At 63.6% G+C, this 55,995-nt stretch carries 55 protein-coding genes and 1 tRNA gene (2 of these 56 running past the window's edge); 34 read left to right on the top strand and 22 right to left on the bottom strand.

Annotated features, from left to right (window positions below):
* The 3 genes from dgcA to AB688_RS03815 all read right to left on the bottom strand — a co-directional run.
* Positions 1-1,726 carry the 5' portion of a dimethylglycine demethylation protein DgcA gene (gene dgcA, locus AB688_RS03825; RefSeq protein ID WP_054891725.1) on the bottom strand. 335 nt of this gene lie to the left of the window's left edge, so 1,726 of the gene's 2,061 nt are visible here — the first part of the coding sequence; the start codon lies at positions 1,724-1,726; its stop codon lies off the left edge, out of view.
* Between the two features lie 15 nt (positions 1,727-1,741).
* The gene (locus AB688_RS03820) at positions 1,742-2,272 is read right to left on the bottom strand and encodes a DUF5943 domain-containing protein (protein ID WP_054891724.1); all 531 of its coding nucleotides are present in this window, start codon (positions 2,270-2,272) and stop codon (positions 1,742-1,744) included.
* A 78-nt stretch (positions 2,273-2,350) separates the two neighbouring features.
* The gene (locus AB688_RS03815) at positions 2,351-3,328 is read right to left on the bottom strand and encodes a dipeptidase (protein WP_009404077.1); all 978 of its coding nucleotides are present in this window, start codon (positions 3,326-3,328) and stop codon (positions 2,351-2,353) included.
* A gap of 275 nt (positions 3,329-3,603) precedes the next feature.
* On the opposite strand from AB688_RS03815, the gene AB688_RS03810 reads away from it, so the two are divergent.
* The gene (locus AB688_RS03810; protein WP_054891723.1) at positions 3,604-4,005 is read left to right on the top strand and encodes a lysozyme inhibitor LprI family protein; all 402 of its coding nucleotides are present in this window, start codon (positions 3,604-3,606) and stop codon (positions 4,003-4,005) included.
* Between the two features lie 52 nt (positions 4,006-4,057).
* Here AB688_RS03810 and AB688_RS03805 read toward each other — a convergent pair whose 3' ends face one another.
* Positions 4,058-5,002 (bottom strand): GlxA family transcriptional regulator, encoded by a 945-nt coding sequence (locus AB688_RS03805; protein ID WP_054891722.1) that lies wholly within the window; start codon positions 5,000-5,002, stop codon positions 4,058-4,060.
* Between the two features lie 148 nt (positions 5,003-5,150).
* Between AB688_RS03805 and choX the strand changes: the two genes are divergently transcribed.
* From choX to AB688_RS03780, 5 genes are all read left to right on the top strand, one after another.
* A complete protein-coding gene (gene choX, locus AB688_RS03800) occupies positions 5,151-6,095 on the top strand; it encodes a choline ABC transporter substrate-binding protein (protein WP_054891721.1) in 945 nt (314 codons plus the stop codon).
* A 127-nt stretch (positions 6,096-6,222) separates the two neighbouring features.
* Positions 6,223-7,110 carry a 3-keto-5-aminohexanoate cleavage protein gene (locus AB688_RS03795; protein ID WP_054891720.1) on the top strand — a complete coding sequence of 296 codons (888 nt, stop codon included), beginning with the start codon at positions 6,223-6,225 and terminating at the stop codon, positions 7,108-7,110.
* Between the two features lie 85 nt (positions 7,111-7,195).
* Positions 7,196-8,161 (top strand): L-carnitine dehydrogenase, encoded by a 966-nt coding sequence (locus AB688_RS03790; RefSeq protein WP_063542276.1) that lies wholly within the window; start codon positions 7,196-7,198, stop codon positions 8,159-8,161.
* Positions 8,162-8,171: 10 nt separating this feature from the next.
* The gene (locus tag AB688_RS03785; RefSeq protein ID WP_063542274.1) at positions 8,172-8,648 is read left to right on the top strand and encodes a thioesterase family protein; all 477 of its coding nucleotides are present in this window, start codon (positions 8,172-8,174) and stop codon (positions 8,646-8,648) included.
* A gap of 341 nt (positions 8,649-8,989) precedes the next feature.
* Positions 8,990-9,247, top strand: coding sequence for a hypothetical protein (locus AB688_RS03780; protein ID WP_054891717.1), 258 nt, complete (start codon positions 8,990-8,992; stop codon positions 9,245-9,247).
* A gap of 161 nt (positions 9,248-9,408) precedes the next feature.
* On the opposite strand, the gene AB688_RS03775 is transcribed toward AB688_RS03780, so the two are convergent.
* Both AB688_RS03775 and AB688_RS03770 read right to left on the bottom strand, forming a co-directional pair.
* Entirely contained in the window at positions 9,409-10,515 is a 1,107-nt protein-coding gene (locus AB688_RS03775; RefSeq protein ID WP_054891716.1) for a GlxA family transcriptional regulator, read from the bottom strand.
* 390 nt (positions 10,516-10,905) lie between these two features.
* Positions 10,906-12,282: an L-serine ammonia-lyase gene (locus AB688_RS03770; protein ID WP_063542272.1), complete on the bottom strand. Its 1,377-nt coding sequence runs from the start codon at positions 12,280-12,282 to the stop codon at positions 10,906-10,908.
* A gap of 442 nt (positions 12,283-12,724) precedes the next feature.
* On the opposite strand from AB688_RS03770, the gene AB688_RS03765 reads away from it, so the two are divergent.
* The 3 genes from AB688_RS03765 (at position 12,725) to choV (ending at position 15,769) form a co-directional block, all read left to right on the top strand.
* The gene (locus AB688_RS03765) at positions 12,725-13,672 is read left to right on the top strand and encodes a choline ABC transporter substrate-binding protein (protein WP_054891714.1); all 948 of its coding nucleotides are present in this window, start codon (positions 12,725-12,727) and stop codon (positions 13,670-13,672) included.
* 73 nt (positions 13,673-13,745) lie between these two features.
* Positions 13,746-14,594, top strand: coding sequence for a choline ABC transporter permease subunit (gene choW / locus AB688_RS03760; RefSeq protein ID WP_172964837.1), 849 nt, complete (start codon positions 13,746-13,748; stop codon positions 14,592-14,594).
* Positions 14,591-15,769, top strand: coding sequence for a choline ABC transporter ATP-binding protein (gene choV / locus AB688_RS03755; protein ID WP_054891712.1), 1,179 nt, complete (start codon positions 14,591-14,593; stop codon positions 15,767-15,769). The genes choW and choV overlap by 4 nt, the downstream gene beginning before the upstream one ends.
* A gap of 114 nt (positions 15,770-15,883) precedes the next feature.
* Here choV and hisF read toward each other — a convergent pair whose 3' ends face one another.
* The 6 genes from hisF to AB688_RS03725 all read right to left on the bottom strand — a co-directional run bounded on the left by hisF (position 15,884) and on the right by AB688_RS03725 (position 20,772).
* Complete coding sequence (gene hisF / locus AB688_RS03750) at positions 15,884-16,654, bottom strand: imidazole glycerol phosphate synthase subunit HisF (RefSeq protein ID WP_008091498.1); 771 nt, start codon at positions 16,652-16,654, stop codon at positions 15,884-15,886.
* A gap of 10 nt (positions 16,655-16,664) precedes the next feature.
* On the bottom strand, positions 16,665-17,402 hold the full coding sequence (gene hisA / locus AB688_RS03745) for a 1-(5-phosphoribosyl)-5-[(5-phosphoribosylamino)methylideneamino]imidazole-4-carboxamide isomerase (RefSeq protein WP_063542270.1): 738 nt from the start codon (positions 17,400-17,402) through the stop codon (positions 16,665-16,667).
* Positions 17,403-17,430: 28 nt separating this feature from the next.
* The gene (locus tag AB688_RS03740) at positions 17,431-17,691 is read right to left on the bottom strand and encodes a DUF2164 domain-containing protein (protein ID WP_063542268.1); all 261 of its coding nucleotides are present in this window, start codon (positions 17,689-17,691) and stop codon (positions 17,431-17,433) included.
* On the bottom strand, positions 17,692-18,330 hold the full coding sequence (gene hisH / locus AB688_RS03735; protein ID WP_054891709.1) for an imidazole glycerol phosphate synthase subunit HisH: 639 nt from the start codon (positions 18,328-18,330) through the stop codon (positions 17,692-17,694).
* The gene (gene hisB / locus AB688_RS03730; RefSeq protein ID WP_054891708.1) at positions 18,331-18,924 is read right to left on the bottom strand and encodes an imidazoleglycerol-phosphate dehydratase HisB; all 594 of its coding nucleotides are present in this window, start codon (positions 18,922-18,924) and stop codon (positions 18,331-18,333) included.
* A 189-nt stretch (positions 18,925-19,113) separates the two neighbouring features.
* Positions 19,114-20,772 carry an OFA family MFS transporter gene (locus AB688_RS03725; RefSeq protein ID WP_063542266.1) on the bottom strand — a complete coding sequence of 553 codons (1,659 nt, stop codon included), beginning with the start codon at positions 20,770-20,772 and terminating at the stop codon, positions 19,114-19,116.
* A 474-nt stretch (positions 20,773-21,246) separates the two neighbouring features.
* Between AB688_RS03725 and AB688_RS03720 the strand changes: the two genes are divergently transcribed.
* The 5 genes from AB688_RS03720 (at position 21,247) to ppk2 (ending at position 26,403) form a co-directional block, all read left to right on the top strand.
* A complete protein-coding gene (locus AB688_RS03720; RefSeq protein ID WP_063542264.1) occupies positions 21,247-23,502 on the top strand; it encodes an AsmA family protein in 2,256 nt (751 codons plus the stop codon).
* Complete coding sequence (gene mutY, locus AB688_RS03715) at positions 23,499-24,566, top strand: A/G-specific adenine glycosylase (RefSeq protein ID WP_063542262.1); 1,068 nt, start codon at positions 23,499-23,501, stop codon at positions 24,564-24,566. Before AB688_RS03720 ends, mutY begins: the two co-directional genes overlap by 4 nt.
* Entirely contained in the window at positions 24,563-24,835 is a 273-nt protein-coding gene (locus AB688_RS03710; RefSeq protein ID WP_029612825.1) for an oxidative damage protection protein, read from the top strand. The genes mutY and AB688_RS03710 overlap by 4 nt, the downstream gene beginning before the upstream one ends.
* Before the next feature lie 122 nt (positions 24,836-24,957).
* Positions 24,958-25,033 (top strand) — tRNA-Phe (locus AB688_RS03705).
* 386 nt (positions 25,034-25,419) lie between these two features.
* Positions 25,420-26,403 carry a polyphosphate kinase 2 gene (gene ppk2 / locus AB688_RS03700; protein ID WP_054891702.1) on the top strand — a complete coding sequence of 328 codons (984 nt, stop codon included), beginning with the start codon at positions 25,420-25,422 and terminating at the stop codon, positions 26,401-26,403.
* Positions 26,404-26,457: 54 nt separating this feature from the next.
* On the opposite strand, the gene AB688_RS03695 is transcribed toward ppk2, so the two are convergent.
* From AB688_RS03695 to AB688_RS03685, 3 genes are all read right to left on the bottom strand, one after another.
* Entirely contained in the window at positions 26,458-26,655 is a 198-nt protein-coding gene (locus AB688_RS03695) for a hypothetical protein (protein WP_054891701.1), read from the bottom strand.
* 184 nt (positions 26,656-26,839) lie between these two features.
* Complete coding sequence (gene aguA, locus AB688_RS03690) at positions 26,840-27,946, bottom strand: agmatine deiminase (protein WP_063542260.1); 1,107 nt, start codon at positions 27,944-27,946, stop codon at positions 26,840-26,842.
* Between the two features lie 240 nt (positions 27,947-28,186).
* Positions 28,187-31,087, bottom strand: coding sequence for an aminotransferase (locus tag AB688_RS03685; protein ID WP_155738182.1), 2,901 nt, complete (start codon positions 31,085-31,087; stop codon positions 28,187-28,189).
* Between the two features lie 277 nt (positions 31,088-31,364).
* Between AB688_RS03685 and AB688_RS03680 the strand changes: the two genes are divergently transcribed.
* The 11 genes from AB688_RS03680 to AB688_RS03630 are packed head-to-tail and all read left to right on the top strand — an operon-like array spanning position 31,365 to position 41,637.
* Positions 31,365-32,117: a WbqC family protein gene (locus AB688_RS03680; RefSeq protein WP_063542258.1), complete on the top strand. Its 753-nt coding sequence runs from the start codon at positions 31,365-31,367 to the stop codon at positions 32,115-32,117.
* Complete coding sequence (locus AB688_RS03675) at positions 32,114-32,842, top strand: class I SAM-dependent methyltransferase (RefSeq protein ID WP_063542256.1); 729 nt, start codon at positions 32,114-32,116, stop codon at positions 32,840-32,842. The genes AB688_RS03680 and AB688_RS03675 overlap by 4 nt, the downstream gene beginning before the upstream one ends.
* Positions 32,839-33,690 carry an NAD-dependent epimerase/dehydratase family protein gene (locus AB688_RS03670; protein WP_063542254.1) on the top strand — a complete coding sequence of 284 codons (852 nt, stop codon included), beginning with the start codon at positions 32,839-32,841 and terminating at the stop codon, positions 33,688-33,690. Before AB688_RS03675 ends, AB688_RS03670 begins: the two co-directional genes overlap by 4 nt.
* Positions 33,687-34,664 (top strand): ATP-grasp domain-containing protein, encoded by a 978-nt coding sequence (locus tag AB688_RS03665; protein ID WP_063542252.1) that lies wholly within the window; start codon positions 33,687-33,689, stop codon positions 34,662-34,664. Before AB688_RS03670 ends, AB688_RS03665 begins: the two co-directional genes overlap by 4 nt.
* Entirely contained in the window at positions 34,645-35,364 is a 720-nt protein-coding gene (locus AB688_RS03660; RefSeq protein WP_063542250.1) for a metallophosphoesterase family protein, read from the top strand. The genes AB688_RS03665 and AB688_RS03660 overlap by 20 nt, the downstream gene beginning before the upstream one ends.
* Complete coding sequence (gene rffA, locus AB688_RS03655) at positions 35,361-36,506, top strand: dTDP-4-amino-4,6-dideoxygalactose transaminase (RefSeq protein ID WP_063542248.1); 1,146 nt, start codon at positions 35,361-35,363, stop codon at positions 36,504-36,506. The genes AB688_RS03660 and rffA overlap by 4 nt, the downstream gene beginning before the upstream one ends.
* A gap of 24 nt (positions 36,507-36,530) precedes the next feature.
* Positions 36,531-37,076 carry a dTDP-4-dehydrorhamnose 3,5-epimerase gene (gene rfbC, locus AB688_RS03650; RefSeq protein WP_054891693.1) on the top strand — a complete coding sequence of 182 codons (546 nt, stop codon included), beginning with the start codon at positions 36,531-36,533 and terminating at the stop codon, positions 37,074-37,076.
* Complete coding sequence (gene rfbD / locus AB688_RS03645) at positions 37,073-37,933, top strand: dTDP-4-dehydrorhamnose reductase (RefSeq protein ID WP_063542246.1); 861 nt, start codon at positions 37,073-37,075, stop codon at positions 37,931-37,933. Before rfbC ends, rfbD begins: the two co-directional genes overlap by 4 nt.
* A 37-nt stretch (positions 37,934-37,970) precedes the next feature.
* On the top strand, positions 37,971-39,785 hold the full coding sequence (locus AB688_RS03640) for a sensor histidine kinase (protein WP_054891730.1): 1,815 nt from the start codon (positions 37,971-37,973) through the stop codon (positions 39,783-39,785).
* Positions 39,782-41,185 carry a sigma-54-dependent transcriptional regulator gene (locus AB688_RS03635; protein WP_063542244.1) on the top strand — a complete coding sequence of 468 codons (1,404 nt, stop codon included), beginning with the start codon at positions 39,782-39,784 and terminating at the stop codon, positions 41,183-41,185. Before AB688_RS03640 ends, AB688_RS03635 begins: the two co-directional genes overlap by 4 nt.
* Positions 41,182-41,637, top strand: coding sequence for a YiiD C-terminal domain-containing protein (locus AB688_RS03630; protein ID WP_063542242.1), 456 nt, complete (start codon positions 41,182-41,184; stop codon positions 41,635-41,637). Before AB688_RS03635 ends, AB688_RS03630 begins: the two co-directional genes overlap by 4 nt.
* A gap of 29 nt (positions 41,638-41,666) precedes the next feature.
* On the opposite strand, the gene cysQ is transcribed toward AB688_RS03630, so the two are convergent.
* Positions 41,667-42,494, bottom strand: coding sequence for a 3'(2'),5'-bisphosphate nucleotidase CysQ (gene cysQ, locus AB688_RS03625; RefSeq protein WP_063542240.1), 828 nt, complete (start codon positions 42,492-42,494; stop codon positions 41,667-41,669).
* A complete protein-coding gene (nudE, locus tag AB688_RS03620) occupies positions 42,491-43,057 on the bottom strand; it encodes an ADP compounds hydrolase NudE (RefSeq protein ID WP_054891688.1) in 567 nt (188 codons plus the stop codon). The genes cysQ and nudE overlap by 4 nt, the downstream gene beginning before the upstream one ends.
* A gap of 65 nt (positions 43,058-43,122) precedes the next feature.
* Here nudE and yrfG point away from each other — a divergent pair, with 65 nt between their 5' ends.
* Positions 43,123-43,785: a GMP/IMP nucleotidase gene (yrfG, locus tag AB688_RS03615; RefSeq protein WP_054891687.1), complete on the top strand. Its 663-nt coding sequence runs from the start codon at positions 43,123-43,125 to the stop codon at positions 43,783-43,785.
* A 45-nt stretch (positions 43,786-43,830) separates the two neighbouring features.
* On the opposite strand, the gene lysM is transcribed toward yrfG, so the two are convergent.
* Entirely contained in the window at positions 43,831-44,271 is a 441-nt protein-coding gene (gene lysM / locus AB688_RS03610) for a peptidoglycan-binding protein LysM (protein ID WP_063542238.1), read from the bottom strand.
* Positions 44,272-44,446: 175 nt separating this feature from the next.
* Here lysM and fdhD point away from each other — a divergent pair, with 175 nt between their 5' ends.
* The 5 genes from fdhD (at position 44,447) to AB688_RS03585 (ending at position 50,142) form a co-directional block, all read left to right on the top strand.
* Positions 44,447-45,277, top strand: a complete 831-nt coding sequence (gene fdhD / locus AB688_RS03605; RefSeq protein ID WP_063542236.1) for a formate dehydrogenase accessory sulfurtransferase FdhD — start codon at positions 44,447-44,449, stop codon at positions 45,275-45,277.
* Positions 45,278-45,282: 5 nt separating this feature from the next.
* Positions 45,283-47,628 (top strand): FdhF/YdeP family oxidoreductase, encoded by a 2,346-nt coding sequence (locus AB688_RS03600; RefSeq protein WP_063542234.1) that lies wholly within the window; start codon positions 45,283-45,285, stop codon positions 47,626-47,628.
* Positions 47,629-47,862: 234 nt separating this feature from the next.
* Positions 47,863-48,348: a YMGG-like glycine zipper-containing protein gene (locus tag AB688_RS03595; protein ID WP_054891683.1), complete on the top strand. Its 486-nt coding sequence runs from the start codon at positions 47,863-47,865 to the stop codon at positions 48,346-48,348.
* 215 nt (positions 48,349-48,563) lie between these two features.
* On the top strand, positions 48,564-49,367 hold the full coding sequence (locus tag AB688_RS03590) for a CheR family methyltransferase (protein ID WP_063542232.1): 804 nt from the start codon (positions 48,564-48,566) through the stop codon (positions 49,365-49,367).
* Between the two features lie 118 nt (positions 49,368-49,485).
* Positions 49,486-50,142: a response regulator gene (locus tag AB688_RS03585; RefSeq protein WP_063542230.1), complete on the top strand. Its 657-nt coding sequence runs from the start codon at positions 49,486-49,488 to the stop codon at positions 50,140-50,142.
* Here the strand turns inward: AB688_RS03585 and AB688_RS03580 are convergent.
* From AB688_RS03580 to hslO, 3 genes are all read right to left on the bottom strand, one after another.
* Positions 50,132-50,566 carry an acyl-CoA thioesterase gene (locus AB688_RS03580; RefSeq protein ID WP_063542228.1) on the bottom strand — a complete coding sequence of 145 codons (435 nt, stop codon included), beginning with the start codon at positions 50,564-50,566 and terminating at the stop codon, positions 50,132-50,134. The genes AB688_RS03585 and AB688_RS03580 overlap by 11 nt on opposite strands.
* A 138-nt stretch (positions 50,567-50,704) precedes the next feature.
* Positions 50,705-52,252 (bottom strand): phosphoenolpyruvate carboxykinase, encoded by a 1,548-nt coding sequence (locus AB688_RS03575; protein ID WP_054891679.1) that lies wholly within the window; start codon positions 52,250-52,252, stop codon positions 50,705-50,707.
* A 179-nt stretch (positions 52,253-52,431) separates the two neighbouring features.
* On the bottom strand, positions 52,432-53,331 hold the full coding sequence (gene hslO / locus AB688_RS03570; RefSeq protein WP_063542226.1) for an Hsp33 family molecular chaperone HslO: 900 nt from the start codon (positions 53,329-53,331) through the stop codon (positions 52,432-52,434).
* Between the two features lie 116 nt (positions 53,332-53,447).
* On the opposite strand from hslO, the gene AB688_RS03565 reads away from it, so the two are divergent.
* The gene (locus AB688_RS03565; protein ID WP_063542224.1) at positions 53,448-54,251 is read left to right on the top strand and encodes a phosphatase PAP2 family protein; all 804 of its coding nucleotides are present in this window, start codon (positions 53,448-53,450) and stop codon (positions 54,249-54,251) included.
* 20 nt (positions 54,252-54,271) lie between these two features.
* On the opposite strand, the gene AB688_RS03560 is transcribed toward AB688_RS03565, so the two are convergent.
* Positions 54,272-54,673 (bottom strand): RNA-binding S4 domain-containing protein, encoded by a 402-nt coding sequence (locus AB688_RS03560; protein ID WP_054891676.1) that lies wholly within the window; start codon positions 54,671-54,673, stop codon positions 54,272-54,274.
* A gap of 109 nt (positions 54,674-54,782) precedes the next feature.
* On the opposite strand from AB688_RS03560, the gene AB688_RS03555 reads away from it, so the two are divergent.
* On the top strand, positions 54,783-55,265 hold the full coding sequence (locus AB688_RS03555) for an ATP-dependent zinc protease (RefSeq protein ID WP_063542222.1): 483 nt from the start codon (positions 54,783-54,785) through the stop codon (positions 55,263-55,265).
* On the top strand, positions 55,262-55,995 hold the 5' portion of the coding sequence (gene rimK / locus AB688_RS03550) for a 30S ribosomal protein S6--L-glutamate ligase (protein ID WP_015268602.1). Its footprint extends 172 nt past the window's final position; the window shows 734 of its 906 coding nt (coding positions 1-734); it begins with the start codon at positions 55,262-55,264; its stop codon lies beyond the right edge, outside the window. Before AB688_RS03555 ends, rimK begins: the two co-directional genes overlap by 4 nt.

Here is a 55,995-nt window from a genome sequence, read left to right as displayed (position 1 = left end):
TCATGATCACTTCCTTGGGGTAGATGCTGCGGTAGTAGGTCGGGAAGGTCGTGCCGCCCATGGCTACGCCCGGCTTGATGTCGTCGGTGACGATCTCGACCTGGCTGCCCTTGTCGGCGATGAAGTCGGCGGTGGACATGCCGGTGAATTCGCAGATGGTGTCGTAAACCAGCACGTTCTTGCCCGGTGCGACCTTGCCGTCGAGCACGTCCCAGCTACTGACCACCAGCCCTTCGGCGGCGCCCCAGTGCTCGTTCTGCTCGATGAACGGATGACCGCCCACCGCCAGCACGATGATGTCCGGGCGCAGGTCCTGGATGGTCGCGATGTCTGCCGCAGTACCCAGGCGCAGGTCGACCTTCAGGCGCGCGAACTCCAGCTGGTACCAGCGGGTGATGCCGGCGATCTGGTCGCGCTGCGGTGCCTTGGCGGCGATGGTGATCTGCCCGCCGATCTGCTCCTTCTTCTCGAACACGGTGACGTCATGGCCACGCTCGGCAGCCACTCGTGCGGCCTCCATGCCGGCAGGGCCGGCGCCGACCACCACCACCTTGCGTTTCGGCCCGGTGGACTTCTCGATGATGTGCGGCACACCCATGTATTCACGGGACGTCGCGGCGTTCTGGATGCACAGCACGTCCAGGCCCTGGTACTGACGGTCGATGCAGTAGTTGGCACCGACGCACTGCTTGATCTGGTCGATCTGGCCCATCTTGATCTTGGCGATCAGGTGCGGGTCGGCCATGTGCGCACGGGTCATGCCGACCATGTCGACATAACCGCCTTCGAGAATACGCGTGGCCTGGTTCGGGTCCTTGATGTTCTGCGCGTGCAGCACCGGGACCTTGACCACTTCCTTGATGCCGGCCGCCAGGTGCAGGAACGGCTCCGGCGGATAGCTCATGTTGGGGATGACGTTGGCCAGGGTATTGTGGGTGTCGCAACCCGAACCGACCACGCCGATGAAGTCGATCATGCCGGTGGCGTCGTAGTACGCGGCGATCTGCTTCATGTCCTCGTGGCTCAGGCCATCGGGGTGGAATTCGTCACCGCAGATACGCATGCCCACGCAGAAATCGTCACCGACCTCGGCGCGTACCGCCTTGAGCACTTCCAGGCCGAACTTCATGCGGCCTTCGAAGCTGCCGCCCCACTCGTCGGTACGCTTGTTGACCCGCGGGCTCCAGAACTGGTCGATCATGTGCTGATGCACCGCCGACAGCTCCACGCCGTCCAGTCCGCCTTCCTTCGCCCGGCGCGCGGCCTGGGCGTAGTTGCCGATCACCCGCCAGATCTCCTCCACCTCGATGGTCTTGCAGGTGGCGCGGTGCACCGGCTCGCGGATGCCGGACGGCGACATCAGCGTGGGCCAGTGGAAACCGTCCCAGCGTGAGCGACGGCCCATGTGGGTAATCTGGATCATGATCTTGGCGCCATGCTTGTGCATGGCGTCGGCCAAGTTCTGGAAGTGCGGAATGATGCGGTCGGTGGACAGGTTCACCGAGGCCCACCATTGCTGCGGGCTGTCGATGGCCACCACCGACGAGCCGCCACAGATGGCCAGGCCGATGCCGCCCTTGGCCTTCTCTTCGTAGTACTTCACGTAGCGCTCGGTGGTCATGCCGCCGTCGGTGGCGTAGACCTCGGCGTGCGCGGTGCTGAGCACCCGGTTGCGGATGGTCAGCTTGCCGATCTGGATCGGCTGGAACATTGCTTCGAATGCCATGACGCTCTCTCCGGCTTACAACGGCTTTGTAACGAACAGGCCATCTTCGTGACCTTCTTCAGAACCGCCATAGACCTGCTCCGCCACAGTGCGGATCGAGCTGCCACGGGCAGCGAGGATCTGGTCCATGGCACCGGCGAACCAGCCGGTGAACATGTAGTCGACCTTGCGGCCGCATTTGCCATACACGTAGACGAACGCCGAGTGCTTGAGCTTGACGCTGCATGTGCCTTTGTCGAGGTCGATGTCCTGGATCTCGAACAGGCCCCAGCCACGCTGACTCAGGCGCTTCATGTAGTGCTCGAACACCGCCACGCCTTCCAGGCCATGGCACTCGGCCTCTTTTTCGCACCAGTGCCAGGCGGATTTGTAGCCGGCCTTGTAGAGGATCTCGGCATAGGCGTCGGCGCCCAGCACCTCCTCGATGCCAATGTGGTTGTTGACGAAGAAATGCCGCGGTACGTACAGCATCGGCAAAGCGTCAGAAGTCCAGACACCGGTCTCGCTGTCGACTTCGATTGGCAATTGCGGGGCGATCTTGGCCATGGAAACTCAACTCCATAAAATTTTTTGTTTGGATGCCCCGGCGTTGCTGGCAGGGGCTTTCAGGCTCGGAGTGCGGCTTTATTCGCCCCACACATCCTTGAGGACGTTCACCCAGTTCTCGCCCATGATCTTGCGTACCACGCGCTCGGAATGGCCGCGCTTGAGCAGGGTTTCGGTGAGGTTGGGGAATTCGCCCACAGTGCGGATGCCCAGCGGGTTGATGATCTTGCCGAAGTTGGTCAGACGACGGGCGTAGCCCTTGTCGTGGGTCAGGTACTCGAAGAAGTCCTGGCCATGGCCCTGGGTGAAGTCGGTGCCGATACCGATGGCGTCTTCACCAACGATGTTCATGGTGTACTCGATGGCCTCGGCGTAGTCGTCGATGGTCGAGTCGATGCCCTTGGCCAGGAACGGCGCGAACATGGTCACGCCGACGAAGCCGCCATGGTCGGCGATGAACTTCAGCTCTTCATCGGACTTGTTGCGCGGGTGCTCTTTAAGGCCCGACGGCAGGCAGTGGGAGTAGCAGACCGGCTTTTTCGATTCGAGGATGACTTCCTCGGAAGTCTTGGAGCCCACATGCGAGAGGTCGCACATGATGCCGACACGGTTCATCTCGGCGACGATCTCGCGGCCGAAGCCCGACAGACCGCCATCACGCTCGTAGCAACCGGTGCCGACCAGGTTCTGGGTGTTGTAGCACATCTGCACGATGCCCACGCCCAGCTGCTTGAAGACGTCGACGTAGGCAATCTGGTCTTCGAACGCATGGGCGTTCTGGAAGCCGAAGAGGATGCCGGTCTTGCCCAGCTCCTTGGCCTTGCGGATGTCGGCAGTGGTGCGCACCGGCATCACCAGGTCGCTGTTCTCGCGGATCAGCTTCTGGCTGGCGGCGATCTGGTCGACCGTGGCCTTGAAACCTTCCCAGACCGACACGGTGCAGTTGGCTGCGGTCAGCCCGCCTTTACGCATGTCTTCGAACAGCTCGCGGTTCCACTTGGCGATGATCAAGCCATCGATGACGATGCTGTCGGCGTGTAATTCGGCTGGGCTCATCAGGCTGTCCCCTTTTGTCGAGTTGGGCGACGCCGAATCGTGTGCCGGCGCTTTGGGGCCAGCATATGCCTGCGGCCCTTGTCGCCCCGATGCAAAAACGACAGGGGGTTTGCCGAAAGCGTCAATGAGCGACATGGCATGCTCTGGCACGCCGCTTGGCAATGAGAGCAAGTCTCGACAAGAACCGTTCATGAACATTTTCCCTGCCCTCTACCACCCGGCTCTAGGGTGAGCGAGAATCTCGACGATTCGTCAGCCTGTTCAGGAGAAAACGGATGAAATCAAAGGCATGGCTGGTACTGCTGTTCGTGGCGCTGGGCGCCCAGGCCGCCGAAGAAGAAAGCACGCCCTGCGACAACGTCGAGACCGACCAGCAGACCTATGCGTGCGCGGCGTACAACAAGCAGACCGCCGAACGCGAACTGAAGGCCGCCTACGACGACCTGATCCAGCGCATCCGTGACCAGTACGCGGATGAAAACGACAAGGCCGTTGCGCTCAGCGGACGCATGGAGGCGGCCGAGAAGCTCTGGACCCAGTTGCGCGATGCCGACTGCAAGGTCGAGACCTATGCCGAGAAACCTGGCAGCAAGGCCTTTGAAGCGGCGTGGAATACCTGCGTGGCGCAGCGTAGCGACGAGCGCTCGGAGTATCTGCAGTCGGTGGGGCAGCAGTGACTCTAATGGCCCTTTCGCCGGCAAACTCGCGAAAGGGCCAGCGCTGACCCCATCACACCGCCCTGGCCAACCTGTCCTCCCGCGGGCAGCGCTCGAACCGCGCCCGATAACAGCGGGTGAAATACGACGCCGACTCGAACCCGCACGCTACCCCCACTTCAAGCACGCTCATATCGGTCTGGCGCAGCAGTTGCCGAGCCTTGTCCAGCCTCAGTCGCAGGTAGAAACCACTGGGCGTGTCGTCCAGGTGCAGGCGAAACAGGCGCTCCAACTGACGACGGGTCACCTGCACGGCATCGGCCAGTACCTGGGTGTTGAGCGGCTGCTCGGTGTTGCGCTCCATTTCGCCGATCACCTTCACCAGCTTTTTGTTGCGAATGCCGTAGCGCGTGGCGATCTCCATGCGCTGGTGATCCTGGCGCGGCCGGATGCGGCTGACCACGAACTGCTCCGACACCTGGATCGCCAGTTCGCTGCCGTGGGCCTGGGCGATCAGGTCGAGCATCAGGTCGATGGAGGCGGTCCCCCCGGCGCAGGTGATCCGTCGACGGTCGATCTCGAACAGCTCCTGGGTCGCCTGCAGGCGTGGATAACGCTCCTTGAACGCTTCCAGCGCCTCCCAGTGCAAGGTCGCGCGATAGCCGTCGAGCAAGCCCGCCTCGGCCAGCACCAGCGCACCGGTATCGATACCGCCGAGCGTGCCGCCGTCATGCTCTACGCGCCGCAGCGCCTGTTGCAGCACCGGGCCGTAGCAGGCCAGCGGCTCGAAGCCGGCGACTACCAGCAGCATCCCTCCCCGCTCTCTGTCAGACAGCGCCTGGTCGGCATTGACCGACATGCCGTTGCTGGCCTGCACCGGGCCGCCGTCCAGGCTCAGCACCTGCCAGCGATACAGCGCTCCCCGAAAGCGATTGGCCACCCGCAAGGGCTCCACTGCACTGATGAAGCCCAACGCAGAAAACCCCGGCAAGAGAAGAAACTGGATCGTTTCCGGCATCGCTTACTCCTGGGAAGTGGGTGGTCGCTGCAGTGCAACTCTTGGTCGCCAGCGTGCGATTGCCCACTGTGCCATGGGCGTAACTTTTTTCCCACGGCCCGCAGAGGCCGGATCCCATAACAATACGCACTGCCGATGGAGAGCCACCATGCATCGCTTTATCCGCCGCAGCCTGTTGTCCCTCGCTCTCAGCACCACCGTGGTCACCCCGCTGTTCGCCGCCGAGCCCGCCGCCTGCAAGAACGTGCGCCTCGGTGTGGTCAACTGGACCGACGTCATCGCCACCAGCGCCATGGCCCAGGTCCTGCTCGACGGCCTGGGCTACCAGACCAAACAGACCAGCGCCTCGCAACAGATCATCTTCGCGGGTATCCGCGACAAGCGCCTGGACATGTTCCTCGGGTACTGGAACCCGATCATGACCCAGACCATCACCCCGTTCGTCGATGCCAAGCAGGTCAAGGTCCTGGACCAGCCCAGCCTGGAAGACGCCCGCGCCACGCTCGCAGTACCCAAGTACCTGGCCGACAAGGGCCTGAAGAGCTTTGCCGACATCCACAAGTTCGAGAAGGAGCTGGGCGGCAAGATCTACGGCATCGAGCCAGGCTCGGGCGCCAACACCCAGATCAAGGCGATGATCGCCAGCAACAAGTTCGACCTGGGCAAGTTCCAGCTGGTCGAGTCGAGCGAGGCCGGCATGCTTGCCGCCGTCGATCGTGCCGTGCGCCGCAATGAAGCCGTGGTGTTCTTTGGCTGGGCGCCGCACCCGATGAACGTGAACATCGACATGGTCTACCTGGGCGACAGCCAGGACGCCCTGGGCCCGGACGAAGGCCGTGCCACGGTGTGGACCGTCACCGCGCCCGACTACGCCGAACGCTGCCCCAACGCCAACCGCCTGCTGGCCAACCTGAAATTCAGCGCCGAGGATGAGAGCCGCATGATGCAGCCGCTGCTCGATCACAAGGACCCGCTGGAGTCGGCACGACAGTGGCTCAAGGACCACCCGCAAGACAAGGCCCGCTGGCTTGAAGGCGTGACCACCTTCGACGGCAAGCCGGCGGCTGACAACCTCAAGCTCACCGCCAACTGATCCGGCCTCTTCGCGGGCAAGCCCGCTCCTGCAGGTTATGCGCATGCCATGAGCATGTAGGAGCGGGCTGCCCGCGAAAAGCCCAACACCGAACTCACAGAACAGAAAAGCCTGAAGGATTTACCCCATGAACCACGACGTCATCATCACCTGTGCCCTGACCGGAGCCGGCGACACCGTTGCCAAGAGCCACCTGGTCCCGGTCACCCCCAAGCAGATCGCCGAAGCCGCCGTCGAGGCCGCCAAGGCCGGCGCCACCGTGGTCCACTGCCACGTCCGTGACCCACAGACTGGTCGCTTCAGCCGCGACGTCGCGCTGTACCGCGAAGTGATGGAGCGTATCCGCGAGTCTGACGTGGACGTGATCGTCAACCTGACTGCCGGCATGGGCGGCGACCTGGAGATCGGCCCGGGCGAAGCACCAATGGATTTCGGCGCCGGCACCGACCTGATCGGCCCGCTGGAGCGCCTGGCCCACGTCGAGGCGCTGCTGCCGGAAATCTGCACCCTGGACTGCGGCACGCTCAACTTTGGCGACGGCAACTCGATCTATGTTTCCACCCCGGCGCAACTGCGCGCGGGTGCCAAGCGCATCACCGAGCTGGGCGTGAAGGCGGAGCTGGAAATCTTCGATACCGGCCACCTGTGGTTCGCCAAGCAGATGATCAAGGAAGGCCTGCTCGAAGACCCGCTGTTCCAGCTGTGCCTGGGCATCCCATGGGGTGCGCCTGCCGATACCACCACCATGAAGGCCATGGTCGACAACCTGCCGGCCAACGTCACCTGGGCAGGCTTCGGCATCGGCCGCATGCAGATGCCGATGGCCGCACAGGCGGTGCTGCTGGGCGGCAACGTGCGCGTGGGCCTGGAAGACAACCTCTACCTCGACCGTGGCGTGCTGGCCAGCAACGGTCAACTGGTCGAGCGCGCGGTGGAGATCATCTCGCGCCTCGGTGGCCGCGTGCTGACCCCGGCCGAAGGGCGCGAAAAAATGAATCTCAAGCGTCGCGGATAAAACAGCCCCGCCGCAATCCCTGTGGGAGCGGGCAAGCCCGCTCCTACAAGGCCCGCGCCAACCTCAAGCACATAGAGAGACCAACATGTCCTTCATCACCGACATCAAAACTTTCGCCGCACTCGGTAGCGGCGTCATCGGCAGCGGCTGGGTCGCCCGCGCCCTGGCCCATGGCCTGGACGTGATCGCCTGGGACCCGGCACCCGGCGCCGAGGAGGCCCTGCGCAAACGTATCGCCAACGCCTGGCCGGCCCTGGAAAAACAAGGTCTGGCACCGGGCGCCGCACAAGAACGGCTGAAGTTCGTCGCCACCATCGAGGAATGCGTACGCGACGCCGATTTCATCCAGGAAAGCGCCCCCGAGCGCCTGGATCTCAAGCTCGACCTGCATGCCAAGATCAGCGCCGCGGCCAAGCCCGATGCGATCATCGGCTCCAGCACCTCGGGCCTGTTGCCCAGCGAGTTCTATGAGTCGGCCACCCACCCCGAGCGCTGCGTGGTCGGCCACCCGTTCAACCCGGTGTACCTGTTGCCGCTGGTGGAGATCGTCGGCGGCAAGCACACCGCGCCTGAAGCCATCGAGGCTGCGAAGAGCATCTACACCGCGCTGGGCATGCGCCCGCTGCATGTGCGCAAGGAGGTCCCGGGCTTCATCGCCGACCGTCTGCTCGAAGCGCTGTGGCGCGAGGCTCTGCACCTGGTCAACGACGGGGTGGCCAGCACTGGCGAGATCGACGATGCGATTCGCTTTGGTGCGGGTCTGCGCTGGTCGTTCATGGGCACCTTCCTCACCTACACGCTGGCCGGTGGCGATGCGGGCATGCGCCACTTCATGTCGCAGTTCGGCCCGGCGCTGAAGCTGCCCTGGACCTACCTGCCAGCGCCAGAGCTGACCGACAAGCTGATCGACGACGTGGTCGACGGCACCTCCGAACAACTGGGTGAACGCAGCATCGCGGCGCTGGAGCGCTATCGTGACGATACCCTGCTGGCGGTGCTGGATGCTGTGAAGAACAGCAAGGCCAAGCACGGCATGGCCTTTGGCGACTGAGGAGACTGCGATGCCCGCACTGATCACCTACCGCACCCCGGTTCAGCAAGACTGGGTCGATTACAACGGGCACCTGCGCGATGCCTTCTACCTGCTGATCTTCAGCTACGCCACCGATGCGCTGATGGAGCGCATCGGTCTGGACGCCGACAGCCGCGGTCAGACCGGCAACTCGCTGTTCACCCTGGAGGCGCACATCAACTATCTGCACGAGGTGAAGCTCGGCACCGAGGTCTGGGTGCAGACGCAGATCATCGGCTTCGACAAGAAGCGCTTGCACCTGTACCACACGCTGCACCGCGCAGGCTTCGACGAAGCCCTGTCGGCCAGCGAGCAGATGCTGCTGCACGTGGACCTGGCGGGGCCGAAGTCGGCGCCGTTCAGCGAGCGCAGTGCCGCGTTGCTGCAAGGGCTGATGGATGAGCAGCGTGACCAGGCACCTGCCGAGTTCGTGGGCCGGGTGATCGGTTTGCCTGCACGAACCTGAAGCCTCTCCCGAGGCCGCCCGCGCCCCCCGGCCCGGCCGGGGCAAGACAGCGCGCTGTCTTCTTCGCGGGCGAGCCCGCTCCCACAGACAGCCAAAAAAAACCCCGGAAGCCGTGAGCGTCCGGGGTCGAGAGCGAGCAACATCCACTGTGCGTGAAGTGAGGGTGACCAAACCCTCGGTGCCGTGAATGACTCCAGTGTGCTCACTTCCCTTCTGCCTGATTTAGCCGGGAACGACCTGTTCTTAGCCAAAGCGGCCATCGCGACGATCTACCCTTGCGAGGTTGTCGTACTGGTCACAGAATCAGTCGTAAATCACGGCACCAGACAAGGACTACAACGATGATGCATGCGGATTTGATCGACCAGGACGACCTGCTGGGCCACCTGCGCGCACGCGGGTTCGACATTCCGGCCGGGGCCAGCGCCGAGCAGGCGTGCGAAGTGGTGGTGCGCGGGCTGACCGAGCCCAATGCCCGGGCGTTGAAGGGAATGGTGGAGCAGATGTACACCGGCAGCGCGACCATCCTCCCGGCGGTACGTCAGGCGATCGACAAGCAGCTGTTGCCGGCGTTGGCGCAGTTTAGTCAGCGCGCCTGATTCTGGATCTTCACTGAATTCTTCGCGGGCAAGCCCGCTCCCACAGGGATTGGGCTAGCCTTCAGATTTTGAGCAACACAGTTACTCCCACAGGGTCACGCGATCCCTGTGGGAGCGGCGGTTCGGCGCTCCGATTTACCCGCGAAGAAGGCGACGCCGTCTCAGAGCCTCACACTGGCAAAGGTCGACTCGTTACGCGCCTGGCTCAGGGCCGCCATCGGCCCGCTGTGCGGCGACAGCGCCATGGCCTGCGGAATCGGCATCATCGCCACCTGCTGCGCGGTATTGGAACCTACACGCTCGTCACGCGGCGGAATGCCGAAGTATTCGCGGTAGCACTTGGAGAAGTGCGGCGTGGAGACGAACCCGCACACAGACGCCACCTCGATGATCGACATCGGCGTCTGCTTGAGCAACTGCCGTGCACGGATGAGCCGCAGCTTGAGGTAGTAACGCGACGGCGAGCAGTGCAGGTACTTCTGGAACAGGCGCTCGAGCTGACGCCGCGACACGTTGACGTACACCGCCAGCTCGTCCAGGTCGATCGGCTCTTCGAGGTTGGCCTCCATCAGCGCGACGATTTCCTGCAGCTTCGGCTGGTTGGTGCCGAGCATGTGCTTGAGCGGCACGCGCTGGTGATCCTGCTCGTTGCGGATACGCTCGTAGACGAACATCTCGGAGATGGCCGCCGACAGCTCACGGCCATGATCGCGGCTGATCAGGTGCAACATCATGTCCAGCGGCGCAGTGCCGCCGGAGCTGGTGAAGCGGTTGCGGTCGAGGGTGAACAGGCGCGTGCTCATGTTGACCCGTGGGAAGGCCTCCTGCATCGCCGCCAGACACTCCCAGTGCACGCTGCAGTCGAAGCCGTCGAGCAGGCCGGCACAAGCCAATGCCCAGCTGCCAGTGCACACCGCGCCAAGCCTGCGCGACTGGCGCGCCTGGGCCTGCAGCCAGGTGACGTGTTCGCGGGTCACGGTGCGCTGGATACCGACGCCACCGCAGACGATCACGGTGTCCACCGGTGGTGCGCTGTGCATCGCGGCGTCCGGAGTGATCTGCAAGCCATCGCTGGCCCAGACCTGGCCGCCATCGACGGTCAGCGTATGCCAGCGGTACAGCTCGCGCCCCGACAGCTGGTTGGCCATGCGCAGCGGCTCGACGGCCGAGGCAAGCGAGATCAGGGTGAAGTTGTCCAGCAGGAGAAAGCCGATGGACTGGGGGGCTGTGCGGTTCTGGGTTGGGTTCCCGGAGGTGTACGACGTCATCGCGGTTTCTCCTCACACAATGCAGGGTGTGCCTCAGGCGGGCACCGTTTCTTGTCATGGCCCCGATTCGTATGCAGGGGCTTTGCCAATCTCAACGCAATCGCCGTGCCTGAAATTGAACGGCTATCCAAAAAAACCCAAAAACGACGTTGCCGTGCGAGTTGTAGGGCCTTTCAAAGGGCGCTGGGTGAACACCGCAAACAAGCGTGCCAGCGCCTCTGCGTGTAACGACTGAGCAGTTCGGTAGCACTTGTGGGAAGGCTGCCCAGAAGCGACATTCATAAGTGTCACCGACAATGACACCACTGGTCGCGACAGCCGACAGCCGGTCGGCACCGGCTGTTGCACAATAAAGCAGCACAACCGCCGCAAGAGGGCCAGATCAGCGCATCAGCATTCGATGACGCTGACTGCCAACCCGCCGCGGGAGGTCTCCTTGTACTTGTCGTGCATGTCGGCACCGGTGTCGCGCATGGTGCGGATCACCTGGTCGAGGGAGATGAAGTGTTCGCCGTCGCCACGCAGGGCCATCTGCACGGCGTTGATCGCCTTTACGGCAGCGATGGCGTTACGTTCGATGCAAGGCACCTGGACCAGCCCACCGACCGGGTCGCAGGTCAGCCCGAGGTTGTGCTCCAGGGCGATTTCAGCCGCGTTCTCCAGTTGTGCCGGGGTAGCCCCGAGCACTTCGGCCAGGCCCGCTGCAGCCATGGCGCAGGCCGAACCGACCTCGCCCTGGCAGCCCACTTCGGCGCCGGAGATCGAGGCGTTCTTCTTGCACAGGATGCCTACCGCCGCTGCGCCCAGGAAGAACTCGACCACGTTGGACTCGTCCACCGCGTCGGAGAAGCGCATGTAGTAGTGCAACACTGCCGGGATGATGCCGGCCGCGCCGTTGGTAGGCGCGGTGACCATGCGCCCACCCGCGGCGTTTTCTTCGTTGACGGCCAGGGCGAACAGGTTCACCCACTCCATGGCACTCATGGTCGAGCCGATCACATTCGGCTTGCCGATCTCCTGCAGGCTGCGGTGCAGCTTGGCTGCGCGGCGCCGCACATTGAGCCCGCCGGGCAAGATGCCTTCGTGCTTGAGGCCGTTGTTCACGCATTCCTGCATGGCCCCCCAGAGCTTGAGCAGACCGGCGCGAATCTCGGCTTCGCTGCGCCAGACCTTCTCGTTCTCCATCATCAATTGCGACACGCGCATGTCGTTTTGCTTGCACAGGCGCAGCAGTTCGGCGGCGCTGTTGAAATCGTAGGGCAACACCGTCTGGTCGGCGTCCAGTACACCGCTCGCGGCCTGCGCCGCATCGACCACGAAGCCGCCCCCCACCGAGTAGTAAGTGTCGCGATGCAGCTCGCCCTCGGCACCTTCGGCCACCAGGGTCATGGCGTTGGGGTGGTAGGGCAGGTTCTCGTCGAGCAACAGCATGTCGCGGGCCCAGATGAATTCGATGGGCAGGCGGCTGTCGAGCTGCAAGGTGTTGGTTTCACGCAAGTCGGCGATGCGTGGGGTGATCTGCGTGGGGTCGATTGCGTCGGGCCACTCACCCATCAGCCCCATGATCGTGGCGTTGTCAGTGCCGTGACCGATGCCGGTGGCCGACAACGAGCCGTACAGCCGTACCTCGATGCGCCGAACCCGCTCCAGATCGCCGCGTTCGCGCAGGCCCTGGACGAACAGCGCTGCGGCGCGCATGGGGCCGACGGTATGCGAGCTGGAAGGCCCGACGCCGATCTTGAACAGGTCGAACACGCTGATGGCCATTGTCGAATCACCTCTTGATGGGCTTGTCTCTGCGCGCCATGTGGCGGCGCAGCCAGCTGCTAGGCTGATAGCGGCGAGTTGCCGCGAATGCACGCATCATCGGGCTTTTACCCCTCCCCTCGCCGTCTGCAACCGACGTACTTTTGTCCGGCAGCGCCCTGTTGCGAAAGCCATCATTGCGCCGCTTTCAGGCGAACGGGTGACGCAAAGACACGGGCCGGGGCGGGGAAAAATCCGTAAGCGACATTGCCCGTACTGGATGCGACCTGTCCTGCACTGGTTACGACTCCACCAGTAGGCGATTGCCGAACGCTGGGGGATTATCGAAAGCGACTCGTATTGCACGGCCACGCAACCTGCCCTCTGCAGGCCAGATCGATCGACGCCCCAGAAAGCGACGACGATTACGCGAACCCGAAGAAAAAATCACAGGAGTCCACCCATGAAAGGTTCACCCTCGCTGTTGTTGGTTGCGTTGCTCGCAGCACCCGTGTTCGCCCAAGCCGCCGAACCGGAACAGTGTCAGACGGTCCGCTTCTCCGATGTCGGCTGGACCGACATCACCGTGACCACGGCAACCACCAGCGTTGTCCTCGAAGCGCTGGGCTACAAGACCCACACCACCATGATCTCGGTGCCGGTGACCTACAAGTCGCTGGCCACCGGCAAGGACCTCGACGTGTTCCTCGGCAACTGGATGCCGACCATGGAAAACGACATCAAGCAGTACCGCGACGCTGGCACCGTCGAGACGGTCCGCGCCAACCTGGAAAACGCCAAGTACACCCTGGCAGTGCCCCAGGCTCTGTATGACAAAGGTCTGAAGGATTTCAGCGATATTCCCAAGTTCAAGAAGGAACTCGACGGCAAGATCTACGGCATCGAACCGGGCAACGATGGCAACCGCACCATCCAGAGCATGATCGACAAGAACGCCTTCGGCCTGAAGGACGCCGGCTTCAAGATCGTGCAGTCGAGCGAGGCCGGCATGCTGTCGCAGGTCGATCGAGCCCAGAAGCGCGGTGAGGCCATAGTGTTCCTGGGCTGGGAACCGCACCCGATGAATACCCGCTTCAAGATGCAGTACCTGACCGGGGGTGATGAGTTCTTCGGTCCCGAGTTCGGCAAGGCCACTGTACTGACCAACACCCGCAAGGGCTATGCGCAGGAATGCAGCAACGTCGGCCAGTTGCTGAAGAACCTGGTGTTCGAGCTCAAGGATGAAAGCACCATGATGGGCTATGTCCTGGACGACAAGATGAAGCCCGAGGCGGCCGCCAAGAAGTGGCTCAAGGACAACCCTGGCAAGCTGGATACCTGGCTGGCCGGCGTCACCACCGTGGATGGCAAACCAGGCCTGGAGGCAGCCAAGGCCAAGTTGACGCAGTAGCTTTAGGCACTACCTCGGGGTGGGACCGTGCTCACCCCGGACTGATTCCAATCATTGCAGGTGGAAGCTCGCTATCATGCTTATCGATCAGAAAATACCTCTGGGGCAGTACATCGCCTCATTTGTCGAATGGTTGACCCAGAACGGCGCCAACTACTTCGACGCTATCGCCCAAGGCCTGGAGTTCATGATCCATGGCGTCACCAGCGCCCTGACCTGGTTCAACCCCTTCGTCCTCATCGCCCTGTTCGCCGCCCTCGCGCACCTGATCCAGCGCAAGTGGGCGCTGACCGTCTTCGTCGCCCTGTCGTTCCTGTTGATCCTCAACCTCGGTTACTGGCAGGAAACCATGGAAACCCTGGCGCAAGTGAGCTTCGCCACGGTGGTCTGCGTAGCCATCGGCGTGCCGCTGGGCATCATTGCCGCGCACAAGCCGATGTTCTATACCGCCATGCGTCCGGTACTCGACCTGATGCAGACCGTACCCACCTTCGTCTACCTGATCCCGACCCTCACCCTGTTCGGCCTGGGAGTAGTACCGGGGCTGATTTCCACCGTAGTGTTCGCCATCGCGGCCCCCATTCGCCTCACCTACCTGGGCATCTGCGACGTACCGCAGGAGTTGATGGACGCCGGCAAGGCCTTCGGCTGCTCGCGTCGCCAACTGCTGACCCGTATCGAACTGCCGCACGCCATGCCGAGCATCGCTGCCGGCGTGACCCAGTGCATCATGCTGTCGCTGTCGATGGTGGTGATCGCCGCCCTGGTCGGCGCCGATGGCCTGGGCAAGCCGGTGGTCAACGCTCTCAACACCGCCGACATCTCGCTCGGCTTCGAAGCGGGCCTTGCGATCGTGCTGCTGGCGATCATGCTCGACCGTATCTGCAAGCAACCGGAACTGCCGGCAAGGAGTGAAGCATGAGCATCATTCGCTTCGAAGATGTCGATGTCATCTTCTCCAGCAAGCCGCGCGAAGCGCTGTCGCTGCTCGACGAGGGCAAGACCCGCGAGCAGATCCTCAAGCAGACCGGGCTGGTGGTCGGCGTCGAAAAGGCCAACCTGGATATCGAGAAAGGCGAAATCTGCGTGCTGATGGGCCTGTCGGGCTCGGGCAAATCGAGCCTGCTGCGCTGCATCAACGGCCTGAACACCGTCAGCCGCGGCAAGCTGTTCGTCGAGCACGAAGGCAAGCACATCGACATCGCCCACTGCACCCCGGCGGAGCTGAAGATGATGCGCACCAAGCGCATTGCCATGGTGTTCCAGAAATTCGCCCTGATGCCCTGGCTGACCGTACGCGAGAACATCAGCTTCGGCCTGGAAATGCAGGGTCGCCCCGAGAAAGAGCGGCGCAAGCTGGTCGATGAAAAACTCGAGCTGGTGGGCCTGACCCAGTGGCGCAACAAGAAACCGGACGAACTGTCCGGGGGCATGCAGCAGCGAGTGGGTCTGGCCCGTGCGCTGGCGATGGACGCCGACATCCTGCTGATGGACGAGCCCTTCTCTGCACTCGACCCGCTGATCCGCCAGGGCCTGCAGGACGAGCTGCTGGAACTGCAGCGCAAACTGAGCAAGACCATCGTCTTCGTCAGCCACGACCTGGACGAGGCGCTCAAGCTGGGTAGCCGCATCGCGATCATGAAGGACGGCCGGATCATCCAGTACAGCAAGCCGGAAGAGATCGTGCTGAACCCGGCCGACGAATACGTGCGCACCTTCGTCGCCCACACCAATCCGCTCAATGTCCTGTGCGGGCGCAGCCTGATGCGCAGCCTGGACAACTGCAAGCGGATCAACGGTTCGGTGTGCCTGGATCCGGGTGGTGATTCATGGCTGGACCTGGGCGAGGGCGGCTCGATCAAGCGCGCGCGCCAGGGGCAGAACGGGTTGGACCTGCAGAATTGGGTGCCAGGGCAGGATGTGGAAAGCCTGGGTCGCCTGCCAACGCTGGTGCACGCCGACATCGGCATGCGCGAGGCACTGCAGATTCGTTATCAGACCGGCAACAAGCTGGTGCTGCAGGAGAACGACAAGGTGGTCGGTATTCTGGGCGACAGCGAGCTGTATCACGCGTTGCTCGGCAAGAATCACGGTTGAAGCAATTGGGGCCGCGTCGCGGCCCTTCGCGGGCAAGCCCGCTCCCACAGGATTTACACAACCTGTGGGAGCGGGCTTGCCCGCGAAGGCTGCAAAGCAGCCCCAATCACTGATTCAGCGTACGACGATCCCGCGCGAAGCCATGTAGGCCTTGGCCTCGGGCACCGTGTACTCGCCGAAGTGGAAGATGCTCGCCGCCAGCACCGCGCTGGCATGCCCTTCCAGAATCCCATCGGCCAGATGCTGCAGGTTGCCCACACCACCGGAGGCGATCACCGGTATCCCCAGCGCATCGCTGATGGCACGGGTCACGCCAAGGTCGAAGCCGTTCTTCATGCCGTCCTGGTCCATGCTGGTCAGCAGGATCTCACCGGCGCCCAGCCCTTCCATCTTCTTCGCCCACTCCACCGCATCCAGACCGGTGGGCTTGCGCCCGCCATGGGTGAAGATCTCCCAGCGCGGCGTTTCGCCTGGGCCAGAAACCTTCTTGGCGTCGATGGCCACGACAATGCACTGCGAACCGAAACGGTCGGCAGCTTCGCCAACGAACTCAGGGTTGAACACTGCGGCGGTGTTGATCGAAACCTTGTCGGCACCCGCGTTGAGCAGGTTGCGGATGTCCTGCACGGTACGCACGCCACCCCCGACGGTCAGCGGGATGAACACCTGGCTGGCCATGCGCTCGACGGTATGCAAGGTGGTATCACGGCCATCGACACTGGCGGTGATGTCCAGGAAGGTGATCTCGTCGGCGCCCTGCTCGTTGTAGCGACGGGCGATTTCCACCGGATCACCCGCATCACGGATGTTCTCGAACTTGACGCCCTTGACCACCCGGCCGTTGTCCACGTCCAGGCAAGGGATGATGCGCTTGGCCAGTGCCATCGTTCAGTCCTCAGCCTTGGTAGTTGTCGCAGAAGGCCTGGGCCTCGGCGACATCGAGGGTGCCTTCGTAGATGGCACGCCCGGTAATGGCGCCGATGATGCCTGGGGCCCTGGCGTCCAGCAGGGCCTTGATGTCACCCAGGTTGTGAATGCCGCCCGAGGCGATCACCGGGATCGAGGTGGCTTCGGCCAGGGCCTTGGTGAAGGGCACGTTGCAGCCCTGCATCATGCCGTCCTTTGCGATGTCGGTGTAGACGATCGCCGAGACGCCATCGGCCTCGAAACGCTTGGCCAGGTCGATGACCTGCACCGAGCTCACTTCAGCCCACCCGTCGGTGGCGACGAAACCGTCCTTCGCATCCAGGCCGACGATGACCTTGCCCGGGAACGCCTTGCACGCCTCGGCGACGAACTCAGGCTGCTTGACCGCCTTGGTGCCGATGATCACGTAGCTGACGCCAGCCTTGACGTAGTGCTCGATGGTTTCCAGCGAACGGATGCCGCCGCCGATCTGGATCGGCAGTGTCGGGTAGCGCTTGGCGATGGCAGTGACCACTTCGCCGTTGACCGGCTGGCCCTCGAAGGCGCCGTTGAGGTCGACCAGGTGCAGGCGGCGGCAGCCACCCTCGACCCACTTGGCGGCCATGCTCACCGGGTCGTCGGAGAATACCGTCGAGTCTTCCATGCGGCCCTGGCGCAGGCGCACGCAGGCACCGTCCTTCAGATCGATAGCGGGGATAATCAGCATCTTGGAAACCTGTTCTAATCGGTGGAGTTCAGGGCTTCTCGAGCGCCCACAAGTCGCTTTCGATGCTCTCGAACCGCTCCTTGAGGTGCAGTTGAACATCGGCAATCGCCCTGTTGTAGTAATGGGGTGCAATTTTCTTGCTGAACAATTCGAGGACCTCGGCCACCTCGAACGAACCGAGCGTCAGCTCGAAGCGGTCTTCAAGGAAGCGCTTGAGCACATCGAGTGCCTCGCGCTCCTGCTCGGGGGCCAGGGTGATGACCGGGGCCTTGGTCTTCGACCTGCTCATTTACCAGCGCCCGTCCCAGGCGACGAAGTTCTGCAGCAGTTGCAGGCCGTGCGTGTGGCTCTTTTCCGGGTGGAATTGCACGGCGAAGCGCGAGCCGTCGGCCAGCGCAGCGGCGAAGTCGACGCCATAGTGACCGCGACCGACCACCTGGCCCGGCTTGCCGGCATTGATGTAGTAGCTGTGCACGAAATAGAAACGCGCGCGGTCCGGGATGTCGTGCCACAGCGGGTGGTCGATGCACTGGCTGACTTCGTTCCAGCCCATGTGCGGCACCTTCAGGTGCTCGCCGTCTTCCTCCAGGCCCTTGCCGAAGAAACGTACCTGGCCGGGGAACAGGCCGATGCAGTCGACGCCTTCGTTCTCCTCGCTGTGCTCGAGCAGCGCCTGCATGCCGACGCAGATGCCGAGGAAGGGGCGGTCCTGGCTGACTTCACGCACCAGGCTGTCGAAGCCCAGGCGACGGATTTCGGCCATGCAGTCGCGGATCGCGCCGACGCCTGGGAACACCACGCGATCGGCCTCGCGGATCACCGCCGCGTCGCTGGTGACCAGCACCTTGCCGGCGCCCACGTGCTCCAGGGCCTTGGCCACCGAGTGCAGGTTGCCCATGCCATAGTCGATTACCGCTACCGTCTGCATCTACAGGCACCCTTTGGTGGACGGCATCTGCCCCGCCATGCGCTCATCGAGCGTCACGGCCATGCGCAGGGCGCGGCCGAAGGCCTTGAACACGGTTTCGATCTGGTGGTGGGTGTTGTGACCACGAATCGTGTCGATGTGCAGGGTCACCAGGGCGTGGTTGACGAAGCCCTGGAAGAACTCCTGGAACAGATCGACGTCGAAACCGCCGACCGAGGCGCGGGTGAACGGCACATGCATCTGCAGACCGGGACGGCCGGAGAAGTCGATGACCACGCGCGACAGCGCTTCGTCCAACGGCACGTAGGCGTGGCCGTAGCGGAAGATGCCCTTCTTGTCGCCAATGGCCTTGGCGAAAGCCTGGCCGAGGGTGATACCGACGTCTTCGACGGTATGGTGATCGTCGATATGCAGGTCGCCCTTGCATTCGATGTCCAGATCGATCAGCCCGTGCCGGGCGATCTGGTCGAGCATGTGTTCAAGGAAAGGCACACCGATATCGAATCGGGCCTTGCCGGTGCCATCCAGGTTGATCGAGGCCTTGACCTGGGTTTCCAGGGTATTGCGCTCGACGGAAGCCTTACGTTCGACCATCACCAGCTCCGCAAAATCATTGGGCGAAAAGGGCTCCATTATAGGCCCAGAATGCGCCGGCTTGAAACGCGGATGACGTGTGGCAGCACAAAGCATTCGCGGGCGAGCCCGCTCCCACAAGGGCAACATCGCCTTGCAGGAGCGGGCTCGCCCGCGAAAGGGCCCTTTCAGGCCCGGCAAATCAGTGCATCAGTGGAACAGCACCGCCGTCTTCTGCAGGGTGATCCACACGCCCCAGGCCAGCGGAATCACCACCACGGCCCAGGCCAGCAGCACCAGCGGCAGGCTGCCAGGCGCTGCATGCCACTCCAGCGACTGCGCACCATCGGCGCCCTTGTCGTGGCTCAGCGCGCGCTCGGCGGCAAGTTCGGCCTCGGTCATGAAGTACTTGTCGGCCACCGGGCGCACCAGCAGGTTGCAGATGAAGCCCAGTACCAGCAGGCCGGCGAGGATGTACAGGGTCATGTCGTAGGCGGCGGCACGCGGTACGCCCGCAGCCAGCTGGGCTTCACGCAGGTAGGTGATCAGCACCGGGCCGAGCACGCCGGCTGCTGCCCAGGCGGTCAGCAGGCGACCGTGGATCGCACCGACCATCTGCGTGCCGAACAGGTCGGCCAGGTAGGCGGGCACTGTGGAGAAGCCACCACCGTACATCGACAGGATGATGCAGAACGCCGCCACGAACAGCGCGACGTTGCCGATGTGGCCCATGTTCGGCACCAGGGTGTACAGGCCCACGCCGATGGCGAAGAAGGCGAAGTAGGTGTTCTTGCGCCCGATGTAGTCGGAGAACGACGCCCAGAAGAAGCGCCCGCCGATGTTGAACAGGCTCAGCAGGCCGGTGAAGCCGGCAGCGATCGCAGCGATCTGTGCCAACTGCGCGGCATTCAGCTCGCTGAAGCTCAGGTCGTTGCCCAGCAGCTTGCCGCCGAACACTTCCTGCAGCAGTGGCGAGGCCATGCCCAGGATGCCGATGCCGGCCGAGACGTTCAGGCACAGCACCAGCCACACCAGCGCGAACTGCGGGGTCTTCCAGGCCACGCTGACGTGCACGTGACGGTCGGTGACCATGGCGTTGGCCTTTTTCACCGGCGGCGTCCAGCCCTCAGGCTTCCAGCCGGTCGGCGGCACGCGGTACGCCAGGGCGCCAGCAGTCATGAACACGAAGTAGATCGCCGCCATGGCGATGAAGCTCTGCCATACGCCGACTTCCTGGCCGTTGGCGAAATGCCCCATCAGTGCAGTGGCCAGTGGCGCCCCCACCATCGCGCCGCCGCCAAAGCCCATGATCGCCATGCCGGTCGCCATGCCGCGCTTGTCCGGGAACCACTTGATCAGCGTCGAAACCGGCGAGATGTAGCCCAACCCCAGGCCGATACCGCCGATGACGCCCGAGCCTAGCCACATCAGCCAGAGCTGATGGGTCTTGATGCCGATTGCCGAGATCACCAGGCCGCCGCACCAGCACAGCGCCGATACCAGGCCAGCCTTGCGCGGGCCGGCGTGTTCCAGCCAACCGCCCAGCACGGCGGCCGAGCAGCCGAGGAAGACGAAGAACAGGGTGTAGATCCAGCTGAGCATCGAGATCTGCCAGTCGCAGTCGGCGCTGAACAGACGAGCGATGAAGCCCATGTCAGGCGAGCAGGCGACCGGTGCGGTGATGCCGATGGCCTGGGACAGAGGCAGCCAGAACACCGAGAAGCCATAGGCCATGCCGATGCACAGGTGGATGGCCAGGGCGGCCGGTGGAACCAGCCAGCGATTGAACCCTGGCCGGGCGATGATGCGCTCCTTCGACAGGAAGCCCGGCGCGCTCGTCGCCGCTCCTGCCGTAATACTGCTATTCATGGATTCGATCCTTTTATGTATGGTTGCGCTTTCGGATCGTTTCCCTGGCTGTTTCGCGGCACACAAGGCGAAATTGGCACCGTTTTCGGCGTCGTTGCCCCGCGACAATAGGTCGCGGTCACTCCGGAAGCTGCGCAAGGTTACCAGCATAAGATGACGGCGAGATCAATCTGACATCATTATTTTTCATAAAACTGAACCGGTACAGGTCGGTCGCGCAACCGTTTGCGATGTGCAGCGGCCTCTTCGCGGGCAAGCCCGCTCCTACAACGGCGGTACCACGCGGCTTTCGTGGGAGCAGACTTGCCCGCGAACGAGACCGACGCCGACTCGAACGTGGAACTGCCCAAGCCAGAACTGTCGAATCCGATTCGCAGGAAACGCCCTGTATCTCTTGTCAGATACTCAGAAGCGATGGTCGCGGCGCTATACTCTGCCGCTCGAATTCACCTATCGGACTACAAGGACTCGCCCATGAAAGCGTTCGGCAAATTCCTGGGGCTGGGACTTCTCGGGTTGTTGCTGATCATCGTGGCGCTGGGCTTCGCCCTGACCCACCTCTTCGATCCCAACGACTACAAAGACGAAATCCGCCAGCTGGCCCGCAACAAGGCCCACGTCGAGCTCACCCTCAACGGTGACATCGGCTGGAGCCTGTTCCCCTGGCTGGGCCTGGAACTGCACGAGGCGAGCATCGCCACGCTGAACAACCCCAAGCAGCCGTTCGCCGACCTGCAGATGCTCGGCCTGTCGGTGCGCGTGCTGCCGCTGCTGCGCCGTGAGGTGCAGATGAGCGACGTGCGCATCGAGGGCTTGAACCTTAGGTTGCTGCGCGACGAACACGGCCATGGCAACTGGGAGGATATCGGCAAGCCGCTCCCCAACCCGAATGCCACGGCCAGCAACCAGCCGGCCCCTGCCGAAGGCGCGCCCGCGCAGCCATCGGCGCAGGCGCAGGCCAGCAGCGAGCGCTCGGTGAAGCTGGACATCGACAGCCTGACCGTCAACAACGCGCGGGTGCAGTTCACCGATGAGCAGAGCGGCAAAAGCTATGGCGCCGAAAGCATCCAGTTGAGCAGCGGGCCCATTCACGATGGGGTCAGCACCCCAATCAAGGCCAGCGCCTTCCTCAGCGCCAGCGAGCCGAACATCAAGGCTCGTACCGAACTGGTCGGCGACCTGCGCTTCGACCGCAAGCTCAAGCGCTACAGCCTCGAAGACATGCGCCTGTCCGGCGAAACCTCGGGCGAGCCGACCGCTGGCAAGACCGTGACCTTCGCAGCACAGGGCCAGGTGCTGGTCGACCTGGGCGCCAACGTCGCGTCCTGGAGCGGCCTGAAGGTCTCGGCCAACCAGTTGCGCGCCCTCGGCGAGCTGAGCCTGCGCGACCTGGACAAGGCGCCGCAGATCAGCGGCGGGCTGTCCATCGCCCAGTTCGACCTGCGTACCTTCCTCGACGGCATCGGTCATCCGCTGCCAGCCACTGCCGACCCGGCGGCCTTCGCCAAGCTGGAACTGGTCGGTCGCCTGCAAGGCACCCAGAACTCCATCGCCATGGAAGACTTGGCGGTGAAACTCGACCAGAGCACCTTCACTGGCCGTGTCGCCGTCGAAGACTTCGCCAAGCAGGCCCTTCGCGTGCAGCTCAAGGGCGACACCTTCGATGCCGACCGCTACCTGCCTGCCAAGAGCGATGAGGCCAAGGGCGCCAAGGCCGCGCGCCAGGCCGAGGTCAAGCAACAGGAAGCCAGCGCGATCGCCGGTGCCGGCACCACGCCGCTGCCCAACGCCCCCACTCAAGTAGCCTGGAGCAACGACAAGCTGTTGCCGGTCGATCGCCTGCGCGCCCTCGACCTGCAGGCCGATCTCTCGTTCGGCGCGCTGACCCTCGACAAGCTGCCGATCACCGACGCCCAGCTCAAGGCCAATGGCCAGGGCGGCCTGGTCACCCTGGAGACCCTGCGCGGTGGCCTGTACAACGGCACCTTCGAAGCCAAGGGCACCGTCGACGTACGCCCTGCCGTCCCGCAGCTCGGGGTGAATACCAGGATCAACCGGGTACCGGTCGAGCACTTCATCAAGCGCGAAAGCCCGGATCAGGCACCGCCGGTCAAGGGCCTGCTGACCTTGTCGAGCGACCTGACCGCCACCGGCAACAGCCAGAAGGCGCTGATCGATACGCTCAACGGCAACGCCAGTTTCACCATCAATGACGGTGTGCTGGTCAATGCCAACCTCGAGCAGCAGCTGTGCCAGGCCATCGCCACGCTCAACCGCAAGCAGCTCAGCGGCGAGCCACGGGCCAAGGACACGCCGTTCCAGGAACTGCGCGGCACGCTGGTGGTACGCAATGGCGTGGCCAGCAACCCAGACCTCAAGGTGCGCATCCCGGGCTTGACCGTGAACGGCCAGGGCGACCTGGACCTGCGCGTACTGGGCATGGACTACGGCGTCGGCGTGGTGGTCGAGGGCGACCAGCGCGCCATGCCGGACCCGGCGTGCCAGGTCAATGAGCGCTATGTCGGCGTCGAAGTGCCACTGCGCTGCCGCGGCCCGCTCGAACTGGGGGCCAAGGCCTGCCGCCTGGACCAGGACGGCCTGGGCAAGGTTGCCGCGAAGCTTGCGGGCAACCGCCTGAAAGACAAGATCGACGAAAAGCTCGATGAAAAACTCGGCGACAAGGTGAGCCCTGAATTGAAAGACGCGCTCAAGGGGCTGTTCAAACGATGAGCCCCCAGCAGTTCTCCAGCGCCGTGCTGGCGTGGTTCGACCAGCACGGCCGTCACGATCTGCCCTGGCAACAGGGCATCACCCCCTACCGGGTGTGGGTGTCGGAAATCATGTTGCAGCAGACCCAGGTCAGTACCGTGCTCAACTACTTCGACCGCTTCATGCAGGCCCTGCCCACCGTGCAGGCCCTGGCCGAGGCGCCGGAAGACGAGGTCCTGCACCTGTGGACGGGCCTGGGCTACTACACCCGCGCGCGCAACCTGCAGAAGGCCGCGAAGATCGTCGTCGCCCAGCATGGCGGCGAGTTCCCGCGCAGCGTCGAGGCGCTGACCGAGCTGCCCGGTATTGGCCGCTCCACCGCAGGCGCCATCGCCAGTATCAGCATGGGCATCCGCGCACCGATCCTCGACGGCAACGTCAAGCGCGTCCTGGCGCGCTTCACCGCCCAGGCCGGTTACCCCGGCGAGCCGAAGGTGGCCAATGCGCTGTGGGCCGCAGCCGAGCGTTTCACCCCCATGACCCGGGTCAACCACTACACCCAGGCGATGATGGACCTTGGCGCCACGCTGTGTACCCGCAGCAAGCCCAGTTGCCTGATCTGCCCGCTGCAACAGGGTTGCGAGGCGCACCTGCTCGGCGACGAGAAACGCTACCCCGAACCCAAGCCGCGTAAGGCCCTGCCCCAGCGCAAGACGCTGATGCCGCTGCTGACCAACAACGAAGGCGCCATCCTGCTCTACCGCCGCCCCTCCAGCGGCCTGTGGGGCGGCCTGTGGAGCCTGCCAGAGCTCGACAGCCTGGCGCAGCTTGACGACCTTGCCTACCAGCACGGCCTGCGCATGACCGAAAGCCAGGCGCTGCAAGGCCTGACCCACACCTTCAGCCACTTTCAGCTGGCGATCGAGCCGTGGCTGGTGCGAGTCGACCCGCTCGGATCGCACGTGGCCGAGCCTGACTGGCTCTGGTATAACCTCGCCACCCCGCCGCGCCTGGGCCTGGCAGCCCCGGTCAAGAAGCTGCTCGCACGCGTGGCCGACGAATTGATTGCAGGAGAAGCCCGATGACCCGCACCGTGAAGTGCCGCAAGTACAACGAAGAACTGCCAGGCCTGCCACGCCCGCCCTATCCTGGCGCCAAGGGCCAGGACATCTACGAGCACATCTCGCAGAAGGCCTGGGACGAGTGGCAGAAGCACCAGACCATGCTGATCAACGAGAAGCGCCTGAACATGATGAATGGCGAGGATCGCAAATTCCTCCAGGCGGAAATGGACAAATTCTTCGCCGGCGAGGACTACGCCCAGGCTGAAGGCTACGTTCCACCCAGCGCGTGAACCCGATCCGAACGGTTCGCTGTACAAAAAACAGACAACATTCGTAAGCGACGGAATTAATTTAAAAAATTTTCAAAAAGTCGTTGACGCAAGGTCTGAAAACCTTTTTAATTCGCCCCGTCGCCCAGATAGCTCAGTCGGTAGAGCAGAGGATTGAAAATCCTCGTGTCGGCGGTTCGACTCCGTCTCTGGGCACCACCATTAAGCATCGGGTGGTTGCAAAGTTACCCGAAGCGACACAAGAAACCCGCCTAGTGCGGGTTTTTTGTTGCCTGCGATTACGCTTCTTCGTCAGTGCAACCATCCATGCCCCTCGCCTGTACCAACCTAATTGCCATTGCGCATTCGCTGGAGCAAGGTGAACGCACGCCAGCCAACCCGTAAATCGACGTCTCTGCGATCAAATTCTGTTTTTTGCAGAACCGGGCCGCTGCGCGGCCCAATCGCGGGACGAGCCCGCTCCCACAGCGTGTACTACCGCAAAGTGGTCTTGCCTCACCGACCATCATTGACCAGCATCAAAACGCCACCAGCCGCACCGCCCTACACTGCGCCATGGATACCCGATCCCCGAAAGGACCTCCATGAGCGACGATTCCCCCCTCCCCCTTGCCAACCCCGTCGAGGCTGCACCGGCTACGCCACTGCGTACACCGCGCCCTCGCAAGCGCAAACCGCAAGCGTCCATCACCCGGATCAGCCAGCAGCCTACCGCCCTGGAAGTCGCCACCGCCCCTAAAGGCAGTAACGAAGACAGCACCAGCGCGCGCCTGCCGGCCAGCTACCCCTACCGCACGCGCATGCGCCGCCAGGAGTACGAAAAGGCCAAGCACGCGCTGCAGATCGAGCTGCTGAAGGTGCAGAGCTGGGCGAAAGATACCGGCCAGCGCATCGTGGTGCTGTTCGAGGGACGCGATGCAGCGGGCAAAGGCGGAACCATCAAGCGCTTCATGGAGCACCTGAATCCGCGAGGGGCTCGCATCGTAGCGCTGGAGAAGCCGTCCGAGCAGGAAAAGGGCCAGTGGTACTTCCAGCGCTACATCCAGCACCTGCCTACGGCGGGCGAAATGGTGTTCTTCGACCGCTCCTGGTACAACCGCGCCGGGGTCGAGCGGGTCATGGATTTCTGCTCACCGCTGCAGTACCTGGAGTTCATGCGCCAGGCACCTGACCTTGAGCGGATGCTGTGCAACAGCGGCATCCTGCTGTTCAAGTACTGGTTCTCGGTGAATCGCGAAGAACAGCTGCGCCGCTTCATCTCCCGGCGGGACGACCCACTCAAGCACTGGAAGCTGTCGCCAATCGACATCAAGTCACTGGACAAGTGGGACGACTACACCGCCGCCAAGGAGGCGATGTTCTTCCACACCGACACCGCCGATGCGCCCTGGACGGTGATCAAGTCCGACGACAAGAAGCGCGCCCGGCTCAACTGCATCCGGCACTTCCTCCACTCGCTGGATTACCCGGGCAAGGATCACAGCGTCGCCCACGCGCCAGATCCACTGCTGGTGGGTCGTGCCGCTCGCGGGTTCGAGGAAGAGGACGCTGCCGAGCTGGCCAGCTGAAACAAAAACGCCACCGTCGATACGGTGGCGTTTTCGTTATGCGATGCCTTGCCTTCAGTGCCAGACAGCAACCAGAGCCTCGAGCTCCGCTTCACTGAGCAGGCCTTGAGGATAACGACCATCCAGAAGGCGGCGCGTATCGGTCTTCCTGACCCGGATGTTTCCATGGTGCTTCAACCATTGCGCCAGCACCTTGAGCGATTCGTGATTGATCGCCATTGGAGACAAAGCCGACTCACTTGTTGCATTCATTCGACACGTACTCCCTGGGGCCGTGAGCGGCTAAATTACTGTGGGATTGTTACAGAACAGCGTGGACCGCCGCCCCGAAACACCCCAGGGAAATGCAATACAAGAGCTGTGCCAGCGCGTGGATAAATCGTTTGCGCGAAGCAAAAGGGCCTGTCATTCGACAGGCCCTTTCAGTGTTCGGCGATCAGCGCTTGACCGGTGCCGGTTGCTGCTGGGTGAGGCAGTGGATGTTGCCGCCGCCCAGCAAAAGCTCGCGACCCGGGATCATCACCACTTCATGGTCCGGGAAGACCTTGGCCAGAATCGCTCTAGCCTGGGCATCTGCCGGGTCGTCGAAGCTCGGCGCGATGATGCCGCCGTTGACGATCAGGAAGTTCACGTAGGAGCCGGCCAGGCGCACCGACGGGTCACGCTCCTGGCTGCCAGCGACCTGGTCAACGCCGGCGCATTCTTCCTCGGTGGCGAACAGCGGCCCAGGAATGGGCATCTTGTGCACCACGAACTCGCGCCCCTTGGCATCGCGGGTGTTTTTCAGCACCTCGTAGGCAGCCTGGCAGCGCGCATAGTTGGGGTCGTTGGAATCATCGGTCCAGGCCAGTAACACTTCGCCCGGGCTGACGTAACAGCAGAAATTGTCGACGTGGCCGTCGGTTTCATCGTTGTACAGGCCTTCGGGCAGCCAGACGATGGTCTCGACTGCCAGATGTTCGCGCAGCACGTCTTCGATCTGCTCACGCGTGAGGTGCGGGTTGCGGTTGCGATTGAGCAGGCACTCTTCGGTGGTGATCAGGGTGCCTTCGCCGTCCACGTGGATCGAACCACCCTCGAGTACGAAACCTTCAGTGTGGTAGCGCTGGCAGCGCTCCATCTCCATGACCTTGGCGGCCAGTTCTTCGTCACGGTTCCAGGGCGCATACAGGCCGCCATCGAAACCGCCCCAGGCATTGAAGCCCCAGTCCACGCCACGCACTTCGCCATGATCGTTGATCACGAAGGTCGGGCCGGTGTCGCGGACCCAGGCGTCGTCGTTGCTGATCTCGACCACGCGAATATTGGGCAGGTCGAGCTGGCGGCGGGCATTTTCGTACTGGCCCGCAGATACCGCCACGGTGACCGGCTCGAAGCGGGCAATGGCCTTGGCCAGGGTGACGTGCGCCGCCTGCGCGGGCTTGCCGCCCAGGCGCCAGTTGTCCGGGCGCTCCGGCCAGACCATCCATACCTGGGTTTGCGGGGCCCACTCGGCGGGCATGTGGAAACCGTCGGCGCGGGGAGTCGAGTTCAGGGTCTTCATGAGTAGCCTCTGGATGGCCCGGCAGGCTGGTGCCAGGGTTGATTGTGCGGGTGTCTGTCAGGGCCTCTTCGCGGGCAAGCCCGTTCCCACAGGGGCAGCATCAGCTACCTGTGGGAGCGGGCTTGCCCGCGAAGGGCCAGCGAGTACGACCAATCTAACCGATAGATATCGACTTTTAAAGCCTGAAATAAAATACAAATAGATATTTCAAGAAATTTAATCGATATAAATCGATTTAAATCAGCTCAGCTCCGCCAACACACGGTCCACGCAATCGACGAAGTAGTCCACGCTCTGCCGCGTGGTGCACATCGGCGGCTTGATCTTGAGGATGTTCAAGTAGTCTCCCGTGGGCTGCATGAAGATCCCCAGGTCGCGCAGGCGATCGCACAGGACCATGGTCTCCTCGGTGGCCGGTTCCAATGTCTGGCGGTCACGCACCAGTTCCAGCCCCAGGTAGAAGCCCGAGCCGTGGGCAGCGCCCGCAAGCGGATGTTTATCGACCAACGCTTGCAAGCGCGCCTTGAAGTGGCGGCCAACATCGCGGGCGTTATCCCACAGCCCTTCGTCGCGCATCACATCCAGCACCGCCATGCCGATGCGGCAGCTCACCGGGCTGCCGCCGGCCGAGGAGAAGAAATAACCCTCGGCCTCGAGCGCTTCGGCAATCTCGCGCCGGGTGATCACCGCACCCAGCGGCTGGCCATTGCCCATGCCCTTGGCCATGGTGATGATGTCCGGCACCACGCCCTGCTCCTCGAACCCCCAGAAGTACTCGCCCAGGCGGCCGTAGCCAACCTGCACTTCATCGGCGATGCACACGCCGCCGCGCGCCCGCACCTTTGCATAGGCCTCGCGCAGGTAGCCCTGGGGCAGCGAGATACCGCCGGCATTGCCGTACACAGGCTCGCAGATCATCCCTGCCAGCTGGCGGCCACGGGCATCCAGGTCGGCGAGCTTGGCGTCGACATCGCGCAGGTAATCACTGGCACTGTCAGCGCCGCGGTAACGGCCGCGGAACGTATTGGGCGCCTCTACCGGATGCACCCAGTCCGGTCGGGTTTCCAGAGCCTGGGGATTGTCGGCGATCGAGGTGGAGATGGCATCGGTGGCCACCGACCAGCCGTGATAGGCCTCCAGCACGCTGAGCAAGTCACGCCCACCGCTGTAGGCCCAGGCCAGACGGATCGCCAGATCGTTGGCCTCGGTGCCGCTGTTGACCAGAAACACCCGGTCGAAGCCTTCCGGCGCTATTTCGAGCAGACGCTCGGAGAACTCGGCGACGGCCGCGTAGTGGAAGCGCGAGTTGGTATTGACCAGCGACCACTGCCGCGCCGATTCAGCGACCATGCGCGGATGCCCATGCCCGAGCACCGCCACGTTGTTGAGCATGTCCAGGTAGGAACGCCCCTGCATGTCGATCAGGTAGTTGCGCCAGCCGCGCTCGATATGCGGCGGCTGGGCGTAGTAGTGCTTCTGCGAGCGGGCGAAGCTGGCATCGCGCCGCGCCAGCAGCGCCTGGGCATCGACCAGCGGCTCGGCATCGCAGTCGAAGCCGAGCAGTGCCGTCGGCGACGGGCAAAGCGCCAGCCAGGCCTTTGCCTGGGACGGTTTGGCGAAGAACGGCGGCGCGATGTTCGGATCCAGGCACAGCTGTACGCTCAGGAAGCCACAGGTCGAACCGAGCAGCTGGCCCTTGCGCACCGATTCGCCATCCTCCGGCGCCTGCTCCAGGCCGCTCAGCCACAGCCCCCAACCGGCGGTGCTCAGACACCCGCGGCCATCCCCCGTGCTCAGCCAGATACCGGTTTGCGGCGCGTGCAACACCGTACCGCCCGGCAGGTTCAGTTCCACGCCCAAGGCACAGGTGGCAGGCTCGTCAGGGCGGTCAAAATGGGTTTGCGACAGACGGTACTGCCCATGCAGCGTGGTGGCGGGAGCCGGCTGGGCAAGCAACAGGTGCTGGTCGAATCCAGCCTGCTGCCAGTTTCCAGCCTCGCAGTGCGGGCTCAGCACACCCAGATCGAGCCGACCCACGGTCTGGCCGGCCAGGCTCGGCAGCAGTGCTGCGCAGTCGCCGAGGGCCAGGGTGTCCGGGGCAAAGCCCGCGGTCTGCAGGATCGCCGCTTCCATCAGGGCGGCAGGCACCGCAGTGGCAGTGTCGAAGATTTCCCACTCATGGGCGATGTTGTCGCGGGTGTACTGGTTGTCCGGATCGACGGTGAGTTGCTGCTCGCTGCTGAGCACCAGCACCGCGGAACGGTTGAGCACCAGCGGCCACAAGGCGCGCAATTCGGCTTCGCTCAGCGGATTGACCGCCTGGTAGGCCGCAACCACCGGCAGGATCCGTAGCGGATCGCCTTCGGCATGATGCAGCAAGGCCGCGCAGGTGACAGAGAGGTCGGCGATACGCCAGGTGTGGGACAGATCGCCGAAGTCGATAACGCCTTGCGCCTGCCACTGACGATGCTCGTCGAGCGCCCAGACCACGTTGTCATCGGTGATGTCCAGATGCACCGCCTGCGTCGGAAGCTGTCCGACCAGCGGCTGCAGACGCGCCCGCGCCTGACTGGCCACACCCTCGACGCGCTCGCGTCGGGCCTCGTCCTTGATGACCGGCAGCAGGTGCTCGATCAACTCCTCGGCATGGCGTGGGTCCCACTGCAGCGTGCGCTCCAGCCCCGGGTGCTCGAAACCGGCCAGGGCCTTGCCGAGTTGTGCACACAGCGTCCCCAGCTCGGCCATCAACCTATCCGGCATATGCTTCAGACGGGTCAGCGGCTGGCCGTCGATGTATTCGAGCACGCGGCAACGCAGGGCCTGGCCGCCGATCTCCAGGGCCAGCAAGCCCTCGCCACTCAGCGCTGCACGCACCGCCGGCACCGGCAGACCCTGCCCCTGCAGATACGCGAGTGCCGCGTGTTGCGCCTCGAGCTCGACCTGGGCATAGCTGCCATGACACAGCTTGAAGACGAAGCGCCCCTGCTCGCTGTCCAGCCGGAAGTTCACGTCCTGCTGGCTACCGAGGGGCACCAGCGCGCCGTGCAGGCCGTAATAGGCCTGCAGGGCATGGCTGGCCTGCACCTCGGAAACCTCGGGACGTGGAAGGCTGGAGCGGTGGATCAGGGTGTGCAACGGCATGGTGCGAACCTCGGCCTCTTTTTTGCTTATATCGCCATTACCACTGCCCGGAAGCAAGGGGGTGAGGCGCAGACTGTCGTTGCCAATCTGCAACGATCATTGCCAAAGCCGCGCCCCAGAAGGCCTGGCCTCGTCCGCTGTCCACCAGGAGCTCGATGTCGATGCCCGCTGCACCACTGTTGTTGTCGCCCCTCCCGCACCGGCTCCTTGACGCCGGGGCATCGTCGCGCAGGCTGCGTGCGTCAGAAGTTCGTCACAAACGCGCGGGGGCATACGCATGAAGAAGGTCGCCATCGTGCAGTCGAACTACATCCCCTGGAAAGGTTATTTCGACCTGATCGCCGCCGTGGACGAGTTCATCCTTTACGACGACATGCAATTCACCCGACGTGACTGGCGCAATCGCAACCAGATCAAGACTCCCCAAGGCGTGCAATGGCTGACCGTGCCGGTTCAGGTCAGAGGGCGCTACCACCAGGCGATCCGCGAAACACGCATCGACGGGCACGACTGGGCCGCCAGTCACTGGCGGTCCCTGGAAGCGAACTACAAGCGTGCGCCGTATTTCGACGAAATCAGACAGTGGCTGCGACCGATCTATCTCGAAGAGCAGTTCGACCATCTCAGCCCGCTGAATCGTAGGCTGCTCGAGGCCGTCTGCCGCTATCTGGGCATCGGCACACGCATCAGCCACTCCTGGGACTATCGCCTGGGTGAAGGCAAGAGCGAACGCCTGGTCGACTTGTGTCTGCAAGCCGGTGCGAGCGAATACCTTTCCGGCCCGGCCGCGCGCGACTACCTGGATGAAAGCCTGTTCGCCACACAGGGCATCACCGTCAGTTGGTTCGACTACAGCGGCTACCCCCAATACCCGCAGCAGTGGGGTGATTTCACCCATGGCGTGACCATCCTCGACCTGCTGTTCAACTGTGGCCCGGACGCACCGCGCTTCATGAAGCACATACGGTCATCGGCTCCTGAATCCACCGCGCCGACGGGCGCAGCACCCGACATGCGAGTCTCCCCATGAGCAATGCACTAGACAGCTACATCGGCGCCTACAGTGATCGTTTCGGCTTCGCTTTCGACAACGACATCATGCTCAACTGGTATCCCCAGCGGGTCATGAAGCTATGCCAGGAACATCACTCGATTCTGGAATTGGGCGTCGGCCACGGTTTCTCGACCAACCGCTTCTCGCGCTTCTTCGCCTCGCATACGGTGATCGACGGCTCACCCTCGGTCATCGCCCAGTTCCGCGAAAACTACCCCGACAGCCCGGTCGAGATCGTCGAAAGCTATTTCGAGCACTTCGACACCGAGCGGACCTTCGACCTGATCGTGATGGGCTTCATCCTCGAACACGTCGACAACCCGCAGCAGGTCCTGGAGCACTTCCGTCGCTTCCTCGCGCCTGGCGGCCGACTGTTCGTCCTGGTGCCCAATGGCGAGTCGCTGCACCGGCGTATCGGCCACGCGGCAGGCAAGCTCGACGACATGATGAAGCTGGGCCAGGGTGACCTGGAACTGGGCCACCAGCGCACCTACTCGGTCAGCCGCCTGACCGATGAGCTGGAGCAGGCCGGCTATCGCATCGTGCGCAAGGAAGGGGTATTCCTCAAGCCGCTGATGACCTCGCAACTGCAGCCGCTGGGGCTGTCCAACGAGATCATCGAAGGGATGTGCACGGTCGGCATCGACTACCCCGAGCTCTGCTGCGCCCTGATGTTCGAGGCCCAGGTCGAGCCGACATGAGAAGCCTGTTGATCGGCAGCACCTCGGTCATCGGCCAGGCCATCGCCGCCCGGCTTGCCACGCTGGGTGAAGTCAGGACCGCTGGGCGTCGCGAAGCGGACTTCCCGTTCGACCTGGAGCGGTCAGACAACCCGCCCTTCGATGGCGGGCATTTCGATACCGTGGTGGTGGTGGCCGCCGCGTTCGGCGGGACCTCCAGCGAAGCGCTGATCCAGGCCGAACAGGTCAACGCGGTCGGTACCCTGCGCGCTTGCGAGCTTGCTGCGCAAAGCGGCGTCCGACACCTGATCCTGGTGTCTTCGGTGTTCGCAGGCTTTACCGCCGACGACCCTCACTACAACATCTATTCGCTGTCCAAGCGCCATTCCGAGGAGCTTGCACAGCTGTTCTGCAAGCAACGCGAAATCGCCCTGACCATCCTGCGTCCCAGCCAGGTCTACGATGCAGCCGGTGCCTGTCGCAAACACCAGGGACTGCTGTACCTCATCGCCGAAACGGCGCGCGCAGGCAAGACGGTGCAGCTGTATGGCAAAAACGACGCGCAGCGCAACTACCTGTTTCTGGACGACCTGGCCGAGATCGTGAAACGCGTGGCGCAGCGCACGGTGATCGGTCGCTTCGACTGCGTGCACCCGCACAGCCCCAGGCTGTCGGAGATCGCCGAAGCGGCCTTTGCCGGCTGCGGCCGTAGCGCCGACATCCACTTCCTGCGCGACAAGCCGGACATCGCCGATATGCCGGCCATGCAGGCCGATGCGCAACTGCACCAGGCCATCGACTATTGGCCAGCCACCGACATTCGTACCGGCCTGCAACTGATGCAGGCTCATCAGGAGGCCCAGCAATGACCACGGCAATGGTCACTGGCGTCGGCGCGATCATGGGCTACGGCCTTCTGAAATCGCTGCGCGCCGCCGACCCGACGATCAGGCTGCTGGGCACCGACATCTACGACGATGCGGTCGGCCAGGCCTGGTGCGACCACTTCGAACAGGCCCCGTTGACCGCCGACCCCAGGTATCAGGACTGGCTGCTGCGGATGATCGAGCAGTACCGGGTCGATCTGCTGATTCCCGGTATCGAACAGGATGTGCACTGGCTCGACGAAAACCGTGACGCACTGGCTGCCACCGGCTGCCGGATTGTGCTCAACGATGCCCGGCTGATCAGCCTGTCGCGCGACAAATACGCCATGGACCAGGCCCTGCTGGCACATGAAGACGACGCCCGTATCCCCAGCCATCTGACCGGCGACTTTGCCTCGCTTTCGCAGCAGCTCGGCCTGCCGTTCCTGCTCAAGCCACGGCGCAGCTACGCCTCCAAGGGCCTGGTGTGGGTCCGCGAAGCGCGCGATTTCACACCCTGGGCACCCCTTCTCGGGGAGGTGCTGATGGCCCAGCCGATCATCGGCAGCGCCAGCCAGGAGTACACCGTGGCGGTGTTCGGTGACGGCCAGGGCGGCATCTGCGCCGCGATCACCTTCCAGCGCAGCCTGGCCTCTGACGGCTCCACAGCCAAGGCCAAAGTGCGCCACGACGCCAGCCTGGATGCTGTGGTGACGCGCCTGTGCCAGCACTTCAAACCGGTCGGGCCCACCAACCTGCAGTTCCGCCGGGCAGACGACGGCACCTGGAAGCTGCTGGAGATCAATCCACGGATCTCTTCCACCAGTTCCATCCGCACCGCTTTCGGCTACAACGAGGCCGCCATGTGCCTGGCCTGGTATCTCAAGGGCGAAAGGCCCCGGCAACCAGCGCTGCGCGCAGGTTTTGCTGTGCGCTACATCGAGGACTACGTGGTTCATGATCGGGATCATTTCTGACATCCACGGCAATTTCGCCGCACTGTCCACCGTGCTCGCCGAGCTCGATCGGATGGGTGTGGACGAGATCATCTGCCTGGGCGACACCGCCGGTTACTACAGCCAGGTCAACGAGTGCTGCGATACCTTGCGCGCTCGCGGGATCTTCTCGCTGATGGGCAACCACGATGCCTATATCGCGCTCAACCAGCCCTGCCCACGCTCCAACAGCGCCAATGCCTGCCTGGACTACCAGCGCGAGGTGCTCAGCGCCGACAACCGCCGCTGGCTCGAAAGCCTGCCGGAGCGTGCCAGCCTGCACGGCCTGGAGTTGATCCACGGCGGCTGGAACGACCCACTCGATGAATATCTCGAGCCCAGCGAAGCCTATTTCGCTGAACACCCGGGGCGCTTCTTCGCCTCCGGCCACAGCCATGTGCAGTTCCTCTGGCAGGGCCGCGACAAGACCTGGTGCAACCCCGGCTCGGTCGGCCAGCCGCGCGACGGCGACCCTCGAGCGGCCTTCGCCACATGGGACGGCCAACGCTTCGCGCTCTACCGCATCGCCTATGACATCGAGGCCGCGCAACGCGCCATGGCACACGCAGGCTTCACCGACTATTTCTACGAGAACCTTGCCAAGGGCACGCAGATCGGCGGGCGCGTCAGCGCGATCCGCAGCGACCTTCCGCCCGCGAACTCTGCAGGAAAACGCCCATGAGCCTGGAAAAGATCCCCTTCAACCGCCCCTACATGACCGGCAAGGAGTTCCACCACATTGCCGAGGCCAACCTGGGGCAGATGCTTGCCGGTGACGGACCGTTCACAAAGCGCTGCCATGCCTGGCTCGAGGAGCGTACCGGCAGCGGCAAGGCGCTGCTGACCCATTCCTGCACCGCAGCGCTGGAGATGTGCGCGCTGCTGCTCGACATCCAGCCCGGCGATGAAGTGATCATGCCGTCCTACACCTTCGTCTCCACCGCCAATGCTTTCGTCCTACGCGGCGCGGTGCCGGTGTTCGTCGATATTCGCGAAGACACGCTCAACCTCGACGAACGCCTGATCGAAGCTGCCATCACCCCACGCACCAAGGCCATCGCCGTGGTCCACTACGCTGGCGTCGCCTGCGAGATGGACAGCATCCTGGCCATCGCCCACAGGCACGGCCTGAAGGTGGTGGAGGATGCCGCGCAAGGCGTCATGTCCAGCTACAAGGGGCGTGCGCTGGGCAGCATTGGTGATCTGGGAGCGTTCAGCTTCCATGAAACCAAGAACGTCATCAGCGGCGAAGGCGGAGCCCTGCTGGCCAACGATCCAGAGCTGGTGATGCGCGCGGAAATCATCCGCGAGAAGGGTACCGACCGCAGTCGCTTCTTCCGCGGCCAGGTCGACAAGTACACCTGGCAGGAGGTCGGATCGTCGTTCCTGCCCGGCGAGCTGACCGCCGCATTCCTCTGGGCACAGTTGCAGGAAGCTGAAGCGATCACCAACAGCCGCCTGGCTACCTGGGCGCGCTATCACCACGCCCTTGCCGGCCTCGAGGCGGACGGGCTGCTGCGCAGGCCGATCATCCCGCAGGACTGCCAGCACAACGCCCATATGTACTATGTGCTGCTCGCCCCGGGCATTGACCGTCAGGCCGTGCTGCAGAGGATGCGAGACGAAGAGGTGTATCCCGTGTTCCACTATGTGCCACTGCATTCCTCGCCCGCCGGCGAGCGCTACGGACGTGCACATGGCTCGATGCAGCTCACCGACGAACTGTCAGACCGCCTGGTACGCCTGCCGCTGTGGTGCGGCCTGGGCGATGAACGCCAGGACCGGGTGATTTCAGCCTTGAGTACCGCGCTCGCGCGCCGTTGAACCTATTCGCTGCCAAGAACATTCATGAACATCATCCACACCGAAATTCCCGATGTGCTGATCATCGAGCCGAAAGTGTTCGGCGACAGCCGAGGCTTTTTCTTCGAAAGCTTCAATGCCCGTGACTTTGCCGAGAAGGCCGGTTTCCCTGCCAGTTTCGTCCAGGACAACCACTCGCGCTCCCAGCGCGGCGTGCTGCGCGGCCTCCATTACCAGATCGAAAACCCCCAGGGCAAACTGGTACGCGTGGTCCAGGGCGAGGTACTGGATGTCGCGGTCGATATCCGCCGGAGCTCGCCCACCTTCGGCAAATGGGTCGCGACACGCCTGAGTGCCGAAGACCACCGACAGTTCTGGATTCCACCAGGCTTCGCCCACGGTTTCGTGGTGCTCAGCGAGTCGGCCGATTTCCTTTACAAGACCACCGACTATTACAACCCCGCTGCCGAACGCTGCATTCGCTGGGACGATCCGCAGTTGGCCATCGACTGGCAACTGACGTCGGCACCGCTGCTGTCAGCCAAGGACCAGGCCGGGGTGCTGCTTCAGGACGCGGAGCTGTTCCCATGAAGATCCTCGTCTGCGGCCGCAACGGCCAGGTCGCCCAGGCCCTTCAGCAGGCACTGGCCGGGCTTGGCGAGCTGCACCTGCTAGGCCGCGACCAGCTCGACCTGGCTCACCCCGAAGCCGTGCGTGAGCCTCTGCGCCAGCTCGCCCCGGACCTGATCATCAACGCCGCGGCGCACACTGCGGTGGACCAGGCCGAAAGCGAAGCGTCGCTGGCTCACGCCATCAATGCCGAAGGTCCGCGGGTGTTGGCCGAGGAAGCCGCACGCCTGGGTGCGCCGCTGATCCACTACTCCACCGACTACGTGTTCGACGGCAACAAGACAACGCCTTATGTCGAGGATGACCCGGTGCATCCGCTGGGCGTCTACGGCCAGAGCAAGCTCGCAGGCGAGCAGGCGATTGCCGCGGTCGGCGCCGAGCACCTGATTCTGCGTACCAGCTGGGTGTACTCGCTGCATGGGCGCAACTTCCTGCTGACCATGCAGCGCCTGTTGCAGGAGCGCCCGCAATTGAAGGTGGTCGACGACCAGATCGGCGCACCGACCTGGGCCGGGACGATCGCCGCCAGTACCCGCGCCATGATCGAGCGCTGGCAGGCCGGCCAGGCGGGTGCGTGGGGCACTTATCACCTGACAGCCCAGGGCGAAACCTCCTGGTTCGGCTTCGCCCAGGCCATCGCCGAGCAGTTGAAGGCCCGCGACCTGCCCTGCGCCGAACTGCTGCCGATCCCCAGCAGCGAATATCCGACCCCGGCCCGCCGCCCGCTCAACTCTCGTCTGGACTGCTCACGCCTGGCACGTGAATGGCAGGTCAGCCAACCGCATTGGCAGCAAGCGCTGATCGACTGCCTGAAGTAGCGCATAATTGCGCCAGTTCATTCTGGCGCACTTGGCGATGACCTCGACTTCAATCACTTCGCAACGACCCCGCTGGCGCAGCCTGGCCCTGCTGGCCCTGTGCCTGGCTCCGCTGCTGTGGCCGCTGCATCATCTTGCCGAGCGCTACTACCAGGACCAACTGGCCTCGCAGAACCGCCAGACCCTCGACCTCTATGTCGCCAACCTGCTCGGCACCCTGCACCGCTACGAAACCCTGCCACAGATCCTCGGCGATTTGCCGGCCCTGCGTGGCGTGCTGGCCGACCCGTTCAGGCTGGAGGCGGTGACCAACGCCAATCGCCTGTTGCGCGAGATCACCCAGCAGACCGGCGCCGAAGTGATGTACCTGATGGACGTCAGCGGCAATACCCTGGCGGCCTCCAACTGGGACAAGCGCGACAGCTTCGTCGGCCGCAACTTCGCCTTCCGCCCGTACTTCATCGAAGCGATGGAAGGACGGCTGGGCCGCTTCTTCGGCCAGGGCACCACGTCCGCCAAGCGCGGCTACTTCTTCGCAGCCGCGGTGCGTGACGGTGAACGAGTAATCGGCGTGCTGGTGGTCAAGGTCGACCTCGATCACACCGAAACCCTCTGGGGACGCACCCCGGAACAATTGCTGCTGACCGACCAGTACGGCGTGGTGGTGCTCACCTCGCGCCCGGAGTGGCGTTTCCGCGCCACCCGTGTACTGAGCGAAGCAGAACGCAAGGCGATGATCGCAATCCAGCCTTACCCAACCCAGGCCCCGCAACCACTGCGCCTGGAGCCCGAGGCCTGGCTGACCCAGACCCGCGATATCAAGGAGACCGGCTGGCAGGTGAGCATCCTTGCGCCGCGTATCCTGGTCGATCGCTCGGTGCAGACCGTCATGGCCATCGGCGCCGGCGCGTTGCTGGTAACCATGCTCCTGGCCGGGCTGGTGATGCAGCGCCGCCGCCACTACATGGACCGCATCGAACTGGAGGCCCGTGGCCGCCAGGAACTGGAAAACCGCGTGGTGGCGCGCACCGCCGACCTCGAATGGCTGAACAACCGCCTGAAGAACGAAGTGCTGGAGCGCGAGCAGGCACAGCAGGAACTGGTACGCGCCCAGGACGAGCTGGTCCAGGCCGGCAAGCTGTCGGTGCTTGGCACCATGTCGGCGAGCATCAGCCACGAACTCAACCAACCGCTGGCGGCGATCCGCAGCTACGCCGAGAACGCCGAGATCCTGCTCGATCACCAGCGCACCGAGGATGCCCGTGGCAACCTCAAGCTGATCGGCGAACTGACCGGACGCATGGCCTCGATCATCGCCCACCTGCGCGCCTTTGCCCGCCGCGACCGGCATGCCCCGGAAAGCGTGGCCCTGCAACCGGCGCTGGACGATGCCCTGGCATTGCTGGCCAAGCGCCGTCGGGCGATGGCGGTAGAACTGATCCGCGATCTGCCGGACGCCACCCTGTGGGTCCAGGCCGGTGAAACCCGCCTGCGCCAAGTGCTCGGCAACCTGCTGGCCAACGCCCTTGACGCACTCACCGAAAAAGCCAACCCACGCCGCCTCTGGCTGAGTGCCGAGACGCGCGACGACTGCGTCTACCTGTACATTCGCGACAACGGCCCGGGCTTTACCCGGCAAGCGCTGGAGCATGCCAAGGAACCCTTCTTCACCACCAAGACCCGTACCCAGGGTCTTGGCCTGGGCCTGGCGATCTGCGAAAGCCTGATGCGTGCGCTCGGTGGCGAGTTGCTGATGGGCAACCACCCGGAAGGGGGCGCCCTGCTCACCCTGCAACTGCGCATCGCAGCCCCCGGCGCCAACCTGAAACCTTCGGAGGATTCCTCGGCATGACCGAGACACTGATCGACAGTCAAACCCAGGTCATCCTGGTCGATGACGATCCGCACCTGCGCCAGGCCCTGAGCCAGACTCTGGACCTGGCAGGCCTCAAGGTTGCCGCCCTGGCCGACGCCCAGGGCCTGGCCGAGCGCATCGAGCCCGACTGGCCTGGCGTGGTGGTCAGCGATATCCGCATGCCCGGTATCGACGGCCTGCAACTGCTGGAGCAACTGCACACACGGGACAGCGAACTGCCTGTGTTGCTGATCACCGGCCACGGCGATGTGCCGCTGGCAGTACAGGCGATGCGTGCCGGGGCCTATGACTTCCTGGAAAAACCCTTCGCCAGCGATGCCCTGCTCGACAGCGTGCGCCGGGCCCTGGCACTGCGTCGCCTGGTGCTGGACAACCGCAGCCTGCGCCTGGCCCTGAGCGATCGCCAGCAGTTGTCGACACGGTTGGTCGGCCATTCACCCTTGATGCAGCGCCTGCGCGAACAGATCGGCGCCTTGGCAGGCACCCGTGCCGACGTGCTGATCCTTGGCGAGACCGGCGCTGGCAAGGAGGTGGTCGCGCGTGCCCTGCACGACCTGTCGAGCCGTCGCGACGGCCCGTTCGTGGCCATCAACGCCGGCGCCCTGGCCGAGTCAGTGGTCGAGAGCGAGCTGTTCGGCCATGAGCCCGGCGCCTTCACCGGCGCGCAGAAGCGCCGTATCGGCAAGTTCGAGTTCGCCAACGGTGGCACGCTGTTCCTCGACGAAATCGAGAGCATGAGCCTGGACGTGCAGGTCAAGCTGCTGCGTCTGCTGCAGGAGCGCGTGGTCGAGCGCCTGGGCGGCAACCAACTGATACCGCTGGACATCCGCGTGATCGCCGCGACCAAGGAAGACCTGCGTCAGTCGGCCGATCAAGGGCGTTTCCGCGCCGACCTCTACTACCGCCTGAACGTCGCACCGCTGCGCATCCCGGCGCTGCGCGAACGCGGTGACGACATCCTGGTGCTGTTCCAGCACTTCGCCGATGCCGCCAGCCAACGTCACGGCCTGGCACCGCATACCCTGCAACCGGCGCAGCGGGCCATGCTGTTGCGTCACGAATGGCCAGGCAACGTACGCGAACTGCAAAACGCGGCAGAGCGCTTCGCCCTTGGCCTGGAGCTGGCCCTGGACGGCCAGGCGCCCTCTGCCACCGACAGCGCCGAACCGGCACGTGTCGGCAACCTCAGCGAGCAGGTCGAGCAGTTCGAGCGTTCGCTGATCGCCGCCGAGCTGAACCAGCCGCACAGTTCCATGCGTAGCCTGGCCGAAGCCCTTGGCATCCCGCGTAAAACGTTGCACGACAAGCTGCGCAAGCACGGCCTGAGCTTCGCCGACGGCAACAGCCATGACGATCACGAGGAGCCGCGGCCATGACCACCGACAGCCAGTACCTGCAGGCAGTCCTGCACAGCGATATACCGCTGACGCGGGAAATGGGCATGCAAGTCATCGACTGGCGCGAGCAGTGCCTGCGTCTGCAATTGCCGCTGGCGCCCAACGTCAATCACAAGAGCACCATGTTCGGCGGCAGCCTCTACTGCGCCGCCGTACTGGTCGGCTGGGGCTGGCTGCACCTGCGTCTGCGCGAGCTGGGGTTCGATGACGGGCATATCGTCATTCAGGAGGGGCAGATCAGCTACCCGTTGCCCGTGACCGGTGTAGCGGTAGCACGCTGCCCGGCACCGGACGAAAAGGCCTGGGAGCGCTTCCTGACGATGTACCAGCGCCGCGGCCGGGCGCGCCTGACACTGGAGACGTTGGTGAGCAATGCGGGGAGTGAAGAGGCGGCAGTGAGATTCAGCGGGCAGTATGTGCTGCACCGCTGATCAGGCGAGGAGCGAGGCGGCTTCGGTAGTTACTGCCCGATAGCCGCTGCAATGACATTTTGCCGCCAGGGCGCCTTGGCCGGCAGCGCGAGGAAGAACGGATTGAGCAGCGACTCCCGCGCCGGGTAACGGAACGCCTGGCCATCCAGCCCGATCACCTCGCCCCCTGCGCCTTCGACTACCCCCTGCGCCGCCGCGGTATCCCACTGCGAGGTCGGCGCCAGGCGCGGGTAGAAATCGGCAGCGCCCTCGGCCAGCAGGCAGAACTTCAGCGAGCTGCCGATATTGGCCAGTTCCAACGCGCCAACCTCGGCACCGAGCCCAGCCAGCAAGGCTTCCTGCTCGGGGCTGGTATGGCGGCGGCTGGCAACCACGGTGAAACGGCCATCGGCAGGTGGCGCGTTGCGCACGTGAATCGGCTGAGGCTCTGCCTGTAGCTCTGCACGCCATGCACCCAGATCACGACCACCGAAGTAACAGCGGCCACTGGTCGGCATCGACACCACGCCAAACACCACCTCGCCGCGCTCGATCAGGGCAATGTTGACGGTGAATTCCTCGCTGCCGGCGATGAACTCCTTGGTGCCATCCAGCGGATCGACCAGCCACCAACGCGACCAACCCTCGCGGGTGGCCAGCGGGATGTTGCAGTCTTCCTCGGACAACACCGGAATCTGCGGTGCCAGCACCTGCAGGCCGTCGGCGATGATCCGGTGGGCGGCCAGGTCGGCAGCCGTCACCGGCGACTCATCGGCCTTGTTGGTGACTGCGACGCCAGAGCGCCAGAACGGCAGGATCGCCTCGCCCGCCAGTTGCGCCAGTTTCACCACTTCGTGCATCAGTTGCAGGTCGTTCATGCGCTCAGCAGCCCCCGCTGGATCAGCAGGTCACGGGCCAGGTACAACGCTGCCAGCGCTCGCCCTTCGCTGAATTGCGGGTGCATGGCCAGGGCCGATAGTTCGCGCAGGTTGACCTTGTCGACGCGCATCGGCTCGGGCTCATCGCCTTCCAGGCGCTCTTCGTAAAGGTCGCTGGCCAGCACCACCTGGATCTTCTGGCTCATGTAGCCGGGCGACAGCGACAGCTCGGTGAGGTGCTCCAGTTGCCGTGCGCCGAAACCGGCTTCTTCCTTGAGCTCACGATCAGCGGCGGCCAGTACGTCCTCGCCCGGCTCGATCAGGCCCTTGGGCAGCGACAGCTCGTATTCGTCGGTGCCGCCGCAGTACTCCTCGACCAGCACCGCATGCTCGGCGTCGAGCATGGCCACGATCATCACCGCCCCATAACCGTTGCCTCGACCGACCAGACGCTCGTAGGTGCGCTCGTTGCCATTGGAGAAGCGCAACTGCACCGCTTCGACCCGGAACAGGCGGCTGCTGGCGACGATCTCGCGACTGAGGACAGTGGGTTTCTGGCGCATGGGTGCGGCTCCTTGGCGTGAACGGGTTACTATACCGTGGCTTGCCGACCGATCGAGAATTTCCAATGCCTGTTCTGCCCTGGTCCGCCATCGATACCGTCCTGCTGGACATGGACGGCACCCTGCTCGACCTGCACTACGACAACCGCTTCTGGCTCGAACACCTGCCCCAGCGCTACGCCGAGCTGCATGGCGTAAGCCGCGCGATGGCCGAGCTGGAGCTGCGACCGCTGTTCGAGCGCCATGCTGGCACCCTGAACTGGTATTGCCTGGACTTCTGGAGCCGCGAACTGCGCCTGCCGATCCGCGAACTCAAGCGCGAGATCGCCGACCTGATTGCCCTGCGTCCGGACGCCGACACCTTTCTTGCCGCCATCGGCAAGGCTGGCAAGCGCGTGGTGATGATCACCAACGCCCACCGCGACTCACTGTCGCTGAAGCTCGAGAAGGTGCAGCTTGCGCCGTATTTCGAACGGCTGATCAGCTCGCACGACTACGGCTACCCGAAAGAGAGCCCGCAGTTCTGGGATGCCCTGCGCGCCGATATCGGCTTCGAGCCCGCGCGCAGCCTGTTCATCGACGACACCCTGGCGATCCTGCGCAGTGCGCAGCGGTTCGGGGTGAGGCATCTGCTGGCAGTGCGCCAGCCCGATAGCCGGGCGGATGTGCGCGATACGCAGGAATTTGCGGCGGTCGAGGATTACCGGGAGTTGTTGCTGGGGCTTTGAGGGCCTCATCGCGGGACAAGCCCGCGATGAGCGCAACACCGATCCTCAGTCAGGAATACGCAGCACCTGCCCCGGATAGATCTTGTCCGGATGTGACAACAACGGCTTGTTGGCCTCGAAGATCTTCTGGTATTTGCTGGCATCGCCATACTCGGCCTTGGCGATCGCACTCAGGGTGTCGCCCTTCTTCACCGTGACGAACCGGGCCGCCTGCGCCACCGGCCCGATGACGGTGATCTGGTCATCCACCGAAGCCACCCCGGCGATGTTGCCTGCCGCCAGGATGATCTTCTCCTTCTCCTCCTGACTCGCCACCTCGCCCTTGAGGATGACCTTGTCACCCTCTACGGTGGCCGAAATGTTCGGATTGCCCAGGCCCACGCTCTCCACGTGCTTCTTCAACTGCTCCTCGGCATTGGCATTGCCGGGGGTCAGCAGATCGATCAACTTCTCGCCGGCTTCCTTCACGAAACTGAACAGGCTCATGACGCGCTCCTTGTTGATGATTCCTCGGAACCTGAGAGTCTAGGCCAGGAATCCCTACCCCGCTCCACTGCGACCAATCGACGCGGTCTATCACGGCATCGACCCTAGCGATTAGACGCGGCGCGCCCACAAGCCTAGGCTTGTGCAAGTAAAAAGCCGCCGGTGATCCGCCCCGATGAACAGCAAGCCCCCGGTCTGCGCGGCATCAACGCCCCTGTCACTGCCTGCCGCCAGCAACACCTACGACTACGTACAGCTCTCCGACCAGGCGAGCGACAGCACGCCCCTGGCCGAAGAAGTCGCCCTGGCGATCGTCTACAACGGCCTCAACCAGGCGGTGATGCTGGTCAGCCCGACCGATCTGGAAGACTTCGCCGTTGGCTTCAGCATTGGCAGCGGCATCGTTTCCAGCACTGAAGACATCTACGACCTGAAGCTCTCCGGTAGTGGTTCGGCGCTGTATGCCGACCTCGAGATCTCCAGCCGTGCGTTCTGGAACCTCAAGAACCAGCGCCGCCAGTTGGCCGGCACCAGCGGCTGCGGCCTGTGTGGCGTCGAGGCCCTGGAGCAGGCGTTGCCCGAACTCGAGGCTCTACCCGGCGCGCCCCTGCCGCCGGTGGAATGGCTCAAGGACCTGCGCCAGCGCATCGACGCCTTCCAGCCTCTGGGCCAGCACTGCGGCGCTGTTCATGCGGCGCTGTTCATGGACCGCCACGGCGAACTGCTGCTGGGCCGCGAAGACATCGGCCGGCACAACGCCCTCGACAAGCTGATCGGTGCCCTGCTGCGCCAGCGCATCGACACCCACGGCGGCCTGGCCATCGTCACCAGCCGCTGCAGCCTGGAGCTGATCCAGAAAGTCCTGCGTGCCGGCATCCAGACCCTGGTCAGCCTGTCGGCACCGACCGGCCTTGCCCTGCAATGGGCACGCAAGCACAACCTCAACCTCATCCATCTGCCCAAACACAGTGCACCGCGGGTATTCAGCCCAGCGGCGGAGTCGTAAAAGCCGTGACCTCCTTCGAGAAACTTCCAGACAACGCCCCCGCTTCCACCCCACGCTACAAGCCCTACCACGGCCCAGCCGGCGGCTGGGGCGCATTGCGCAGCGTGGCCAAGGCCTGGGTCGGCAGCGACAACGCGCTGAAGAACCTGCGTGCACTCCTCAAGACCAACCAGAACGGCGGCTTCGACTGCCCTGGCTGCGCCTGGGGCGACTCGCCCGAGAGCGGCATGGTCAAGTTCTGCGAGAACGGCGCCAAGGCCGTCAACTGGGAGGCCACCAAGCGTCGCGTCGACGCTGCCTTCTTCGCTCGCTACAGCGTCAGTGCGCTGCTCGAGCAGAGCGACTACTGGCTCGAGTACCAGGGCCGCCTGACCGAGCCGATGGTCTATGACCCGGCCAGCGACCGTTACCAGCCGATTGCCTGGGATGCAGCCTTCGAGCTGATCGCCAGCCACCTCAAGGCGCTGGAGTCACCAGACCAGGCCGAGTTCTATACCTCCGGGCGGGCCAGCAACGAGGCGGCGTACCTGTACCAACTGTTCGTGCGCGCCTTCGGCACCAACAACTTCCCTGACTGCTCGAACATGTGCCACGAGGCCAGCGGCGTGGCCCTGGGGCAAAGCGTCGGCGTCGGCAAGGGTACCGTCACCTACGACGACTTCGAACATGCCGACGCGATCTTCGTCCTGGGCCAGAACCCCGGCACCAACCATCCACGCATGCTCGACCCGCTGCGCGATGCCGTGAAGCGCGGCGCCCAGGTGGTCTGCGTCAACCCGCTCAAGGAGCGCGGCCTGGAACGCTTCCAGCACCCGCAACATCCACTGGAGATGTTGCTCAACAGCGACCGGCCGACCAATACCGCATTCTTCCGCCCGGCACTGGGTGGCGACATGGCGTTGCTGCGCGGCATGGCCAAGTTCCTGCTGCAGTGGGAGCGTGAGGCTCAAGCCAATGGCGAGCCGGCGATCTTCGATCATGTGTTCATCGCCGAGCACGGCCAAGGCGTGAACGAGTACCTGGCGGTGGTCGATGCCACGCCGTGGGAGCAGATCGTCGAACAGTCAGGCCTGACCCTCGACGATATCGAGTTGTCGGCACGCATGTACTGCAAAGGCAAACGCGTGATCATGTGCTGGGCGATGGGGATCACCCAGCACCGCCACTCGGTGCCGACCATCCAGGAAATCGTCAACCTGATGCTGCTGCGCGGCAACATCGGTGTGCCTGGCGCCGGCCTGTGCCCGGTACGCGGCCACAGCAACGTACAGGGCGACCGCACCATGGGCATCAACGAGCGCCCGCCGGTAGCCCTGCTCGATGCCATCGAGAAGCGCTTCGGCTTCCCGGTGCCACGCAGCAATGGTCACAACACGGTCGAGGCGATCCACGCCATGCTCGAAGGCCGGGCCAAGGTGTTCATCGGATTGGGCGGCAACTTCGCCCAGGCCACCCCGGATACCGAGCGCACCGCCCAGGCCCTGCGCAACTGTGCGCTGACCGTGCACATCAGCACCAAGCTCAACCGCAGCCACCTGATCCATGGCCAGCAGGCATTGATCCTGCCGTGCCTGGGCCGCACCGATATCGACCTGCAGGCCGAAGGCCCGCAGGCGGTCACGGTGGAAGACTCGTTCAGCATGGTCCACGCCTCCAACGGCCAGTTGCGCGCGCTGTCCAAGCAGATGCGCTCGGAACCTGCGGTAGTCGCAGGCATCGCCGCCGCCACCCTGGGCAACCATCCTGTGGACTGGAACTGGGTAGTGGCCGACTATGATCGGATCCGCGACCTCATCGCCGATACCATCCCCGGTTTTGCCGACTTCAACCAGCGCCTGAACCTGCCGGGTGGTTTCTACCTGGGCAACAGCGCAGGCAGCCGCCAGTGGAAGACCGCGAGCGGCCGCGCCAACTTCAAGCCCAACCTGCTGCCCGACACCCTGCTCGACGAACGCGTGCGCGCCAGCGGCCAGGTGCCTGACCTGATCATGCAGTCGATGCGTTCGCACGATCAGTACAACACCACCATCTATGGCCTGGACGACCGCTACCGCGGCGTGCGCGGCCAGCGCGAAGTGCTGTTCGCCAACGAGGCCGACATCATTCGCCTGGGCTTCCAGCCAGGGCAGAAGGTCGACATCGTGTCGTTGTGGGGCGATGAGCATGTGCGTCGGGTGGAGGGTTTCACCCTGCTGGCTTTCGACATTCCGGCGGGGCAGGCAGCCGCCTACTACCCCGAGGTGAATCCGCTGGTTCCGCTGGAGAGCATCGGCGACGGCAGCCACACGCCAACCTCGAAGTTCATCGCCATCAAGCTCGAGGCGGCGCGCGGGAACGGGCGTATCATCTGAAAGGCGCGGACCGTCCCGCGCTGACGGCCGACCAGAAAACAAAAAGCCCCGGCGTAGTAACCGGGGCTTTTTGTTGTCTCAAGTAACCTGAGACCGACAAAAACGAATAAAGTTTCATAGCCAAATCAGCAAGTTAGGAAATTGTGTACAACTCGTGCTACTCGTCGGATTTCCATTGCCAGCCGCTTCGCCGAGCCTCAAATTTCGCCTCGTCATCCCTCTGAGGCTCTCTTGATGAAGAAGTACTCCTCGATTCTGTTGTTGTCTTTTGGTCTGCTCAGCGGCGTTGCCATGGCAGGCGGCACCACCGAGGCCGGCATTGGCGGCGCATTGGGTGGGGTACTGGGCTCGGTGGTCGGCCAGTCCATCGGCGGCAACACCGGCTCGGCCATTGGCGCGGGCCTGGGTGGTGCGGCGGGCAGTGCCGTCGGTGCCGACAAGCGCCAGCGTGGTGAAGCCGCCATTGGTGGTGCCCTGGGCGCGGCGGGCGGTAACGTCGTCGGCCGCCAGGTTGGCGGCAGCACCGGTAGCCTGATCGGCGCAGCCGCAGGTGGCGGTGCCGGCGGTGCGCTCGGCAACTACATGGGCAACAAGGCCGACGAAGACGACCGTCACGACCGCGATCGTGACCGGCGTTACCGCCGTGGCGACGACCGTCGCCATTGGGACAACGGCCATCACTATGGCCATCGCAAGCACAAGCGCCACTGGCGTGACTGATCGGCGTCCATTCACCTACGCCTGATGCCTAAGGCCCCGCCCTCACCCGGCGGGGCCTTTGCATTCTGGCAGGTCGAGGGCTTAAGGGACACCCCGATATGGAGGCAACTAGCCACTAGCTATCATTTCCCACCGCCATCACAACAGGGGACGCAGGGAATGCGCACGAGCCTCGTCGATCCAATACGCCAGCCCGACGCCGGGGAAGCAGAAGGATGACGGACGATACGCGCCCGCCACGCCTCGACCACGCCTGCTTCCAGCGCATCCGCCAGCGGGTTTCCCAGGCCACCGGCCTGCAACTGGCAGACGATCGCCAGAACGTGGTCGCCCATCGGCTGCATGCACGCTTGCGGTTACACCGGCTGGCGAGCTTCGAGGCCTACCTCGACCTGATCGATGCACACCCCAGCGAACAGACGCACCTGCTGCACCTGCTCATCGCCCGGGACACCTACTTCTTTCGCGAGCACCGCCACTTCGAACAGTTGCTGCGCTGGCTTCCCACACTTGCTCATCCTGCGCGCCTGTGGAGTGCGGCCTGTGCCAGTGGCGAAGAAGCCTGGAGCCTGGCCATGGTCGCGCAACAAAGCACATCCGCCGGCTGGCAGGTGCTCGCCAGCGACTACGACAGCGCACTGCTGCGACAGGCTGAGGCCGGTGTCTACGACATCGCCCAGGCCCGCTACTTTCCCCATGGCTGGCTGGACCGCCATTGCCTGTGTGGCGCCGACGAAGCAGCCGGTCGTCTACGTATCGCACCGGGCCTGCGCGAACGGGTACGCTTCGAGACAATCAACCTGATCAAGCCATTGCCGACCGATCTGGGCGAGTTCGATGTGATCCTGCTACGCAACCTGCTCGCGGGCTTCGACGCGCGATGCAAGGCCGATGTCCTGCTGCGCCTGATGCCTCACCTGCGTCCGGGCGGACTGCTGATGATCGGCCACAGCGAAAGCATCCACGGCCTGGATCTGCCCCTGCGGCCACTACTGCCGTCGGTGTTCGAACGCCTATGATGAATAGCACTGCCGCATCGAACGGCAGACAAGGACTGGTCGCGCCCCCGCGCGGCAGTGCGCTTGTGGATCGAGCAGGCCTGCCGCCCCCCATCCCTTGCGAAACAGGCCTTGACCCATGCCCTGCCGAATCCTGCTTGCCGACGACTCGCCACTTTTCCGCGCCGGCCTGCGCGCCCTGCTCGAACAGAAGAAGGAATATGCCGTGGTCGGAGACACCAACGACGGCATGAGCGCCGTGGCGCTGGCGGAGAAGCTGCGGCCGGAGATCGTCGTGCTCGATATGAACAGCGATGCGCTGGATTGTCAGCAGGTGTTGCAGGAGCTGTTCATCCGGGTTCCGGCCACACGCGTGCTGATGCTCTCGACCCGCTCGGAACTGGAGCATGTGATGAGTTGCCTGCAACTCGGCGCCCAGGGCTTCCTGCTCAAGAGCGCCACCGTCGCAGAATTCGAGCAGGCCTTGCAGACCTTGCGCAGCGGCGGACAATACCTTTCCTCGACAGTGTTGCCAATGGTCATCGGGCAGGCCCTCAAGCACAGTCGTAAACGTCCGCCCAGCCCCGCACAAGCGCCGCTGACCACGCGTCAGCTGGAAGTCCTGCGCCTGATCGCTCGCGGCGAGAGCACCCGCTCCATCGCCGATGGGCTGGGGCTGAGCATCAAGACCATCGAGGCCCATCGCTCGCAGATCATGCACCGCCTGCAGATCCACGATGTTCCAGGGTTGGTGCTGTTTGCCGTGCGCGAGGGGATCATCCGCCTCAACGATTGAGCGACAGCCCCGCCAGGATCAGTTGCAGGGTTTCCGGCAGCACTGCCGGTTGCCCCGTGCTGCGTTCGATGAACACCTGCACCACGGTGCCCGCCGCACAGGGCTCGACCTCGCCCGGCCGGTACAACGCCAGGCGAAACTCCACTGTGCTGCCAGCAAGCCGGGTTACTCCCAGGCCAACCTCCAGCACATCGGGAAACCCGGGCAAGGCATAGAAATCCGCGGCAGAACTGACCACGAACCCGGCCAGCTCACCGTCGCGCAGGTCCAGCTCGGCCTGCTCGACGAGAAATGCCTGAATGGCCGTCTCGAAGAAGGCATGCACCGTGGAACCGCCAAGGTGGCCGTTGTGGTCGTTGTCCTGTGGACGCGTGAGGATGGGGTGGAAATGAGAAAAGGCGCTGCGTTGGATGGTCTCGGTCATGGGGTATCCAAGGCGGGTGGCAGGAAAGGGGAGCTTCCCACATCTGGTCTGGAAAACCATAGCCGCAAACACAGTGCTCGCTCGCCAGACATGAAAAAGCCGCCCCGAAGGGCGGCTTTTCACTGCGGGCAGTACAGCTTACAGCTGCGGGCCAGCGGCCTTGATGGCGTCGGAAACTTCGAACTTCTTGAAGTTTTCGATGAACAGCTTGGCCAGGCCTTTGGCGGCCTCGTCGTAAGCGGCCTTGTCAGCCCAGGTGGCGCGCGGGTTGAGCAGCTCGGTATCGACGCCTGGAACGAACTTCGGTACGTCCAGGTTGATGATGTCCAGGTGCTCGGTTTCAGCACCGACCAGAGCACCGCTCTGGATCGCGGCGATCACGCCACGGGTGGTCGGGATGCTGAAGCGCTTGCCAACACCGTAGCCACCGCCGGTCCAGCCGGTGTTGACCAGGTAAACCTTGGAGTTGAAGCCGTTGATACGCTTGATCAGCAGCTCGGCGTATTCGCCTGCAGGACGGGCGAAGAACGGCGCGCCGAAGCAGGTGGAGAAGGTCGACTTGATGCCGCCGCCCGAACCCATTTCGGTGGAACCGACCAGCGCGGTGTAGCCCGACAGGAAGTGGTAGGCCGCCTGCTCGTTGTTCAGGATCGACACCGGAGGCAGAACGCCGGTCAGGTCGCAGGTCAGGAAGATGACCGCGTTAGGCTCGCCACCCAGGTTGGCTTCGGCACGCTTGGCGACGTGCTCCAGTGGGTAGGCGGCACGGCTGTTCTGGGTCAGGCTGACATTGGTGTAGTCGGCGTGGCCGGCTTCGTCGATGACGACGTTTTCCAGCACCGCGCCATGCTTGATGGCTTTCCAGATGACCGGCTCGTTCTTCTCGGACAGGTCGATGCACTTGGCGTAGCAACCACCTTCCATGTTGAAGACGACACCTTCGCCCCAACCGTGCTCGTCGTCACCGATCAGGTAACGGCTTTCGTCGGCGGAGAGGGTGGTCTTGCCAGTACCGGACAGGCCGAAGAACAGGGTCACATCGCCGTCTTCGCCGATGTTGGCCGCGCAGTGCATCGGCAGCACGTCGACTTCCGGCAGCAGGAAGTTCTGTACCGAGAACATGGCCTTCTTCATTTCGCCGGCGTAGCGCATGCCAGCGATCAGCACTTTCTTCTGGGCGAAGTTGAGGATCACGCAACCATCGGAGTTGGTGCCGTCACGCTCTGGAACGCACTCGAAGTTGGCGACGTTGAGGATCTGCCACTGGTCGCGGCCGGCCGGGTTGAACTGGCCTTTTTCCGGATTGATGAACAGGCAACGGCCGAACAGGTTCTGCCAGGCGGTCTGGGTGGTCATCTTGACCGGCAGGTAGTGCTCGGCCGCGGCACCGACATGAACGTAGGAGACGAAGTGTTCCTGGGCGTTGTTGAACGCCTCGACGCGGTCCCACAGGGCATCGAACTTGTCGGCCGGGAACTTGCGGTTGATCGGGCCCCAGGCGATGGCGGCAGAGGTGCTCGGTTCATCGACGATGAAACGGTCAGCGGGCGAACGGCCAGTACGGTGACCGGTTTCCACGACCAGTGCGCCAGTATCGGCCAGCACGCCTTCACCGCGTTGCAGCGCATGTTTTACCAGCTCGTCGACGGTCAGGTCGGTGTACACGGTGTTGTTGGCTTGCGTCATGAGATACCCCATCCGGCCCGAGGCCGAGTGCTCCAAACGTTTTGTAGTGGCCTGTTTCAAACTACTACAGCGAAAAAAGTGGCCGGATTATGCCAGAAACGCCCAAAAAAAGTAGGCCCCTCCTGTCGTAACTGCGCTTTCACGCAATTAGACAGGAGCATCTCCTGTAGTGAAGCGTTTCAGTGGCGAGTTTCTGACGCCTCGTCCGTGCCACCACCCGCAAACAATTGCGCTACATCGCTGGCATCGAAGAAATACCGCTCGTTGCAGAACTGGCAATCGATCTCGACCTGGCCACCGCATTCCTCCACCAGCGCCTTGGCATCCGCCTCGCCGAGGCTGACCAGGGCGTTGCCGGAACGCTCACGCGAGCAGCTGCAGTGAAAGCGCAGTGGCTCGATGTCGAAGAGGCGTACGGCGTCCTCGTGATAGAGGCGGTGCAGGAGGGTTTCGTTGCCTTCGGCCCACTCTTCGGGCTTCAGCGTGCTGGCCATGGCCACGACGTGTTGCCAGCTGTCTTCGCGCTCTTCTTCATCACGCTGGCGGTCGACCGGCAACTGCTGCAGCAGCAGGCCACGGGCTTTGCCCGTCGAGGTGTCGAGCCAGAAGCGCGTGTTGAGCTGCTGGGATTGCACGAAGTAGTTGGTGAAGCATTCGGACAGGTTGGCGCCATCGAGCTCAACGGTGCCTTGGTAGCGCTGGCCCTTGACCGGGTCGATGGTCAGCGTGAGGTGACCACCAGGCATCAGGTCGGCCAGGGTCGCGTCAGTCGCGATCTGCTCGGCCTCGTAACGCGCCATGCCGCGGATGTCGCGCTCGCCCGAGCACTCCACCATCAGCAGCGGGATTGGCCCTTGCGAGCGCGCCTGCAGGATCAGCAGGCCATCGAACTTGAGTGCGCCGACCAGCAGCGAGGTGGCAGCCATCAGCTCACCCAGCAGAGCGGCAACCGGCTGCGGATAAGGGTGACGGGCAAGCACTTCGCTGTAGCTCTTGTCGAGCTCGACCCATTCGCCGCGCACATCGCGCTCTTCGAACAGGAAGCGTTGGGTGAAATCGGTATCCGGTAAATCGCTCATGGTTTTGGCTATCTGAAAATTCTGAAAAGAGTGACAAAATGATTACAGGAGCCTACAAAGGCCCGTGTTAAAGCGCGCACGACGCGCGGAAATTCAGCTGGCAATTGAGGTATTTTATGGATAATCGACCACTGTTCCAAGAAAAGTGGTCCTGGGGACCTCTGGCAGCCTGCACTTTACTGCCGATCGCTCTACTGTGTTTCTGGTTGTGGCCGTTTGGCCAGATCCTGTTCCTGACTTTCGACGAGTGGCTATTCCGTGCACTCAACGGCCCACTGGCAGACAGCACCACCTGGCGCTACATCTGGACCTTGGGCAGCCTGCGCCCCTTCGACATCGTCGTCGGTCTGATCCTGCTCCTGCTGCTGATCAAGGGCGACTGGGTGTTCAAGGCCGTGCAGGTACGGCAGGCATTCTTCGGCTTTTTCGTCAGCCTGCTCCTCTTAGTGGTGGTTCGCGCGCTGTTTTCCAAGTGGGTGGATGCATCCGGATGGCAGCATGACAGCCCGTCGATCGTATTCGACGACGCCGTGCGCCTGAGCCACTACTACCCGAACCTTGAAGCCCACTGGGAACTGAAGGACCGTTCCAGCAAGAGCTTCCCGGGCGATCACGCCTCGGTACTGCTCCTCTGGGCGCTGTTCATGAGTCTGTTCAGTCGCCGGCTGGTGCAAAGCCTGGTGATCTGGGGGCTGGCCGTGCTGTTCATGCTGCCGCGTCTGGTTGCTGGTGCGCACTGGGGGCAGGATGACTACATCGGTGGTCTGGGGATGGCATTACTGGCTCTGGGCTGGACCGTGCATACACCTCTCGCGGCCAAGGCCAGCGCGGCACTGGTGCGCTGGACCTCACCGCTGTTCAGGGTACTCGGCAAGCTGCCGCTGATCGGGCGCATGAGCGTGATGCGTACAGCCTTCTAAGCGCAACTGACGGCGCAGGTCTACTCGAAACTGCCATGCAGTTGGTGGATCTGCCGCCGTTGCTTCTTGTTCGGCCGGCCGTCGGTGGTCACACCCATCGCCCCGGCCTTGCGCAGTTCGGCGGCCTGCTCGCGGCGCTTCACGCTGTCGGCGGTTTCCTCGTAGAGGGTCTGCGCCTCGGGCGCCCCACGACGCACCACCGACAGCGCCTTGACCACCACGGTCTTCTCGTCGAAACCGGTGCGCAGCACGAACTCGTCACCTACCCGCGGTTCCTTGCCCGGTTTGCAGCGCTCACCACGGCAATGCACCTTGCCGCTCTCGATCGCCGCCTTGGCCAGCGCACGCGTCTTGTAGAAGCGCGCCGCCCACAGCCATTTGTCCAGGCGGACCTTGTCGTCGTCTTCCGCTTTCTGTGCCATCCCTCTACCTAGAATTCTGTCTTTAACGGAACTGTACTACCGTAACTGTCGGATGCAAAAAGTCCGCGCCATGCTTACAGTTCACCACCTCATTCGCAGGGTGTGCTTCGTGAAAACATTTGACCATCTGACAGTGATCGGCCTGCGCGAGTGGATCGCCCTGCCCGACCTCGGTCTCGCCGGGCTTCGGGCCAAGATCGACACCGGCGCCAGCACCTCCAGCCTGCACGCCACCGACATCGAACCCTTCGAGCGCGACGGCCAGTCCTGGGTACGTTTCACCGCGCACCTGGGTTCTGTAGTGCAACTGCGTCATCGCCGCTGCGAAGCGCCTCTGGTGACCATGAAAACCATCAAGAGCTCCAACGGCCATGCCCAGACCCGCTATGTGATCCGAACGCCACTGGCATTGGGCGACCGGGTCTGGGAAGTGGAATTCACCCTGGCTTGCCGCAAGAGCATGCGCTATCGGTTGTTACTTGGATCGAAAGCCTTGGTCCACGGTCAACTGGTCGTCAACCCCGGCCTCAAGTACGTTCAGGACAAACCGGCCTTCCCGGCCACTCTCTCCCCTGTCACAGGTGCTGCATGAAGATCGCCGTGCTTTCGCGCAACCCGCGTCTGTATTCCACCCGCCGCCTGGTCGAAGCCGGCACCCAGCGCGGCCATGAAATGGTCGTGATCGATACCCTGCGCGCCTACATGAACATCGCCAGCCACAAGCCGCAGATCCACTATCGCGGCAAACCGCTGGAAGGTTTCGATGCAGTGATCCCGCGTATCGGCGCCTCGGTAACCTTCTATGGCTGCGCAGTGCTGCGTCAGTTCGAGATGATGGGCGTCTACCCGCTCAATGAATCGGTGGCCATCGCCCGCTCGCGCGACAAGCTGCGCTCTTTGCAATTGCTGTCACGCCGCGGCATCGGCCTGCCGATCACAGGTTTCGCTCACTCGCCGGATGACATTCCCGACCTGATCCAGATGGTCAATGGTGCACCGCTGGTGATCAAGGTGCTCGAGGGCACCCAGGGCATCGGCGTGGTGCTGTGCGAAACGACCAAGGCTGCCGAGTCGGTCATCGAAGCGTTCATGGGCCTGAAGCAGAACATCATGGTCCAGGAATACATCAAGGAGGCTGGCGGCGCCGACATCCGCTGCTTCGTGGTTGGTGACAAGGTCATCGCCTCGATGAAGCGCCAGGCCAAACCCGGTGAGTTCCGCTCCAACCTGCACCGCGGTGGAGTGGCCAGCCTGATCAAGATCACCCCCGAGGAACGCATGACGGCCATTCGCGCGGCCAAGGTCATGGGCCTCAGCGTGGC

It is taken from the genome of Pseudomonas putida (assembly GCF_001636055.1).
In the GTDB taxonomy this organism is placed as follows: domain Bacteria; phylum Pseudomonadota; class Gammaproteobacteria; order Pseudomonadales; family Pseudomonadaceae; genus Aquipseudomonas; species Aquipseudomonas machongensis.
Note: the sequence above shows the minus strand (reverse complement) of the source record. Positions and strands in the feature narration are given on the sequence as shown.

Excerpts from the sequence above, each read along its gene's own strand:
- AB688_RS03820 (WP_054891724.1), bottom strand. The coding sequence starts at position 2,272 with ATGGCCAAGATCGCCCCGCAATTGCCAATCGAAGTCGACAGCGAGACC.
- AB688_RS03815 (WP_009404077.1), bottom strand. The coding sequence starts at position 3,328 with ATGAGCCCAGCCGAATTACACGCCGACAGCATCGTCATCGATGGCTTG.
- AB688_RS03810 (WP_054891723.1), top strand. The coding sequence starts at position 3,604 with ATGAAATCAAAGGCATGGCTGGTACTGCTGTTCGTGGCGCTGGGCGCC.
- AB688_RS03805 (WP_054891722.1), bottom strand. The coding sequence starts at position 5,002 with ATGCCGGAAACGATCCAGTTTCTTCTCTTGCCGGGGTTTTCTGCGTTG.
- choX (WP_054891721.1), top strand. The coding sequence starts at position 5,151 with ATGCATCGCTTTATCCGCCGCAGCCTGTTGTCCCTCGCTCTCAGCACC.
- AB688_RS03795 (WP_054891720.1), top strand. The coding sequence starts at position 6,223 with ATGAACCACGACGTCATCATCACCTGTGCCCTGACCGGAGCCGGCGAC.
- AB688_RS03790 (WP_063542276.1), top strand. The coding sequence starts at position 7,196 with ATGTCCTTCATCACCGACATCAAAACTTTCGCCGCACTCGGTAGCGGC.
- AB688_RS03785 (WP_063542274.1), top strand. The coding sequence starts at position 8,172 with ATGCCCGCACTGATCACCTACCGCACCCCGGTTCAGCAAGACTGGGTC.
- AB688_RS03780 (WP_054891717.1), top strand. The coding sequence starts at position 8,990 with ATGATGCATGCGGATTTGATCGACCAGGACGACCTGCTGGGCCACCTG.
- AB688_RS03775 (WP_054891716.1), bottom strand. The coding sequence starts at position 10,515 with ATGACGTCGTACACCTCCGGGAACCCAACCCAGAACCGCACAGCCCCC.
- AB688_RS03770 (WP_063542272.1), bottom strand. The coding sequence starts at position 12,282 with ATGGCCATCAGCGTGTTCGACCTGTTCAAGATCGGCGTCGGGCCTTCC.
- AB688_RS03765 (WP_054891714.1), top strand. The coding sequence starts at position 12,725 with ATGAAAGGTTCACCCTCGCTGTTGTTGGTTGCGTTGCTCGCAGCACCC.
- choV (WP_054891712.1), top strand. The coding sequence starts at position 14,591 with ATGAGCATCATTCGCTTCGAAGATGTCGATGTCATCTTCTCCAGCAAG.
- hisF (WP_008091498.1), bottom strand. The coding sequence starts at position 16,654 with ATGGCACTGGCCAAGCGCATCATCCCTTGCCTGGACGTGGACAACGGC.
- hisA (WP_063542270.1), bottom strand. The coding sequence starts at position 17,402 with ATGCTGATTATCCCCGCTATCGATCTGAAGGACGGTGCCTGCGTGCGC.
- AB688_RS03740 (WP_063542268.1), bottom strand. The coding sequence starts at position 17,691 with ATGAGCAGGTCGAAGACCAAGGCCCCGGTCATCACCCTGGCCCCCGAG.
- hisH (WP_054891709.1), bottom strand. The coding sequence starts at position 18,330 with ATGCAGACGGTAGCGGTAATCGACTATGGCATGGGCAACCTGCACTCG.
- hisB (WP_054891708.1), bottom strand. The coding sequence starts at position 18,924 with ATGGTCGAACGTAAGGCTTCCGTCGAGCGCAATACCCTGGAAACCCAG.
- AB688_RS03725 (WP_063542266.1), bottom strand. The coding sequence starts at position 20,772 with ATGAATAGCAGTATTACGGCAGGAGCGGCGACGAGCGCGCCGGGCTTC.
- AB688_RS03720 (WP_063542264.1), top strand. The coding sequence starts at position 21,247 with ATGAAAGCGTTCGGCAAATTCCTGGGGCTGGGACTTCTCGGGTTGTTG.
- mutY (WP_063542262.1), top strand. The coding sequence starts at position 23,499 with ATGAGCCCCCAGCAGTTCTCCAGCGCCGTGCTGGCGTGGTTCGACCAG.
- AB688_RS03710 (WP_029612825.1), top strand. The coding sequence starts at position 24,563 with ATGACCCGCACCGTGAAGTGCCGCAAGTACAACGAAGAACTGCCAGGC.
- ppk2 (WP_054891702.1), top strand. The coding sequence starts at position 25,420 with ATGAGCGACGATTCCCCCCTCCCCCTTGCCAACCCCGTCGAGGCTGCA.
- AB688_RS03695 (WP_054891701.1), bottom strand. The coding sequence starts at position 26,655 with ATGAATGCAACAAGTGAGTCGGCTTTGTCTCCAATGGCGATCAATCAC.
- aguA (WP_063542260.1), bottom strand. The coding sequence starts at position 27,946 with ATGAAGACCCTGAACTCGACTCCCCGCGCCGACGGTTTCCACATGCCC.
- AB688_RS03685 (WP_155738182.1), bottom strand. The coding sequence starts at position 31,087 with ATGCCGTTGCACACCCTGATCCACCGCTCCAGCCTTCCACGTCCCGAG.
- AB688_RS03680 (WP_063542258.1), top strand. The coding sequence starts at position 31,365 with ATGAAGAAGGTCGCCATCGTGCAGTCGAACTACATCCCCTGGAAAGGT.
- AB688_RS03675 (WP_063542256.1), top strand. The coding sequence starts at position 32,114 with ATGAGCAATGCACTAGACAGCTACATCGGCGCCTACAGTGATCGTTTC.
- AB688_RS03670 (WP_063542254.1), top strand. The coding sequence starts at position 32,839 with ATGAGAAGCCTGTTGATCGGCAGCACCTCGGTCATCGGCCAGGCCATC.
- AB688_RS03665 (WP_063542252.1), top strand. The coding sequence starts at position 33,687 with ATGACCACGGCAATGGTCACTGGCGTCGGCGCGATCATGGGCTACGGC.
- AB688_RS03660 (WP_063542250.1), top strand. The coding sequence starts at position 34,645 with ATGATCGGGATCATTTCTGACATCCACGGCAATTTCGCCGCACTGTCC.
- rffA (WP_063542248.1), top strand. The coding sequence starts at position 35,361 with ATGAGCCTGGAAAAGATCCCCTTCAACCGCCCCTACATGACCGGCAAG.
- rfbC (WP_054891693.1), top strand. The coding sequence starts at position 36,531 with ATGAACATCATCCACACCGAAATTCCCGATGTGCTGATCATCGAGCCG.
- rfbD (WP_063542246.1), top strand. The coding sequence starts at position 37,073 with ATGAAGATCCTCGTCTGCGGCCGCAACGGCCAGGTCGCCCAGGCCCTT.
- AB688_RS03640 (WP_054891730.1), top strand. The coding sequence starts at position 37,971 with ATGACCTCGACTTCAATCACTTCGCAACGACCCCGCTGGCGCAGCCTG.
- AB688_RS03635 (WP_063542244.1), top strand. The coding sequence starts at position 39,782 with ATGACCGAGACACTGATCGACAGTCAAACCCAGGTCATCCTGGTCGAT.
- AB688_RS03630 (WP_063542242.1), top strand. The coding sequence starts at position 41,182 with ATGACCACCGACAGCCAGTACCTGCAGGCAGTCCTGCACAGCGATATA.
- cysQ (WP_063542240.1), bottom strand. The coding sequence starts at position 42,494 with ATGAACGACCTGCAACTGATGCACGAAGTGGTGAAACTGGCGCAACTG.
- nudE (WP_054891688.1), bottom strand. The coding sequence starts at position 43,057 with ATGCGCCAGAAACCCACTGTCCTCAGTCGCGAGATCGTCGCCAGCAGC.
- yrfG (WP_054891687.1), top strand. The coding sequence starts at position 43,123 with ATGCCTGTTCTGCCCTGGTCCGCCATCGATACCGTCCTGCTGGACATG.
- lysM (WP_063542238.1), bottom strand. The coding sequence starts at position 44,271 with ATGAGCCTGTTCAGTTTCGTGAAGGAAGCCGGCGAGAAGTTGATCGAT.
- fdhD (WP_063542236.1), top strand. The coding sequence starts at position 44,447 with ATGAACAGCAAGCCCCCGGTCTGCGCGGCATCAACGCCCCTGTCACTG.
- AB688_RS03595 (WP_054891683.1), top strand. The coding sequence starts at position 47,863 with ATGAAGAAGTACTCCTCGATTCTGTTGTTGTCTTTTGGTCTGCTCAGC.
- AB688_RS03590 (WP_063542232.1), top strand. The coding sequence starts at position 48,564 with ATGACGGACGATACGCGCCCGCCACGCCTCGACCACGCCTGCTTCCAG.
- AB688_RS03585 (WP_063542230.1), top strand. The coding sequence starts at position 49,486 with ATGCCCTGCCGAATCCTGCTTGCCGACGACTCGCCACTTTTCCGCGCC.
- AB688_RS03580 (WP_063542228.1), bottom strand. The coding sequence starts at position 50,566 with ATGACCGAGACCATCCAACGCAGCGCCTTTTCTCATTTCCACCCCATC.
- AB688_RS03575 (WP_054891679.1), bottom strand. The coding sequence starts at position 52,252 with ATGACGCAAGCCAACAACACCGTGTACACCGACCTGACCGTCGACGAG.
- hslO (WP_063542226.1), bottom strand. The coding sequence starts at position 53,331 with ATGAGCGATTTACCGGATACCGATTTCACCCAACGCTTCCTGTTCGAA.
- AB688_RS03565 (WP_063542224.1), top strand. The coding sequence starts at position 53,448 with ATGGATAATCGACCACTGTTCCAAGAAAAGTGGTCCTGGGGACCTCTG.
- AB688_RS03560 (WP_054891676.1), bottom strand. The coding sequence starts at position 54,673 with ATGGCACAGAAAGCGGAAGACGACGACAAGGTCCGCCTGGACAAATGG.